The sequence below is a fragment of the Idiomarina sp. UBA3162 genome, from assembly GCF_002364475.1.
In the GTDB taxonomy this organism is placed as follows: Bacteria; Pseudomonadota; Gammaproteobacteria; order Enterobacterales; family Alteromonadaceae; genus Idiomarina.
The window spans coordinates 11770-69440 of record NZ_DEYI01000057.1 but is presented as its reverse complement, the minus strand read 5'-3'; the positions used below and the strand labels follow the sequence as shown (position 1 = coordinate 69440).

Annotated in this window: 57 protein-coding genes and 1 tRNA gene (1 of these 58 running past the window's edge); 30 read left to right on the top strand and 28 right to left on the bottom strand. The window is 47.8% G+C overall.

Translation table 11 applies throughout. The features are described from left to right. Positions 1-529, top strand: partial view of a maleylacetoacetate isomerase gene (maiA, locus tag B2X00_RS07250; RefSeq protein ID WP_290486833.1) — the 3' portion only. Its footprint begins 110 nt before the window's first position; 529 of the gene's 639 nt are visible here — the last part of the coding sequence; the start codon falls outside the window, past its left edge; the stop codon is at positions 527-529. Positions 530-540: 11 nt separating this feature from the next. Further along, complete coding sequence (locus B2X00_RS07245) at positions 541-3036, top strand: S9 family peptidase (protein ID WP_290486770.1); 2496 nt, start codon at positions 541-543, stop codon at positions 3034-3036. Here the strand turns inward: B2X00_RS07245 and rrtA are convergent. Further along, on the bottom strand, positions 3033-3617 hold the full coding sequence (rrtA, locus tag B2X00_RS07240) for a rhombosortase (RefSeq protein ID WP_290486768.1): 585 nt from the start codon (positions 3615-3617) through the stop codon (positions 3033-3035). The genes B2X00_RS07245 and rrtA overlap by 4 nt on opposite strands. A gap of 70 nt (positions 3618-3687) precedes the next feature. Here rrtA and ggt point away from each other — a divergent pair, with 70 nt between their 5' ends. After that, positions 3688-5487: a gamma-glutamyltransferase gene (ggt, locus tag B2X00_RS07235; protein WP_290486766.1), complete on the top strand. Its 1800-nt coding sequence runs from the start codon at positions 3688-3690 to the stop codon at positions 5485-5487. Positions 5488-5498: 11 nt separating this feature from the next. Further along, positions 5499-5990, top strand: a complete 492-nt coding sequence (locus tag B2X00_RS07230) for a hypothetical protein (RefSeq protein ID WP_290486764.1) — start codon at positions 5499-5501, stop codon at positions 5988-5990. A 1-nt stretch (position 5991) separates the two neighbouring features. Here B2X00_RS07230 and B2X00_RS07225 read toward each other — a convergent pair whose 3' ends face one another. Both B2X00_RS07225 and hspQ read right to left on the bottom strand, forming a co-directional pair. After that, positions 5992-6360 (bottom strand): histidine triad nucleotide-binding protein, encoded by a 369-nt coding sequence (locus B2X00_RS07225; RefSeq protein WP_290486762.1) that lies wholly within the window; start codon positions 6358-6360, stop codon positions 5992-5994. Positions 6361-6425: 65 nt separating this feature from the next. Then, positions 6426-6749 (bottom strand): heat shock protein HspQ, encoded by a 324-nt coding sequence (gene hspQ / locus B2X00_RS07220; RefSeq protein WP_290486761.1) that lies wholly within the window; start codon positions 6747-6749, stop codon positions 6426-6428. Between the two features lie 92 nt (positions 6750-6841). Here hspQ and B2X00_RS07215 point away from each other — a divergent pair, with 92 nt between their 5' ends. Continuing rightward, positions 6842-7123 carry a PilZ domain-containing protein gene (locus B2X00_RS07215; protein WP_290486759.1) on the top strand — a complete coding sequence of 94 codons (282 nt, stop codon included), beginning with the start codon at positions 6842-6844 and terminating at the stop codon, positions 7121-7123. 9 nt (positions 7124-7132) lie between these two features. On the opposite strand, the gene metG is transcribed toward B2X00_RS07215, so the two are convergent. Beyond that, complete coding sequence (gene metG, locus B2X00_RS07210) at positions 7133-9175, bottom strand: methionine--tRNA ligase (protein WP_290486757.1); 2043 nt, start codon at positions 9173-9175, stop codon at positions 7133-7135. Positions 9176-9264: 89 nt separating this feature from the next. On the opposite strand from metG, the gene B2X00_RS07205 reads away from it, so the two are divergent. Next, positions 9265-10284, top strand: a complete 1020-nt coding sequence (locus tag B2X00_RS07205; protein ID WP_290486755.1) for an Mrp/NBP35 family ATP-binding protein — start codon at positions 9265-9267, stop codon at positions 10282-10284. Between the two features lie 22 nt (positions 10285-10306). Continuing rightward, on the top strand, positions 10307-10894 hold the full coding sequence (dcd, locus tag B2X00_RS07200) for a dCTP deaminase (protein ID WP_071463744.1): 588 nt from the start codon (positions 10307-10309) through the stop codon (positions 10892-10894). Here the strand turns inward: dcd and B2X00_RS07195 are convergent. Continuing rightward, entirely contained in the window at positions 10891-11784 is an 894-nt protein-coding gene (locus B2X00_RS07195) for a gluconeogenesis factor YvcK family protein (RefSeq protein WP_290486753.1), read from the bottom strand. The two genes, dcd and B2X00_RS07195, sit on opposite strands and share 4 nt — an antisense overlap. 103 nt (positions 11785-11887) lie before the next feature. Here B2X00_RS07195 and B2X00_RS07190 point away from each other — a divergent pair, with 103 nt between their 5' ends. The 4 genes from B2X00_RS07190 (at position 11888) to B2X00_RS07175 (ending at position 15974) form a co-directional block, all read left to right on the top strand. Next, the gene (locus B2X00_RS07190) at positions 11888-13285 is read left to right on the top strand and encodes a protein adenylyltransferase SelO family protein (protein ID WP_290486751.1); all 1398 of its coding nucleotides are present in this window, start codon (positions 11888-11890) and stop codon (positions 13283-13285) included. A gap of 66 nt (positions 13286-13351) precedes the next feature. Continuing rightward, on the top strand, positions 13352-13858 hold the full coding sequence (locus B2X00_RS07185) for a DUF192 domain-containing protein (protein ID WP_290486831.1): 507 nt from the start codon (positions 13352-13354) through the stop codon (positions 13856-13858). A 13-nt stretch (positions 13859-13871) separates the two neighbouring features. Next, complete coding sequence (locus tag B2X00_RS07180; RefSeq protein WP_290486750.1) at positions 13872-15563, top strand: M28 family metallopeptidase; 1692 nt, start codon at positions 13872-13874, stop codon at positions 15561-15563. Between the two features lie 66 nt (positions 15564-15629). Next, complete coding sequence (locus B2X00_RS07175) at positions 15630-15974, top strand: DUF2371 domain-containing protein (protein ID WP_290486749.1); 345 nt, start codon at positions 15630-15632, stop codon at positions 15972-15974. Positions 15975-16035: 61 nt separating this feature from the next. Here the strand turns inward: B2X00_RS07175 and B2X00_RS07170 are convergent, their stop codons facing one another. From B2X00_RS07170 to B2X00_RS07160, 3 genes are all read right to left on the bottom strand, one after another. After that, positions 16036-19137, bottom strand: a complete 3102-nt coding sequence (locus B2X00_RS07170) for an efflux RND transporter permease subunit (RefSeq protein WP_290486748.1) — start codon at positions 19135-19137, stop codon at positions 16036-16038. A gap of 12 nt (positions 19138-19149) precedes the next feature. Then, positions 19150-20310 carry an efflux RND transporter periplasmic adaptor subunit gene (locus B2X00_RS07165; RefSeq protein WP_290486746.1) on the bottom strand — a complete coding sequence of 387 codons (1161 nt, stop codon included), beginning with the start codon at positions 20308-20310 and terminating at the stop codon, positions 19150-19152. Positions 20311-20381: 71 nt separating this feature from the next. Then, the gene (locus tag B2X00_RS07160) at positions 20382-21392 is read right to left on the bottom strand and encodes a zinc-binding alcohol dehydrogenase family protein (RefSeq protein ID WP_290486744.1); all 1011 of its coding nucleotides are present in this window, start codon (positions 21390-21392) and stop codon (positions 20382-20384) included. Between the two features lie 85 nt (positions 21393-21477). On the opposite strand from B2X00_RS07160, the gene B2X00_RS07155 reads away from it, so the two are divergent. Then, a complete protein-coding gene (locus tag B2X00_RS07155; protein ID WP_290486742.1) occupies positions 21478-22284 on the top strand; it encodes a hypothetical protein in 807 nt (268 codons plus the stop codon). Here B2X00_RS07155 and B2X00_RS07150 read toward each other — a convergent pair. From B2X00_RS07150 to asnC, 6 genes are all read right to left on the bottom strand, one after another. Then, positions 22176-23192, bottom strand: coding sequence for an ArsA family ATPase (locus tag B2X00_RS07150; protein WP_290486740.1), 1017 nt, complete (start codon positions 23190-23192; stop codon positions 22176-22178). The genes B2X00_RS07155 and B2X00_RS07150 overlap by 109 nt on opposite strands. A gap of 22 nt (positions 23193-23214) precedes the next feature. Then, positions 23215-23487: a cory-CC-star protein gene (locus B2X00_RS07145; RefSeq protein WP_071463913.1), complete on the bottom strand. Its 273-nt coding sequence runs from the start codon at positions 23485-23487 to the stop codon at positions 23215-23217. 33 nt (positions 23488-23520) lie between these two features. Continuing rightward, positions 23521-25185 (bottom strand): carbon starvation CstA family protein, encoded by a 1665-nt coding sequence (locus tag B2X00_RS07140; protein ID WP_290486738.1) that lies wholly within the window; start codon positions 25183-25185, stop codon positions 23521-23523. Positions 25186-25289: 104 nt separating this feature from the next. Continuing rightward, a complete protein-coding gene (locus B2X00_RS07135) occupies positions 25290-25460 on the bottom strand; it encodes a DUF1328 family protein (protein WP_006955983.1) in 171 nt (56 codons plus the stop codon). A 133-nt stretch (positions 25461-25593) separates the two neighbouring features. Next, positions 25594-28218 carry a M14 family metallopeptidase gene (locus B2X00_RS07130; protein ID WP_290486736.1) on the bottom strand — a complete coding sequence of 875 codons (2625 nt, stop codon included), beginning with the start codon at positions 28216-28218 and terminating at the stop codon, positions 25594-25596. Positions 28219-28324: 106 nt separating this feature from the next. Then, positions 28325-28783, bottom strand: coding sequence for a transcriptional regulator AsnC (asnC, locus tag B2X00_RS07125; protein WP_290486734.1), 459 nt, complete (start codon positions 28781-28783; stop codon positions 28325-28327). Between the two features lie 163 nt (positions 28784-28946). On the opposite strand from asnC, the gene asnA reads away from it, so the two are divergent. The 4 genes from asnA (at position 28947) to B2X00_RS07105 (ending at position 31489) form a co-directional block, all read left to right on the top strand. Further along, positions 28947-29927, top strand: coding sequence for an aspartate--ammonia ligase (gene asnA, locus B2X00_RS07120; RefSeq protein ID WP_290486732.1), 981 nt, complete (start codon positions 28947-28949; stop codon positions 29925-29927). A 34-nt stretch (positions 29928-29961) separates the two neighbouring features. Beyond that, positions 29962-30219, top strand: a complete 258-nt coding sequence (locus tag B2X00_RS07115; RefSeq protein WP_290486730.1) for a TIGR03643 family protein — start codon at positions 29962-29964, stop codon at positions 30217-30219. 22 nt (positions 30220-30241) lie between these two features. Beyond that, positions 30242-31012, top strand: a complete 771-nt coding sequence (locus tag B2X00_RS07110) for a CLCA_X family protein (protein ID WP_290486728.1) — start codon at positions 30242-30244, stop codon at positions 31010-31012. A 150-nt stretch (positions 31013-31162) separates the two neighbouring features. Then, positions 31163-31489, top strand: a complete 327-nt coding sequence (locus B2X00_RS07105; RefSeq protein WP_290486829.1) for a glutathione S-transferase N-terminal domain-containing protein — start codon at positions 31163-31165, stop codon at positions 31487-31489. Here the strand turns inward: B2X00_RS07105 and B2X00_RS07100 are convergent. From B2X00_RS07100 to B2X00_RS07085, 4 genes are all read right to left on the bottom strand, one after another. Then, a complete protein-coding gene (locus B2X00_RS07100) occupies positions 31486-31776 on the bottom strand; it encodes a hypothetical protein (protein WP_290486726.1) in 291 nt (96 codons plus the stop codon). The two genes, B2X00_RS07105 and B2X00_RS07100, sit on opposite strands and share 4 nt — an antisense overlap. A 184-nt stretch (positions 31777-31960) precedes the next feature. Continuing rightward, positions 31961-32383, bottom strand: a complete 423-nt coding sequence (locus B2X00_RS07095) for a DUF3293 domain-containing protein (protein ID WP_290486725.1) — start codon at positions 32381-32383, stop codon at positions 31961-31963. Beyond that, the gene (locus B2X00_RS07090) at positions 32376-33995 is read right to left on the bottom strand and encodes an acyl-CoA dehydrogenase family protein (protein WP_290486724.1); all 1620 of its coding nucleotides are present in this window, start codon (positions 33993-33995) and stop codon (positions 32376-32378) included. Before B2X00_RS07090 ends, B2X00_RS07095 begins: the two co-directional genes overlap by 8 nt. An 18-nt stretch (positions 33996-34013) precedes the next feature. Further along, positions 34014-34874, bottom strand: a complete 861-nt coding sequence (locus B2X00_RS07085; RefSeq protein ID WP_290486722.1) for a hypothetical protein — start codon at positions 34872-34874, stop codon at positions 34014-34016. A 93-nt stretch (positions 34875-34967) separates the two neighbouring features. Between B2X00_RS07085 and B2X00_RS07080 the strand changes: the two genes are divergently transcribed. Genes B2X00_RS07080 through B2X00_RS07060 form a run of 5 tightly spaced genes read left to right on the top strand, consistent with a single transcriptional unit; the run spans position 34968 to position 39610 of the window. Next, positions 34968-35468, top strand: a complete 501-nt coding sequence (locus B2X00_RS07080; protein ID WP_290486720.1) for an alpha/beta hydrolase — start codon at positions 34968-34970, stop codon at positions 35466-35468. Further along, complete coding sequence (locus B2X00_RS07075) at positions 35465-35884, top strand: HIT domain-containing protein (RefSeq protein ID WP_290486718.1); 420 nt, start codon at positions 35465-35467, stop codon at positions 35882-35884. The genes B2X00_RS07080 and B2X00_RS07075 overlap by 4 nt, the downstream gene beginning before the upstream one ends. A 37-nt stretch (positions 35885-35921) precedes the next feature. Beyond that, positions 35922-36521, top strand: a complete 600-nt coding sequence (locus tag B2X00_RS07070; RefSeq protein ID WP_290486716.1) for a biliverdin-producing heme oxygenase — start codon at positions 35922-35924, stop codon at positions 36519-36521. Between the two features lie 17 nt (positions 36522-36538). Further along, positions 36539-38605, top strand: a complete 2067-nt coding sequence (locus tag B2X00_RS07065) for a sensor domain-containing diguanylate cyclase (RefSeq protein ID WP_290486714.1) — start codon at positions 36539-36541, stop codon at positions 38603-38605. A gap of 15 nt (positions 38606-38620) precedes the next feature. Further along, positions 38621-39610, top strand: coding sequence for a Fic family protein (locus tag B2X00_RS07060; protein ID WP_290486712.1), 990 nt, complete (start codon positions 38621-38623; stop codon positions 39608-39610). Here the strand turns inward: B2X00_RS07060 and B2X00_RS07055 are convergent. Continuing rightward, positions 39567-40949, bottom strand: a complete 1383-nt coding sequence (locus B2X00_RS07055) for an MBL fold metallo-hydrolase RNA specificity domain-containing protein (RefSeq protein ID WP_290486711.1) — start codon at positions 40947-40949, stop codon at positions 39567-39569. The genes B2X00_RS07060 and B2X00_RS07055 overlap by 44 nt on opposite strands. 168 nt (positions 40950-41117) lie before the next feature. On the opposite strand from B2X00_RS07055, the gene ctlX reads away from it, so the two are divergent. The 3 genes from ctlX to B2X00_RS07040 all read left to right on the top strand — a co-directional run bounded on the left by ctlX (position 41118) and on the right by B2X00_RS07040 (position 44114). Continuing rightward, the gene (gene ctlX, locus B2X00_RS07050; RefSeq protein WP_290486710.1) at positions 41118-42029 is read left to right on the top strand and encodes a citrulline utilization hydrolase CtlX; all 912 of its coding nucleotides are present in this window, start codon (positions 41118-41120) and stop codon (positions 42027-42029) included. 7 nt (positions 42030-42036) lie between these two features. Continuing rightward, entirely contained in the window at positions 42037-43680 is a 1644-nt protein-coding gene (locus B2X00_RS07045; RefSeq protein WP_290486708.1) for a diacylglycerol kinase family protein, read from the top strand. A gap of 122 nt (positions 43681-43802) precedes the next feature. Next, entirely contained in the window at positions 43803-44114 is a 312-nt protein-coding gene (locus tag B2X00_RS07040) for a hypothetical protein (RefSeq protein WP_071463771.1), read from the top strand. Between the two features lie 12 nt (positions 44115-44126). On the opposite strand, the gene B2X00_RS07035 is transcribed toward B2X00_RS07040, so the two are convergent. Then, on the bottom strand, positions 44127-44771 hold the full coding sequence (locus tag B2X00_RS07035) for a cation transporter (RefSeq protein WP_290486706.1): 645 nt from the start codon (positions 44769-44771) through the stop codon (positions 44127-44129). A 125-nt stretch (positions 44772-44896) separates the two neighbouring features. Between B2X00_RS07035 and B2X00_RS07030 the strand changes: the two genes are divergently transcribed. Further along, complete coding sequence (locus B2X00_RS07030; protein WP_290486704.1) at positions 44897-45325, top strand: hypothetical protein; 429 nt, start codon at positions 44897-44899, stop codon at positions 45323-45325. Positions 45326-45348: 23 nt separating this feature from the next. Here B2X00_RS07030 and B2X00_RS07025 read toward each other — a convergent pair. After that, positions 45349-45425 (bottom strand) — tRNA-Pro (locus B2X00_RS07025). Positions 45426-45507: 82 nt separating this feature from the next. Continuing rightward, positions 45508-47139: a DUF3413 domain-containing protein gene (locus tag B2X00_RS07020; RefSeq protein ID WP_290486702.1), complete on the bottom strand. Its 1632-nt coding sequence runs from the start codon at positions 47137-47139 to the stop codon at positions 45508-45510. A 70-nt stretch (positions 47140-47209) separates the two neighbouring features. Between B2X00_RS07020 and yejK the strand changes: the two genes are divergently transcribed. Then, positions 47210-48256 (top strand): nucleoid-associated protein YejK, encoded by a 1047-nt coding sequence (gene yejK / locus B2X00_RS07015; protein ID WP_290486700.1) that lies wholly within the window; start codon positions 47210-47212, stop codon positions 48254-48256. Between the two features lie 68 nt (positions 48257-48324). On the opposite strand, the gene cspD is transcribed toward yejK, so the two are convergent. Continuing rightward, positions 48325-48540, bottom strand: a complete 216-nt coding sequence (gene cspD / locus B2X00_RS07010) for a cold shock domain-containing protein CspD (protein ID WP_071463775.1) — start codon at positions 48538-48540, stop codon at positions 48325-48327. A 226-nt stretch (positions 48541-48766) separates the two neighbouring features. On the opposite strand from cspD, the gene clpS reads away from it, so the two are divergent. Both clpS and clpA read left to right on the top strand, forming a co-directional pair. Next, the gene (gene clpS, locus B2X00_RS07005; protein ID WP_071463776.1) at positions 48767-49081 is read left to right on the top strand and encodes an ATP-dependent Clp protease adapter ClpS; all 315 of its coding nucleotides are present in this window, start codon (positions 48767-48769) and stop codon (positions 49079-49081) included. A gap of 37 nt (positions 49082-49118) precedes the next feature. After that, positions 49119-51389 (top strand): ATP-dependent Clp protease ATP-binding subunit ClpA, encoded by a 2271-nt coding sequence (clpA, locus tag B2X00_RS07000; RefSeq protein WP_071463777.1) that lies wholly within the window; start codon positions 49119-49121, stop codon positions 51387-51389. Positions 51390-51449: 60 nt separating this feature from the next. Here the strand turns inward: clpA and infA are convergent, their stop codons facing one another. From infA to ald, 5 genes are all read right to left on the bottom strand, one after another. Continuing rightward, on the bottom strand, positions 51450-51668 hold the full coding sequence (infA, locus tag B2X00_RS06995) for a translation initiation factor IF-1 (RefSeq protein ID WP_071463778.1): 219 nt from the start codon (positions 51666-51668) through the stop codon (positions 51450-51452). Between the two features lie 49 nt (positions 51669-51717). Beyond that, on the bottom strand, positions 51718-52437 hold the full coding sequence (locus tag B2X00_RS06990; RefSeq protein WP_290486697.1) for an arginyltransferase: 720 nt from the start codon (positions 52435-52437) through the stop codon (positions 51718-51720). After that, complete coding sequence (gene aat, locus B2X00_RS06985) at positions 52434-53138, bottom strand: leucyl/phenylalanyl-tRNA--protein transferase (protein WP_290486695.1); 705 nt, start codon at positions 53136-53138, stop codon at positions 52434-52436. Before aat ends, B2X00_RS06990 begins: the two co-directional genes overlap by 4 nt. A gap of 21 nt (positions 53139-53159) precedes the next feature. Further along, positions 53160-54116, bottom strand: a complete 957-nt coding sequence (gene trxB / locus B2X00_RS06980) for a thioredoxin-disulfide reductase (RefSeq protein WP_290486693.1) — start codon at positions 54114-54116, stop codon at positions 53160-53162. Between the two features lie 149 nt (positions 54117-54265). Then, a complete protein-coding gene (ald, locus tag B2X00_RS06975) occupies positions 54266-55393 on the bottom strand; it encodes an alanine dehydrogenase (RefSeq protein WP_006955952.1) in 1128 nt (375 codons plus the stop codon). A gap of 166 nt (positions 55394-55559) precedes the next feature. Here ald and lrp point away from each other — a divergent pair, with 166 nt between their 5' ends. Together lrp and B2X00_RS06965 are read left to right on the top strand one after the other, a co-directional pair. Continuing rightward, positions 55560-56051 carry a leucine-responsive transcriptional regulator Lrp gene (gene lrp, locus B2X00_RS06970; RefSeq protein WP_071463781.1) on the top strand — a complete coding sequence of 164 codons (492 nt, stop codon included), beginning with the start codon at positions 55560-55562 and terminating at the stop codon, positions 56049-56051. A gap of 84 nt (positions 56052-56135) precedes the next feature. Continuing rightward, positions 56136-57671: DNA translocase FtsK 4TM domain-containing protein (locus B2X00_RS06965; RefSeq protein WP_290486690.1), on the top strand; the 1536-nt coding region annotated here is incomplete at its 3' end.

Below are 57671 nucleotides of genomic sequence, written 5' to 3'. Positions count from 1 at the left end.
CGGTGAGCAGCATAGTGAAGCGTACCGGAAACTAAACCCTTCTGAACTCGTCCCTACGTTGATTGATGGTGACGTTAAACTCAATCAGTCGCTAGCCATTCTCGAATATCTCGATGATTGTTACCCCGATAATCCTTTGCTACCCGCGGAACATGTTGCCAAAGCGCAAGTGCGCGCGCTCGCCTATGATCTAGCGTGTGAGCTGCAACCCGTAACCAACCTGCGTGTATTGCAGTATTTGACGGGCACGCTTAAATGCAGTGATGAACAGAAAGTTGAGTGGATCCATCACTGGGTCACGAAGAGCTTTACCGCATTTGAACAGCGGCTTGCCGATTATGCAGGTGATTATTGCTTTGGAAATTCGGTAACATTGGCAGATATTTGTTTGTTGCCGCAAGTGTACAACGCAGTTCGGTTTAATGTGCCGCTAGACGACTATCCAAACCTATTGCGTGTACACAGCAATTTAATAAAGCTGGATGCGGTTCAACAAGCCTTACCGGAAAATCAACCCGACGCACAATAAAGGAAATCAGTATGCAAAAATCCCGTTTGGTGATCGCACTGAGCGCGGCGCTCGTCACTGCGTCTTGCGCATCCACTCAAAGCACGGTTGCGCAATCTACAACCACTCAAAAGGCGCCCACACCCGCAACTTTAAAAGCAGACCCACTGGCTTCGGCTGAGGGCGTGGCTGAGCTTACCCTTGAGCAAATCATGGCTGATCCCGATTGGATGGGGCGCTTTCCTGAAAACGCGTTTTGGAGCTTAGACGGGCAAGATATCCTGTTCTACCAAAAACGCGAAGGTAGTGAAGTTCGCGACTTAATGATAATTAAGGGTGGACAAGGTGAGCCGCAGGCTGTGCCACTCTCGGAGCAACACCTTTATATCGCTGACGAAAAAGAATCGTCGGTAGCGGGTGACTGGTTAGCATACACCTTTAAAGGTAACGTGTTTGTACGTTTTGGTAATGGAGAAGTAAAGCAACTTACACGCGATAGCGAGCGTCAGCACAACCTTCAAGCGATGGCGGATGGCTCGTTAAGTTATCAGCAGGGCCAGCAGTTTTTCCGTATCGACGTACGTTCAGGTTTGTCACAGCAAATGGCTGATATCCAGTTCGCTGACGAGCCACAAGCCAATGAAGCGCCGGCTGACTATATCGCTAAGGAAGAACAGAAGCTGATTCAGTTCGTACAGAAAGAGCGTAAAAATCGTGCGGAACAGTTTGAATATCAGCAGCAGTTACAGCAACAAAATGACACATTAGCGCCGCAGGCGTTTTATCTTGATAAACGTATGCAATGGGTCGATGGACGCCTGTCGCCGAACGGACGTTACCTGTTGGTTGCTATGTCCGAGCCACAGAGTTGGCGCGATGACGGCGATATCATGCCGAACTACATCACAGAAGATGGTCGCATTGAGCCGGAGAAAGTGCGTCGCCGTGTCGCCGATGCAAAACCTCAGCAACATCAGTTAGTGTTGCTGGATCTGCAGACGCACACTCAAACGAGTTTGACCTACAACACACTCGACGGCTGGAACGAAGACGTGTTGGCTGCGGTAAAATCTGAAAATGCCAAAGCGGAAGGTCAGTCATACGAAAGCAAAAAAGAACCTCGTGCTATTCAGTTGATGGCTGACTGGGGCTGGGAAAACGGTGCGATTCAGTGGAACCAAGAAGGTTCGGAAGTGGCCGTTATGCTCGAAGCTTGGGACAACAAGGATCGTTGGATTGCGACCGTCGACTTCGGCGCTAAGCAGTTAGAGCAGCAAGATCGCTTACACGACGATGCATGGATTAATTACACACACAATGAGTTTGGTTGGGTCGATCACGATACGCTTTGGTTCATGTCCGAAGCGGATGGCTACTCACATCTGTATGCGCGTGATCTCGATAAACAAACCACGCAATTGACTGAAGGCCAATACGTGGTGGAAACACCGACACTATCGGCTGACAGCAGTCAGTTGTACTTTCAAGCCAATCAACCCCACCCCGGTATTTATGAGATTTATCGTGTCGCAGTAGATGGCTCAAGTGAACCCGAACAGCTCACTGACTTAGGTGGAATGACGGGCTACGAATTAAGTCCAACGAGTGAGAAGTTACTCCTGACATATTCGACACCACTGATGCCGCCTGAGCTTTACGTTAAGAATGCAGATGCGACAGACGAAGCACAGCGACTTACACACACTGTGTCGGAGAAGTTTTTAAGTATCGACTGGACCGCGCCGGAAATCGTACCCATTGCTTCATCCCACGTAGATGAACCGATTTATACACGGGTATACAAACCGGAAGGCTTTGATGCCGAACGAGCAGAAGAATATCCGGCAGTCGTCTTTATTCACGGCGCGGGCTACCTACAAAATGCGCACATGGGCTGGTCTGGTTATTTCCGTGAATTTATGTTCCATAGCTTCCTTAACAAGCAAGGTTATGTCGTGGCTGATCTCGATTACCGAGGTTCTAAAGGTTACGGACGTGATTGGCGCACCGCAATCTATCGCCAAATGGGCACGCCTGAGGTTGAAGATTTGGTCGACGTAACGGATTGGCTACAAACCAATGTTAATGTTGATGGCGAGCGCATGGGTACTTATGGTGGCTCGTATGGTGGCTTTTTAACCTTTATGGCGCTATTTAAAGAACCTGGCTTATTCCAAGCCGGCTCGGCGTTGCGTCCGGTGACCGACTGGGCACATTACAACACAGGTTATACGTCCAATATTCTTAACTTACCGCAGGATGATGCGATCGCTTACCGTCGTAGCTCTCCCATTTATTTTGCGGATGGTTTAGAAGACGCGTTATTGATCAACTCACCGATGGTAGATGACAACGTATTCTTCCAAGACAGTGTGCGTCTTGTACAACGTTTGATTGAGTTGAAAAAGACCGACTGGGAAACCGCGATTTATCCAGTGGAGCCTCATGGTTTCCGTCAGCCGGAGAGTTGGTTAAACGAATACCGTCGTATTTATAAGCTGTTTGAGGAAAACCTACAGCAGGATTAATCCTGCTGTGTTTTCTGCCTGTTTACGGCGTCGGCTAACCGACGTCGTTGCAGGAACCAAGTAACTCCGCCAGCAATCATGCCGGCTGCATGAATCAAGGCGACATCCGGACCGACAAAATGGTCAGGTCTAAAGCCTGCTAGCTCGGCAATTACTTTACCCAGTAAAACCACAATGACTGCTAGGTACCAAGGCTGCTTGAGTGTCGCATTGATGAGGCATACCAGTAGTAGGCCATGTAGCACACCCGATAATCCGACATATTCTATCGTCTCCGGCCACAGCCATAGCAGACCACCGCTTATTACACTGATAAGCAAATAATTATTGAATAACTGACGCATATCGAATTGGTCATTAAAAATGCCGACGACCAATGCGAGTCCAGCCATATTAAATAGCCAGTGATTCCAATCCAAATGCACTAACGGAGCGCTGACTAAAGTCCAGATACTTTCACCCAGTTGAGCACTGTTATAAGTCAAAATTGCGTGGTAGGGCAGCCATTGCATGACTAACGATATTAAAATCAACACGGCTGCCGCCATTGCTCCACTGGTGAGTGATTGGGTTTTGTTCATAAGCGTTTGCCTGTTCTCCTGTTGCTCCGTATGATAGAGAGCACTACTTGTACCAGATGTTAGGGCTATCATGAAGTCAATTAATACCTCGCATTGGATTTTATCGTCTATCGCCGCGGCATTACTCGCCGCTTGCTCTCCTACTCAAACAAGTGCTAGCGCGACAGCGGCATCACAAGACTCTGAGCCAAAGCAAGAAGCGCGCGAGCCAGAAGTAGCGACGGGTTTTGCGGATAAAAAAGCAGTCGTAACGGATAACTTTATGGTGACTGCAGCCAACCCCCATGCCGTAGAGGCTGGCTATAAGGTTTTAAAACAAGGCGGTAGTGCCGTTGATGCCGCAATTGCGGTACAAGCAATGCTTGGCTTAACAGAGCCGCAGTCGTCCGGTATCGGTGGTGGTGCGTTTATTCTTTATTGGGATAACGAGCAACAAAAACTGTATACCATCGATGCGCGCGAGACAGCGCCGATGGAAGCGACTGAAGCGCTATTTCTTGACGAGGACGGTAATGCCCCGCCATGGATCGAAGCGGTCGTAGGTGGCCGTTCTGTGGGAACACCCGGTGTACTGCGTGGCTTGGAATTAGCACACCAAAAATGGGGCCAATTAAATTGGCAACCGTTGTTTGAAGATGCGATTAATCTAGCTGAGAACGGGTTTGAAGTCTCGCCTCGGTTAGCTAAGTTGGTCGAAAGCGAAATCAACCCAGGCGTTAAGAAAATGCCAACGATTTCAGATTATCTGTTTCCTGATGGGCAGCCGATTGAAGCAGGCATGACTTTGGTCAACAAAGCTTATGCCGATAGCCTGAGCTTGATTGCTAAGCAGGGTGCGGATGCGTTTTACCAAGGCCCATTAGCCGAAAAAATTGTTGATGCGGTGCGGAATAGTCCGATAGCGCCTGGCGTTCTAAGTACCAAGGATTTAGCCCAGTACCAGGCGATTATCCGCGAACCGGTCTGTGATGCGTATCGTCAGTATCAGGTCTGTGGTATGGGACCGCCGAGCTCTGGTGGTCTGACGACGTTGCAAACACTGGGTATATTGCAGAACTATGATGTCTCGTCATGGAAAGTAAATGGCGAACAGTTTGCCCATCACTTTACCCAAGCCTCTCGACTGGCTTTTGCCGATCGTAATCAATGGATTGCGGATCCAGATTTTGTATCCGTCCCGATGCAGGGCATGTTGAACAACGACTATCTCGCTAAACGCGCAAAGCAAATCGATGAGCGTGATATGGGCAAAGCTAAGCCGGGTTTATACTTGAAGCCTGAGTATGAGCAAGACATTGCTTATGAACGACCCAACACGAGTCATATGTCGATTGTCGACAGCGAAGGCAACGTCATTTCCATGACCACCAGCATAGAGATGGGCTTTGGCTCTACGGTCATGGCAGGTGGATTTATTTTAAATAACCAACTTACCGACTTCTCGCTAACACCGATGGACGAGGCTGGACGTAAAATAGCAAACCGTGTGCAACCGGGTAAACGTCCTCGTAGTTCCATGTCACCGACCATCGTACTCAACGAAGCGGGCGACCACGTTGTGCATGCGTTGGGATCGCCTGGTGGCAGTCGAATTATCAATTATGTCACCCAAACGGTTGTGGGGTTGCTCGATTGGAATTTAGACATGCAACAAGCCATTGATTTAGGTCACGTGACTAATCGTAATGATTATACTGCGCTGGAGAAAGGTCGTGATATTGCAACGCTGAAAGAAGCTTTAGAAAAGCGCGGTCATGATGTCAAAATCATTGATTTAAACAGCGGTATTCACGGCATTACGGTGTTACCCAACGGGCAGTTACAAGGTGGTGCGGATCCGCGTCGCGAAGGCATTGTAATGGGGCAATAAGGTAGCGAGTAATGATTAATACCAAGTTTAACGTTAGGTGTTGCTCAGTTGCTTTTGTCGTCGTGATCTTAAGCGTATTGGCAGGCTGTGAGCCTGCCAAAGAAACCAGCTACACCAATAGTATGGGGCAAGAGACCAGTCACGAAACTCAGAGCAAAATGCATGCCGCATTGAGTTTTTACTATGCGATTTATCGCGAGGATGATTTAAATGTGGCAAAGCACTTTGCTTCTGAACGAATGTCTCAGTTAATAGAGCACTACGGTTCTGTAAGCGCCGTACAACGTTATGTGTTAAACCGCTACTTTGATCGCGTCGAAATTTCTATCGACCCATCATCATTTAAGCAGTACTTGAATCGTGACGACGAGCAACGTGTCACACTGGTTTTTGATGGCTCGTATGATGGTGAGATGGTGAAAGACCGTCGAGATATTGTATTAGTTAAAGAAAAGAACGTGTGGCGCGTGGATCAAATTCTTGACCCACGCTATCGACCTTAACTCAAACTTGCTTTGGCTTATCCGTATAGGGGGGCCAACCTAAGGGTTTGCCCGCCAACAAGTGTAAGTGAATATGGTACACCGATTGGCCGCCGTGCTCATTACAGTTCATCACGCAGCGATAGCCGTCTTTTGCGAATCCATACTGCACGGCTAGTTTACCTGCAACCACGTACAAGTGACCGACCAGACCCGCATCTTCCTCATCAATATCATTGATGGTAGCGATCGCTTTTTTGGGAATAATGAGCAGGTGCACGGGGGCTTGAGGATTGATGTCCTTAAACGCGAGTGCGTGATCGTCTTCGTACACGATATCCGCAGGAATCTCGCGATTAATAATTTTGGTGAAAATAGTTTCTTCTACCATAACCTTATGTCCCTTATAAGTACGTTACCCTCATGGTACATTTAGGCTCATAGTAGGGCAATGGATCAACTGTGTTTTTGTAATCCAGCTAACGCAGGGTCGCTAATTTGACGCAGTAGCGATTGGTTCACCCGAGGCTGGCTATCGACTTCACGTAAGCAACTCTCCGCCACATAGGTTTGAATCGATGAGTTTTTTACTAAAATGAGATACCACGGTTGGTCTTTATTGGCCCCGGAGAATACCTGGCGTTGATACCAGTCATCGCTCAAGCTGAAGGCAGCGTCGACATCTACAACGACACCTTCATAGCCGTATAAGCTATGTTTAATGGGCTGACCTAAGTTAAAAGACGCGCGCACAATAGAATTTTGATTATTAAAAGCCACTATTTTCTCACCATCATGAAGCATTGTTATTTTCTTATCGGCCAGTGTGTGCTATTCCTGAATGTAAATTTCAAAACTTTAGGAACGACACAATGCACGATGATGACAAACGTAGTGACCGTCGAGTGCCTGTTAAAACACCCGCCTCTGTCGAGGTAAATAATAAGACATTAACGGGCGAGTGTTGTGACTTAAGTGCGCATGGTGTTCTGTTGATATTGCCGGAACGGCTTGATGTTGGAACACATTTTGACGTGATTGTAAGAGCAGCAGGCAGTACCGCTGACTTACGCGCTACCGGCATCGTCGTGCGGGTGGACGATGCCGGTGACTCAGGTTACGAACATGGATGTAAGCTCATCGATGTGTCGTAACCTGACGGTTTACATAACACGCATGCCAGGTTTAGCGCCTTCGTGTGGATTTAAGATATAAATTTCATCTTTACCTGGGCCGGCCGCTAGCACCATGCCTTCCGACATTCCAAAGCGCATTTTACGCGGCGCCAGATTAGCCACCATAACGGTGTGTTGACCAATCAGACTTTCAGGTGCGTATGCAGACTTTATCCCCGCAAACACTTGGCGCTGTTCGCCGCCCAAATCTAATGTCAACTTAAGTAATTTGTCTGCCCCTTCAACGTGCTCAGCATTAACAATCAGAGCCACGCGCAAATCAACTTTCGCAAATTCATCAAAGTTAATAGTTTCTGCAATGGGCTCCTTGCTGAGTTCATCGTTAACCTCAGCCTTGACCGCTGGTGTTGCCGCGGCCGCTTGTTGCTCTTTTGAGTCTTCTAACATCTGCTCAATGTCCTTCATTTCTACGCGTTGCATCAATGCTTTAAACTTATCAATAGGGTGGTTGGTTAAAACCTGTTTGTGGCTTTCCCAGGTAAACTGGTCATTTAAGAAATGCTGAACCGATTTAGAAAGTTCAGGCACCACTGGCGTAAGGTATACCATCAGAATGCGGAATAAATTGATACCAAGCGAGCAAATATCATGCACCTCACTGGCTGCATCCGGATTTTTAATCAGTTGCCATGGTTCTTTATCTGCGATGTACTGATTCGCGCGATCAGCCAAGGTCATTATTTCGCGCATCGCTTTAGAAAACTCGCGCTGTTCATACAGATCGGCAATCTCAGTGCCTACCTGCTGAAAGTCTTCCAACAACGCAGAGTCAGCTACCGAAGCAGAGAGCTTACCGTCGAATTTTTTGGTGATAAAGCCGGCGCAGCGGCTGGCAATATTAATCACCTTACCAACCAGATCAGAATTCACGCGTTGAGCAAAGTCAGTCAAATTTAAATCCAAATCGTCAATACGACTCGTCAGCTTGGCTGCAAAGTAGTAACGCAAATACTCAGGATTCAAATGGTCAAGGTACGTACGTGCTTTGATGAAGGTGCCCTTAGACTTCGACATCTTGGTGCCGTTAACCGTAATAAAACCATGTGCCCACACGTTGGTCGGTTGACGGAACTGCGCCCCTTTCAACATGGCGGGCCAAAACAAACTATGGAAGTAGATAATGTCCTTACCAATGAAGTGATAGACTTCGGCGTTACTATCGGCTTGCCAATACTCATCCCAGTTAGCGTTACCGGTTGTATCACAGTAGTGCTTAAAGCTACTCATGTATCCAATGGGGGCATCCAACCAAACATAGAAGTATTTATCTTCGGTGCCAGGAATTTTGAAGCCAAAGTAAGGCGCATCGCGAGAAATATCCCAGCGTTGCAAGCCTTGCTCGAACCACTCATTCAATTTATTGGCCATTTCACCTTGCAAAGAGCCCGAGCGCGTCCAGCTCTTTAGCATGTCGCCAAATGCCGGAAGATCAAAAAAGTAATGCTCTGATTGACGTAACTCAGGTGTCGCTCCTGATACCACCGAGCGTGGATTTTTCAAATCGGTGGGTGCATAGGTCGCGCCGCACACGTCACAGTTATCACCATACTGATCTTCAGCACCGCACTCGGGGCAGTCACCCTTAACGAAGCGGTCAGGTAGGAACATTTGCTTCTCGGGATCATATAACTGTTCAATCACTTCAGTTTTGATATGACCGGCGTCGTCTAAGCGTTGGTAGATAGTTTCTGCCAATACTTTGTTTTCTTCACTGTGGGTTGTGTAATAGTCGTCAAAGCCGATATTAAAACCTGCAAAATCAGCTTCATGCGAGCGTTGCATATCGCCTATCATTTGTTCAGGAGTAATGCCCAGCTGTTGAGCTTTAAGCATAATCGGGGTGCCGTGAGCATCGTCAGCGCACATATAGTGGCACTCATGACCACGTAGCTTTTGAAAACGAACCCAAATATCCGCCTGGATATAGCCTAAAAGGTGGCCAATATGAATTGGACCGTTCGCGTAGGGCAACGCGTTTGTCACCAAAATTTTACGATCAGTGTGGCTCATGCGAGAATTAGCTTCCATCAGTGTTATGATTAGATAATGCTAAATATTATCATAGGATACAGATGATACACAGAGCCAAGAGGTGGCTGATGAAGTCGTTTTCAGCAAAAAATGAACAACTGGCAGCCTTACTGTCTGATTTACACCATCCTGCCTGCGAACATGGCATCTCAACGGATTGGCTCAGTATCGACAGTGACGCACATACGGCCAAGCTAACGTTTCCTTTCGCGATAGAAAAAACCTCTTTGTTAGACGCTATTAACAATGATCCCGATTTAAGCGGCTGGACGTGGGCAGTTGATTGTCGGGTGAAACGCTTGTCGAATAGTAAACCCGACCAACCGATGAAAACCGGCAATGTCATTGTCGTATCGTCGGGCAAAGGCGGCGTTGGTAAGTCGTCAGTTAGTGTTTCGTTGGCACTTGCTTTGAGTCGGATGGGCGCGCGCGTCGGACTGCTTGATGCGGATATCTATGGCCCCTCTATACCCACCATGTTGGGTCAGCCTGAGCATAAGCTGGAGGTGAAAAATGATAAACTGCAGCCAATTCAGTATGAAGGTTTAGTGGCCAACTCGATTGGCTATTTGGTCGATGATAACGATGCCACAATTTGGCGCGGACCGATGGCAAGTCGTGCCTTACAGCAACTATTTAATGATACGGACTGGGGCTTATTGGATTATTTGATAGTCGATATGCCACCGGGCACCGGCGATATTCAGTTGACCATGGCACAACAGTTACCGGTCACAGGCGCAGTCGTGGTGACAACGCCTCAGAATGTCGCACTTAAAGATGCTGAAAAAGGTGTCAGCATGTTTGAACGTCTTGAGATACCATTGATTGGTGTCTTAGAAAATATGAGTTATTTTGAGTGCGGTCATTGTGGCACGGCGTCACACTTATTTGGGCAAGGCGGGGGCGACCAACTAGCCACCCGTCACGCCGTTGCCAATTTAGGCCAATGGCCACTCACGCCTGAGTTTGGTGCACAGCTCGATGCTTCACAAAAGCACACGTCACTCGAACTGTCCGAGCTACAACAGCACACGGCTCAACGTGTGGTAGCGGAACTCTATCACCTGAAACAACAATCGGTGTAAGATAAATAAAAAAGGGGATGGTATGCGCTTAACGGATCATGAAATAGAACAAGCCTTGGCAGATGGTCGTATCGGCATCGAACCGACGCCGAGTCAACAAAACATCTCGGGTGTTACACTCGATATTCATCTTGGAAGCGAGTTTCGTGTATTACAAGATCATGCGGCTGCTTATATTGACATAAGTGGTTCGCGTGCAGATATCGAGGCGGCGATTCACGAAGTGATGAGCGACGAGATAAACTTAAAGCCCGATCAAGCGTTCTTTATTCATCCAGGCGAATTTGCGTTGGCCGTGACACATGAGTCGATTCATCTACCGGATGATATGGTTGGCTGGCTTGATGGGCGCTCCTCGCTTGCTCGGCTAGGGCTTATGGTGCACGTCACCGCACACCGGATTGATCCGGGCTGGAAAGGTCAAATCGTACTCGAGTTTTATAACGGGGGTAAACTGCCATTAGCGCTACGTCCGGGAATGAAAATCGGTGCCATCAGCTTTGAACAGTTAAGCAGTCCCTGTGCGCGTCCGTACAACAAGCGCGCAGACGCTAAATATAAAGATCAGCAGGGCGCTGTCGCTTCACGTATTTCGGCGGATGGTGGCTAAGCGGCTGTCTTAAGTTGACCTAAAAGTTGTTCGAGTTGAGTCAGTAGTACGTGCGTATCATGACGATAATGCACATCATGATCTGACTTAAGCTCGCCCAACTGTGGGATACTAACTGACGTATCTGTAAAGTTGGTAAGCACGGCATCGATAATCGGCGCACCAACGTGCTGTTCAATAAATTTAAGCTTATCGCCCACATTCATGGTGCCCGCCGGGCCTTTTTCATGCACTAAATTGTCAATAAACACGACGCGCGCTTTAGTAGAAGCCAGTGCTGCTCCAATTTTGGGAACCAGTAACGGCGGTAACACCGACGTAAGAAAACTCCCCGGACCTAAAATTACTAATTCGCTTTTTTTGATGTGCTGTAACACTTCAGGTGTCGCAATGGCGTCATTAGTGAGTTTCAATGAACGCGGTAAGTGTGGCAAATTATCGATCAATATCTCGCCATGACACTCAATATCATCATGAGTGAGCGCGATTAAATCGGTCGGACATTCGGACATGGGAAGTAAACGCGTATCGACGTTGAGTAGTCGACTCAATAGGTGAATGCCATCAGAAGGGCGAGCGCTGACTTGGTCTAAGGTATGAAGCAATAAATTACCAAAATTATGACCAGCTAATGGGTCATCACCGCTGAAACGATAATTAAGCACCTGCGCCGCGAGCGGCTGTTCAACTAACTGGGATAAACAATTACGTATATCGCCCCAGGCAATACAGTCGTGGGACTGACGCAATAAGCCCGTGGCACCCCCGTTATCGGTGGTAGTAACCACACCAACTAAACGATGCTTTAAAAAGCGTAGTGATGAAAGTACCCGACCTAAGCCGTGTCCGCCACCGATGGCAGTAACGCGTTTAAGCGTTGATAGTTGCATTGAGTTAACCCAGCAATGGTATGATGCATGATAAAAGGATGTGTAAAACGATAGCGCATTTAAACTTTAAAGCGCAAGTGCCACTGCACTTCAGAGGAGTTTTATGAGCCCGGTGCTAACGCAAGAGTACGCCAAAACATTCCCTAACTTGGTCAGTGCGCATAACATTGTGCCGCTGGAAGGGCCGCGCCTGGCGCTGTTCAATCAGCCACTCGCCAATCAACTCGGAGTCAAAGCCGCGGATATCAATGTACTCCGCGAGTGGTGTTTAGGTAATCCCCCGACATCAGGACACGCGCAAAAGTATGTGGGTCATCAGTTTGGTGTCTTTAATCCGGATTTAGGTGATGGGCGCGGTGTCCTACTGGGAGAAATAGAGGATGAACAAGCACAAATCTGGGATTTACATTTAAAGGGTGCAGGACCCACCGCTTATAGTCGGGGCGGCGATGGCCGTGCTGTTCTTCGATCCAGTTTACGTGAGTATTTTGCCAGTGAAACACTGAATCATTGGGGGATTGCTACAACCCGTGCGTTGGCGCTAGTCAGTTCACAACAGGGTGTACAGCGTGAGCGCTTGGAGCCGGGTGCCATGTTGACGCGCGTTGCGAAAACGCATGTACGATTTGGTCACTTTGAATACTGTTACAGCCAACGCTTGGTCACTGAACAAAAGCAGCTTTGGCAACATGTAATGCAGCGTTGCTGGCCACAGTTAACAGACGCTGAGCCGATTGAGCAATTCCGTGCGGTGGTTAAGGCAACCGCTGAAATGATTGCTGACTGGCAAGCGTTTGGTTTTATCCATGGTGTGATGAATACAGACAATATGAGTATATGTGGTGACACCTTTGATTTTGGTCCTTATACGGTGTTTGATACGTTTATTCCGCAACAAATTTTTAATCACACCGATCACCGCGGCCGCTATAGCTTTCTGCGACAACCGAGTGTTGGGTTATGGAATTTGCAACGACTGAGCCAAGCGCTGTCACTGATATTTCCAGTCGATGCATTGGCGCCGGTTTTAAATGAGTACGAAGACTTCTTACAACAGCGTTATCTTGGGCGTATGAGAAAACGCTTAGGTCTTATGCACGGTGATGACTCAGTTGCGTTTAAACGGGTCGGAGAGTGGATGGGCTTGATGCAACGTTTTGAATGGGACTTCCAAGATAGCTTTATTATGTTGCAGGATATAATAAAAGGCGATCGCGCCATGCCAGACGATGATCTATTTAAAGATTGGTATGAGTGTTACATGGCCGATAACGACCAACAGCCACAACTCGGAGTCATGGAAACGACCAACCCGCGTGTCTCGTTACGTAACCATCATCTAGCGCAGGTGATTGCTCAGGCAGAGCAGGGTGAATGGACAGCCGCACAGAGCTACCTGGGGGCACTTACTGGGCAGTCGCTAAGTGCCGATGAACTGAGCTATTGGCAGCAACCGCCAAACAGTAACGAGCAGGTTACATCACTTTCGTGTTCCAGCTAGTACCGACATTGCGATTTACCCTGGGATAGGACACAATCAAGAGACTTCATTAAAGGAATGTGAGTGATGAAAAAGTTAATGTTGTTAGGTGTGGCAAGTGCATTTAGTTTTGGTGCGCTTGCGCAACAGTGGTCGGTACCTGCACCACAAGATTTTGACCAAGGCTATGTGTGTCTGGATGGCGTTAAACAACCCATTCAGGTCGAGTTCGCCGATAGTGTGGCACAGCAAGCGCGAGGTCTGATGCAGCGCACTGAACTGGGGGAATACTCGGGTATGTTATTTCGATACCCGAACCAGCGACCCGGGGGGTCGGGCTTTTGGATGTATCAAACCCTCATTCCGCTCGATATAGCCTATTTAGCAAACGACGGCAGTATTGTAAAAACCTTCACCATGATGCCGTGTGGCAGTGATGATCCGCGTCAGTGTCGCAGTTACGCACCGGGTAAACCCTATCATGATGTACTGGAACTCAATGCAGGTTTTTTAGCAAAGCACGATATCCGAATCGGTGATCACGTGCGTGTGAATCCGCCGCTCAACGACAACGAGCAGTGTCATAATAACTAAAAGGGGAGAAGCGATGAAACCACTTATCATCAGTGCGGTCGCATTAGCCGTGCTCACGGCGTGTGGTCCGCAGCAGTCACAAGATAAGACAGCAACGGAACAAACCAGCGCTGACAAACAGCCCGCTGACCTGAAAGGTTCAGCATTTAATCCAAACTTCCGCGACTATCTCAAAACCATTTCTTCTGACGAGTTTGAAGGGCGTGAGCCTGCCTCAGCAGGGGAAGAGAAAGTCGTATCCTTTATCGAAAACCACTTCCGCGAGTGGGGGCTAAAGCCAATCGATAAAGAAAACGATAGCTATCGTCAGCCGTTTCCATTGGTAAAAATCATGCCGTACAAGGTCAGTGACATGACGTTCAGCGGTGATAACGCGCCAGAGACTATGAAGTATCGTACTGAGATGATGGCGTGGACTATGCAGGTTACTGAAGAAGTGGACCTCAGTGATAGCGAAATGGTGTTTGTGGGTTACGGTATCGTCGCGCCTGAATATGACTGGAATGATTATGAGGGACTCGACGTTGAAGGCAAAACCGTGGTGATGTTCGTCAATGATCCCGGTTACGCGACGCAAGATCCTGAGCTGTTTAACGGCAATGCGATGACGTACTACGGCCGTTGGACGTATAAATATGAAGAGGCCGCTCGTCAAGGTGCTGCCGGCGCGTTAATCATTCATGAAACAGGTCCCGCGGGATACGGTTGGGGTGTTGTCGCTGGGGGCTCGCCTGTACGTTTCGATCTGAAACGTGAGAACAACAATATGAACCGTGCCAAAGTCGAGGGTTGGATCACTAAAGACAGCGCAGAAGGTTTATTTGCCAAACAAGGCATGACACTTGAAGAAGCGCGTAAAAAAGCGCTGAGCGAGGATTTTGAAGCGATGCCACTTAATGCGCAAGCATCGGTATCGGTTAAGAATAAATTTGAGTTCTTAGACACCAATAATGTTGTAGGTTACATCGAGGGTACGAAATACCCAGAAGAACACGTGATTTACATGGCGCACCACGATCACCTCGGTACCGACCCAGTGCGTGAAGATGACCCTATTTACAATGGTGCGCAGGATAATGCATCAGGTACAGCCGGCTTATTGGCGATAGCCGAGAAGTTTGCACAGCAGCCAGCGCCGGAGCGTTCTATTGTATTTGCTGCCGTCGGTGCTGAGGAAAGCGGCTTATTAGGTTCAGCTTGGTATGCCGATCATCCATTGTTCCCCCTTGCAAAAGCAGTTGGTGGCATCAATATGGATGTAATGAACGTTTATGGACCGATGAAAGATCTCGTGGTGATTGGTTACGGTAACTCAGAAATGGATGAGTATGTGAAGCCATTTATTGAGGAACAAAATCGTTATTTAACACCGAATCCAACACCTGAAGCGGGCTTCTTCTATCGCTCAGATCACTTTAACTTAGCGAAAAAAGGCGTACCCATGTTGTATGCTGAAGGTGGCAATGACCACATCACGAAAGGTAAAGAGTGGACTGAGGAACAACGTGCTAAATACGTTGCTGAGGCTTATCACAAGCCGGCCGATGAGTACGACCCTGAGTGGGACTTACGCGGTACGCAACAAGATTTATCTGCGTTTTACCAGCTGGGACGTTCGCTGGCGAATTCTCGCGACTGGCCGCAATGGGCCGAGGGCAATGAGTTCGAAGCAGTACGCAAAGAAACCGAAGAGCAGCGTAAGTAATCTGTTTGCAGGCGGAACGGATTGTTAACGGTGTTGTCCTAATTAGTAGAGGATTGAGGAGTACCTATGAATCAGTACAAAAACCGAATCTATGTCCGCCAAGCAAATTCGGGCGGTAGCATTTTGGGTCGAATACTCGGTGTAATAATGCTACTCGCCATTGTCGGTTTCTCGATTGCCTTTGGCTTAATCGTGCTTGCCGTGGGCTTTGTGTTGTTGATACCTGTGATGTGGAAGCAACGCCATGCAATTAAACAAATGTGGCAAATGCGGAAGCAAGCGAAGCAGCAATTTGAGCAACAACGGCAGGCTCAGCAGGACGCTGAGCGCCACTATACTGAACGCGGTAGTGAAGGTTCAGTCATTGATGGTGAGTATAAAGATTTATCGGACCGCAACGATAAGTCATAGTTTTTAATTTAAAAAAAAGCCCAGCTGTTTAACAGCTGGGCTTTTTTGTATCTTAGGGTTATTACTCTTCTTGTTGCTTAGGTGGGAATACCTTGCGCACAGTGTAGAAGAATAATGGTACGAAGAAGATGGCCAGTATCGTACCACCTAGCATACCCCCGATGACACTCGTACCGATGGCATTGCGGCTCGCAGCACCTGCGCCAGAGCTGAGCGCCAACGGCATGACACCGAATATAAATGCGAGTGATGTCATAAGTATCGGACGCAGACGTAAGCGAACCGCTTCAAGTGTCGCCTCTAACAAGTCTTTGCCTTGCTCTTGCAAGTCTTTGGCGAACTCAACAATCAAAATCGCGTTACGTGCTGAAACACCAACCGTCGTCAACAAGCCAACTTGGAAGTAAACGTCGTTTTGAATACCGCGCAACATCGTTGCGATAACGGCACCCAGAATACCCAACGGTACCACCAACATGACAGAGAATGGAATAGACCAACTCTCGTACAGTGCGGCTAAGCACAGGAATACGACAAAAATCGAAATCGTATACAGAATAGGGGCAAAGTCACCCGACTGCTGCTCCTGCAAAGACGTACCCGTCCATTCATAGCCAATGCCGTTGGGGAGTTTACTGATCAATTGCTCCATCGCCATCATGGCCTCACCGGACGAGTAGCCTGCCGCTGCTTGACCTTGGATCTCCATCGCCGAGACCCCGTTGTAGCTTTCAATACGCTGAGGACCATAGGTCCATTCCCAGCTAGCAAAAGAGCTAAACGGCACCATGTCTCCCTGGTTGTTGCGGACATACCATTCGCTCACGTCTTCTGGCAACATGCGCGCATCGGCTTCACCTTGCAAGTAGACGCGCTTAACGCGACCACGATCAATAAAGTCGTTGATATAAGACGAACCCCAGGCCGCACTGAGCGTGTTGTTAATGTTCTCAATGGTGAGACCTAGCGCTGTGGCTTTCTCATAATCCACATCCACTTTAAGCTGCGGAGCATCTTCCAAGCCATTTGGACGCACCTGTTCCAACATCGGGTTTTGTGCCGCCATGCCGAGCAGTTGATTACGCGCATCCAATAACGCTTGGTGACCTAAGTTACCGCGATCCTGTAAGTACAGGTTGAAACCTGTTGCCGTTCCCAATTCAGGAATAGGCGGCAGATTGAACGCAAAGATCATGGCTTCTTTAACGCTGGCAAAGAAACCAAATGCACGACCAATCACATCCGTCACGTCTTGGCTTTCGTTACGCTCACCCCAGTCTTTCAAACGAACGAACGCAATACCGTTGTTTTGACTACGACCTGAGAAACTAAAACCAACCACCGAGAATACCGACTGGACGGCCTCTTCTTCGTTGAGGTAGTAGTTTTCGATGCGGTCCATCACAGCAACCGACTGCTCCATGGTAGAACCAACCGGTAATTGCATCTGGGTGAGGAATACACCACGGTCTTCATCAGGTAAGAATGCCGATGGTAGGCGAGTAAACAAGAACGCCAGCACGGCAACTAAGCCAAGATAAAGAATACCAACACGGATGCTGCGGCGCAGAATGCCATGTACACTGTCGCGGTATTTGATGGTGGCTTTTTGTAATGTGCGATTAAACCAGCCTAAGGGCCCCCAACCGCCATTCTCTTTCTTCTTCACCGGTTTGAGCAAGGTCGCGCACAACGCCGGTGAGAAGATAATAGCAACCAGCACTGATAGACCCATTGACGTGATGATGGTCAATGAGAACTGACGATAAACCGCGCCCGTGGCACCTGGGAAAAACGCCATCGGCGCAAATACCGCAGCCATGACGACACCGATTGCCACCAAGGCGCCGGTGATTTGGCCCATTGATTTGATCGTTGCTTCTTTTGGGGAAAGACCTTCCTCAGACATCAGTCGCTCGACGTTTTCGACGACAACGATAGCGTCATCGACTAAAAGGCCTATCGAGAGCACCATGCCGAACATAGTCAAGGTATTAATAGAGAAGCCTGCGACAGCCATAACGCCCATGGTACCTAAAATAACCACTGGAATCGCAAGGGTAGGAATGAGGGTCGCCCGTAAGTTCTGCAAGAAAACAAACATCAATACGAACACGAGAATAATGGCTTCAATCAGTACCCGAGCCACTTCGCTTATCGAGATCTTAATAAACGGTGTGGTGTCGTAGGCGGTTACCATTTTCATCCCATCAGGGAAGTAGGGCTCTAATTCATCAACCGTTTGTTTCACGGCTTCAGCCGTCGCCAAAGCGTTAGCCCCAGTTTGTAACTGGATCGCAAGGCCCGTCGCTGGCTTACCATTATAGTTCGCTTGAATGGCATAATTTTCTGCGCCGAGTTCAACACGCGCGACATCTTTCAAGCGCACTTGCGACCCGTCAGGTAGCACTTTAAGCAATATGTTTTCAAACTGGTCTGGTTCAGACATACGCGTCTGCGCAATGATCGTTGCGTTTAGTCGTTGTCCTTCCACGGCAGGTGCGCCACCTAATTGGCCCGCGGCTACCTGAGCGTTTTGCGCACGAATCGCAGACTGTAACTCTGCGATAGTCATATTGTAGTTAACTAACGCATCAGGTTTAACCCAAATACGCATTGCATAAGGCGCACCAAAGATTTGCACGTTACCTACACCCTCAGTCCGAGACACGGCATCTTGGACATTAGAGGCGAGGTAATCACTCAAGTCTGTTTGTTCATAACGGTCATCTTCAGCCACCATCGCTAAGACCATCAGGAATGAGCTGCTGGATTTACTGACAGTAATACCTTGTTGCTGTACTTCTTGAGGCAACTGCGGTGTGGCTTGAGAAAGCTTATTCTGCACTTGCACCTGTGCAATATCCGGATCGGTACCCGAGGCAAAGGTTAAGCTGACGGTTGCGCTACCGGCGTTACTTTGTGATGAGAAGTACAGCAGGTTATCAACGCCTGTCATATTTTGCTCAATCACCTTAGTCACCGTGTTTGAGACGGTTTCAGCATTGGCGCCTGGGTAGTTGACCTGAATTTCTACTGCCGGTGGTGCAATGGTTGGATATTGCGCGATAGGGAGCTGGATCAACGAGATCGTCCCTGCGAGCATTACCAATATTGCAATCACCCAAGCAAATATGGGTCGATTAATAAAAAACTTGGCCATTATGTCATTCCCTTATTTGGAAGCTGGCTGTTGACCTTGTGACACAGTCACTTGTGCACCGGGTCTAATTTTCTGAAGGCCGGCGGTGACGATACGGTCACCTGCGTTGAGCCCGTCGCTAATTAACCATTCGTTGTCGATGGCACGTGCGGTGGTCACCATACGTTGCTCGACTTTATCTTCATCGTTAATCAGCATGACATAAGGACGGCCGCGCACGTCGCGTGTAACCGCCTCTTGTGGAATCAAAATAGCGTTATTCAGCGTACCTTCGCTGACTTTTGCGCGCACAAACATGCCTGGATATAAATTATTTTCAGGGTTCGGGAATTCAGCGCGGAGCAAAATAGCGCCGGTGTCTTGGTCAACACTGACCTCAGAGAACAGCAGCTCACCTTGCGTTTGGTAATCTAAACCGTTCAAACTCAGTGAGACGGGCGCATTACCATTTTTATTCGCCTCAATGCGACCCGATTCAATCTCTGCTTTTAATTCAAGGAATTCTCGGCTTGATTGATTAATATCCACATAAATTGGATCGAGTTGATTGATGGTCACCAATGGCGTGCTTTGTGAAGCGGTCAGTAAGGCACCTTCAGTCACGTTGGAACGTCCAACAATACCTGTGATAGGGGCTTTAACTTTGGTGTATTCCAAGTTGATTTTGGCACGTTTAAGCTGAGCTTCTGCTAATGCAAGTGCCGCTTTGTTTTGTAAGTATGTCGCCTCTGCCGAATCAAATTCATCTTGGCTCACAGCGTTGTCCGCAAGTAGCTCTTTTAGACGCTTTTGACGCAGTTCTGATACTTTTAGTGCGGCTTTAGCGCTTTCAAAATCCGCCTGTGCGCTGGCTACCTCAGCCTGATAAATGGCCGGGTCGATTTGGTACAGTTGCTGACCTTTTTCAACCTTCGTGCCCTCGACAAACTTACGTTCAAGCAGCACACCGCTGACTTGCGGACGCACTTCGGCTACGCGATAGGCAGAGGTACGGCCCGGCAATTCATTTTGAATTTCGACAGACTGTGTTTGGATGGTTAACGCTTCAACCGGTACAGCTTGTTGTTGTCCACCTTGAGCAGCCGCTTGCTGCTCATCACTACACCCGTAAAGGGTAGCGGAGGTGAGGGCAACAGCGAGCACCGCTGCAATAGGAGTATTCCGCTTTTTCATGAACGACCTCTAGTCATAACTATTATCATTTAACGTTTTAATTATACATACATACTTGTATGTTTGTAAATTTAATATGCGACGGGTAGCACGATCTTGCCGATAGCTTTTCCCGATTCAAGCAACTGGTGCGCTTGTTTCAGGGTGCTTGCCGACATAGCGTTTAGGCGCGTGCCTTCGGTTGAGCGGATTTGACCGCTATTAATAAGGTCTGATATCTGATTCAAAATATCTCGCTGCGCGCTGATGTCCGCGGTCTCAAATAATGAACGGGTATACATAAACTCCCAATGCAAGCTGATGCTTTTTTGTTTAAGCAGTCGAATATCCAAAGCTTGGTCAGGGTCATCAATGATGCCGATACGTCCTTGTGGTGCGATCACCTCGGTTGCCGTTTCGAAGTAGTCACCGCTGTGAGTTAGCAGGGCAATGTCGGTGGGTTGTGGCAAGCCATCGAGCTGCTGTTTGATGTCATCATGATGATTAATCACGTAATCAGCACCCAGTTGCTTTACCCATGCCTGAGTTTCTTCTCGCGATGCGGTAGCGATCACTGTGACATCGGTTAACTGCTTGAGTAACTGAATCATGATCGAACCGACCCCACCAGCGCCACCGAATATAAGCACGCAACGCTGGGCGTGGACTGATGGGACGTTTACTTGTAGACGGTCAAAGCTCAGCTCCCAAGCGGTCAATGAAGTTAACGGGAGCGCTGCCGCTGCGAGGTCATCAAGTGACTCCGGGGCGTGACCGACAATGCGGTAGTCGACGCAATGATACTCGGCATTGCATCCCGGCTTGCTAATGTCACCCGCATAGAACACACGGTCACCAATTTCGAAGCCACTTACGTGTTTCCCTTTATTTTCGACAACACCGACAGCATCCCACCCAAGAACTTTATAATCATCGGCTTGTCCAACACGCATGCGGATCTTGGTGTCCACAGGATTTACAGCGACGGCGGTTACTTTAATTAACAGTTCGTTGTCACCCACACTTGGCTTGGGGATTTCGATATCAACAAGCGCCTCTTGTTCGGTGATGGGGAGTGATTGTTTCACGCCTACGGCTCTCATCTGGTTTCTCCTTTTTGGGTGAGTGTGGTACACAATATGACTATACTACGTGGATTTTTCATTTTTGATTATTAACGAGAGAATAATGAATCATAAACTATTCGTTTTATTACTAACTTTAGTCCCCTTGTTGGCGACAGCCCAAGCGACTGACGCCGACTCTAATGACAAAGAGGCTCAACTCATCAAAACCATTGAGGACTTACGCGCTCAGCGAGGTGTCGAGTTTAATTATCACCGCGAATCAAAAGTCGGTGATACGACGCGAGTCGAAGAGTATTTAGGGGCCAACGAGGACGGTTACCGCTGGCAGCTCGTCAGTGAAAATCAACACACACCAAGCAAAGCGCGACTCGAAGAATACCGTGAAATGCGTGTCACCGAAGCGAAGGCGCGTGCTAAGGAAGAGGGGCCTAGCCAATCACTTGCCGATTTAATACGGGTTGATTCACTCGAATTTATCGGCGAATCGGTAGAGAATGGTCAATCAGTTTGGCAGTTTTCTTTCAAGCCAAAACTGGACGACTTTTCCGAATTCGCCGATGAGATCGAAGCGCGCATCACCTATCTACCTAATACTGATTTATTGCAGCGCATTGCCCTCAAAAATAAAACTGAATTTTCGCCTGCGACTTCAGTGACCGTCGAACATTTTTCAATGGAAATTGAATTTCAGCGTTTCGCTGAAAGGTATACCGTGCCTATCAGTATGAAACAAAATGCGCAGGGGTCTTATTTATTCTTCAAAGACTTTCACGATCAAACGTCGCGCACGTATTCCGATTACTCGTTAGTGCCTAGCGCAGACGAAAGCAACGATGAAAACGAGCTGAGTGCCGCTAACCCCTGCGGATCTTCTGATAACAAGGGCAGCCTCACGAGCTCGTGTTGAGCAAACGTTTTATCAATCTCTTCAAGATACGCGGCTTCTTGAACACGTCGTTTGGCAAGAAAAGCACCATCGGCGTCTTCAGGGAGGACGCGATTGACGAAAATACCACCGATAGGTAAGTGCTCAGCACGCAATGCTTTCATTGCGCGTTCAGTCTCTTGTATTGGCAAGCGTTCTGGCGTCATTACAAATACAATAGCGGTATGCTCAGCATCTTGTAATACACGGCGAGTACGTTGAAATAAGCGTTGCCGATTCAGCAATTGTTCGCTCACTGCCTTACTGCGTTCAGACAATCCATCACTGGCATGTTGGTCAGGGTTGGCCATCGGATTGTGAACATCTTTGCCTGATTTAGGTGATAGATGCTTCAATACGCCTTCAAACTCCTCTGAACGGTTCTGCGAACGCAACATACCTTGTGTCCATGCTGCCATAGCTTCCGGTAGCGTCAGTAAACGTAAGGTGTGGCCTGTTGGCGCCGTATCAAAAATCAATAGATCGTAGTCACGCTCCGATTCATAAATTAGTTTTGCAATACGCTCGAGTAGGGCGGCTTCTTGCGCTCCTGGGGATTGCTTCGATAAGCGCATTTGGCGTTCAACCTCAGGAAATAAATCAGGGTTCGTAAAACGCTTCATTTGCTGAGTGACACGGTCAATATGTGCGTTGACTTCGCGATCAGGGTCGATTTCGAGTGCTGTGACACGCTCGCTAATCGGCGTGAACTTATCACCAATTTTTACACCAAAAGCGTCAGCGAGACTGTGTGCCGGATCGGTTGAAACAACGAGTACATTTTTACCTTGCTTTGCTGCAAGGAGGGCAAGAGATGCAGAAACTGTGGTTTTTCCAACACCGCCTTTACCGCCGACCAATACTACCTTACGGTCGAGAATCGACTCCATAAAGACACCTCAAAGTCGCAGGCTAACAGCACCGGAAATGATCAAGGGGTGAGTGTTCCATTCCCATGCGTTGATGCCAATCATGAAAGCGCTCCAGCATTAAGGGCTGGAGCTCTAATGTGTAATAGGATGCGGGATTGGGCACCCCCATCATTTCGGAGAAGACCAGCATCATGAACAAATCATCTTCATCGCGCTTAGCACGCGCAATAGCGGATCGGTAGGGTGCGTTATAAAACTCGTTGACTAACTCACCCGCACGACTGAACCATTGTTGAATCGATTTGATATTCATGTTGCGCATGGTCTTGCTCCTTAAAGCCTATAATTAAGACTTTTGTTCTTTCTTAAGGTTCGATAAGGCCGATGTGGCTTCCAGTGCGATCCATACAGCGGCAATCAGTACCACAATATCTAAACCGAACAAGAACCAGTTTTCTTCCATGTAGAAACCTTTTAGCTGAATAAACAGCGCAAACACTGTCATAATCAGCAAGAAAATCAACGGCAATAAGGTCACGTACATTGGACGACCTAAGCGCACCAACATGACTGTGATAACCATCAAGGTCAAGCCAGCGAGCAATTGGTTCGTGGTACCAAACAGCGGCCAAATCGCTAAGCCACCTGAACCGTCTGATCCGGCGCCAAAGGCAAGTGCAACACATGAAATTACCGCTAATAATGTCGCTGGCAACGCTTTCTGCATCCAAGAGATGTTGTAGATATTCCCCCACTCTTGGAATATATAACGCTGTAGACGCAGACCGGTATCCATCGTGGTACCAGCAAACAAGACGGCCATTACCGTTAATAGGGTTTCTGCGATTTCGTTATCAAGTCCCACACCTTGGCTGATAATATTTGCGCCACCTTCAACAAACGCAGCAACACCACCTTGACCGAATGAGCTATATACAGCCTCCCAATCAGCAAGTGTCGCGAAGCCCGCACAGGCAGCGATAATCGTAGCGAGTGAAAGCGAGCCTTCACCAATTGCACCAAAGTAGCCGACAAAACGTAAATCGGTCTCTTTATCGAGCTGCTTGGATGTTGTACCTGACGCGACTAAGCCGTGGAAGCCGGAGATAGCGCCACAGGCGATGGTGACAAACAACAACGGCAGCATGGACGGTGTGTTTTCCGGCAGATTGGTGTTAAATGCCGGAGCGGTCATGTCTGGACCTAACAATAGCACCGCCGCATAGAGTAGAATCAAGCCAATAAACAATTGCAGACCGTTGATATAATCACGCGGTTGCAACAGCATCCAAACGGGAAGCAGCGAGGCGATTGCGGCATAACCAAATAAAATCAATACCCAGCTTGCATTGTCTGTCAGACCGCCCACGGTTTCTGGCAATGATAGTGGCGCAGAAGGACCGGCCCAAATCAGTAAATAAAGTGCAACAACGCCGAGAATTGAAACTGTGCCAAGACCCATCCATTTACGGAAAATAATCTGACCGATGATTAAAGCAACGAAAATTGCGCCCCAAACAGGGATGACGGAGCTTGGAAATTTCACCAAGAGGCCCGAGATCGCCGTGGCGAATACCGCATTGACCATGAGCAACACAAGGAAAATAACGATCATGAACAGCGTCTGTGCGCGCTTACTGACCACGTCGCCGGTTAAGTTACCCATTGATTTGGCTTTGTTTCGGTTACTTGCCCAAATAGCACCTGCGTCGTGTACGCCTGCGAAAAAGATAGTACCGAAAATAACCCATAAAAATGCAGGTACCCAACCCCAAATAACGGCGATGGCAGGTCCGATAATCGGTGCTGCGCCAGCAACTGAAGTAAAATGGTGACCCCAAAGAACGTACTTGTTGGTCGGAACGAAATCCACACCGTCTTCAAATTCATGAGCAGGTGTTTTGAAATTTGGGTCTAGCTTGTAGATTTTCTCAGCTACGAATTTTGAATAAAATACGTAGCCCAAGAACATCGCAGCTAGACCCAATAGCATCACGAATATTGCATTCATGGATGAAGCCTCTTGTTGTGGTTGATTTTGAGTTTCGCTACCCATTGTAGCGCAAATTCAACCTCAACAGGCATGCGACTAACGTCTAATAGACGTCAATTTAATTATCGACGCCGTTTTCCAAGGAGTCCCATGATAATCGAAATAGCAAAAAGAATAATGAAGATATAAAAGATAATCTTCGCAATTTCAGCGGCCGCACCGGCAATACCACCAAATCCAAACACCGCTGCCACGACGGCTATGACCAGAAAAATCAGAACCCAACGTAACATAATATCTCCTTATTTTATTAAAGGTTCACTATTACGTTAGTCGTAAATTGAGTCGATGGATCAAATAAATAGAAAAAAAGCCGTCATATTTTTCATATGACGGCTTATCGATAGCGCTTTAAAACCTAATTAATTAGTGAGCGGCGGCTGCCTCGTCTGCGGCTGCTTTGTCCTTCACTGGATCAGCATAGGTATCAATAGCAGGAGCGAGATAAATCGCGTTACTGAGTAGCTTTGCCGTGCCCCAGAAAAACGCACGGAAATTAACGTTGTCGGCAAAGCCTATGACACGGCCTTCACCGAAGCGGTGTGCGGCAATGTTAGTTTTACCCGCTAACACCGCTTGGTTGCGCTTGTCCGCATAACCACTCAGTAGCGGCTGGTCACTGTAATGAGCGACACTGACAAATGGACTTTGTGGAGACTCCATCGCATTCAACTCGTCCTTAAACACGGGCATGCTGCGATTAGGGAAGCCAAACATCAATGGATTTTCTGGATCAATGTCCATTTGGAAAATGGCGCCTGCGATGCGGCGTTGTGCATAGTAACTATCGCGGTCTTTATAAGTCAGTCCTGCGGTTGAAAACGCATCACTAAACGTTTTGTCTTCAACAAACTGAGTGTAGAGTAAGCCATTGCGACTCATCCATTCAGCGCCACCTTGTTGGCCAATTAATACACCGCCTTGACGCACCCAATCAGTTAAGCGCGCTATTTCGCCTTCAGAAAGGGTGTAGTAGCTACCATCCACCAGAATGATGTGACTGTAGCGATTCAAGTCAACGCGACTGATACGGTCGGTATCGACCATCGATAGTGGAAGACCGACGTGGCGATCAAGGTAATACCATGCTTCACCCGCTTCATAAAGGTTCACACCATCGCCCGTCAGCATCATTACGCTGGGTTCTTTTACCGGCTGAATATTGCGACTACCTAAATCAATGCCTTTTGGCGTAAGACCGGTTTTTACCGAATAAATGGTAACATTTTGCTGCTCAGCGATATTTTTCACGGCTGCAACTACATTTGACCAATTTTGATTTTGGTAAGCGCGCGTGACCACTACTGAGCCGGCCGACAAGTTAGCCGTTTGGCCATTGGTTGTTGGTAAATGCAAAGGTTTAAAACTCTGACGTGCGTGAACGTCCTGTTCTAGCAAGGCTTGCAGCATCGCAGGTGCTTTGTAGTCGTGCCAATCAAACGCGAGCGCATAGGCGTTGGCGTTGATAGGCACCGCATCACGCTGTGGCGCGTTCCACGCGGTATCATCGAGATTGATACGTCCACGGTAAGTGCTGAACTGCACGTTAAACGCCATGGGTAAGGTCCAGCCAGATACGTCATAAAAGGTATTGTCTGGGAAATCTTTTCGCGTGCTAAAGATGGCTTGAATCAGGCCGTATTGCGCCTGCTCGGCCGGGATGAAGTAACTCAAGCCTGCTTTAAATTGCTTGTTGTTAGTTTCAACATCCCGTTCCACACGATAACCATCGATACCATGTTGTTTAAGCAATTCAACGAGTCCGCTAAGACGGTTTACATCACTTGCACCGATCAGGTAACCATCAAAATTAGCATCATCGCCGGCTTCTATCGCGTCGTCATAAACACGTTCTTGGAAGTCAATAAAACGTTTTTTATTCGCATGAGCGCCATATAACGTGCTCAACGATGTGATGAACTGGTTACGAATAGTAAACGGGAAACTGACTTCACCGTTGACTGAGTCTTGCAGGTGACCACGGCTCGAGGCCTGCTCGAATAACACACCTACAGCGCCTTGAATATCGGGGTAAGTCGAACCCTTGCCATAGTAGAAGTCGTCGAATGATTCCTCGGTGTAATAGAGGTTGCCCAGGTTATCTAACGAGTCGGCATGGGCCGCCGCTAAAATTTCAGTAAGACGCACGTTTTCATCCGGTGTTAACGGGTTCTTGCGCGAAGGAATACCGGGTTGAAAGAAAAACGTGCTGTTCGTGCCCATCTCGTGAAAGTCAGTTAGAACGTTGGGCTTCCATTTCTGGAAGTTGGCGATTCGAGCGCGTGACTCGGGGTGTTGTAGCAATAGCCAGTCGCGGTTGAGGTCGAACCAATAGTGGTTTACACGACCACGGACAAACGGCTGGACGTGCTCACGAGACTGAGGATCAGCAACGAGATTTTTGCTGCGGTGTTGGTTTGCCCACTGTGCAAAACGTGCCAGTCCGTCAGGGTTAAGTGATGGATCAAGCAGTACAACGGTGTCTTGTAATGCTTTATCGAGCGCCGGGTTTTGAGCCGCAGCCAGGTAATAAGCAAACAGCAGGGCCGCATTTGAGCCACTCGATTCATCACCGTGAATGCTGTAACCCATATACAGAACTAAAGGCGTATCGTCGTCCGCATCACGATTAGGATCAGCGGCCGCCAAATGCTTTTCGCGCACCGCATCGATGTTTTTTTGATTGTCGGGCGATGTGATGGTTAATAGCAACAAGGGACGCTGTTCATGAGTACGTCCAGTTTCTTCAATCGTGATGCGATCAGATGACTCTGCCAACTGATACATATAGTGTACGATTTGATCATGGCGCACATGCCATTCACCCACTTGATAGCCTAGCGCCTCTTCAGGGGTGGGAATCGATGGGTTGTATTGCACATCTTGAGGAAGGTAGTAATCCAACTTAACTGGGTCGGTTTGCGCTACACTCACAGCAGAGCTGAGTAATGCGACACCCGCCAAGCAAGTCGTCAGTGCTTTTTTCAGCATTTGTTATACTCCTAGTTGTTATTGTTAGTAACAGACTAGCAGAAAACCTTGGCGCGTTGGATGAGTTTCGTTTAACGGCAAATCAAATGCTACTAACGACATACCACTAGGGTTTAACCTGCCGAGCGATGGGCTGTTGCAACGAGATCCAAGTGTCTGTGGCTTGTACCTCTTTAATGACTTGAATGCGGTTGATCAAAATGTCTTGCAAATCCTCAATTGATCGCGTCATTAATTTTGCGAAGATATTGTAATGCCCCGTGGTGTAGTGAGCTTCGGTTATTGCTTCAACGTGAGTAAGCTTTTCAATCGCTATGGGGTAATCGCCAGCCGTGGTTAGCGTGATACCGATAAAACAGCAGACGTCGTAGCCGAGTTTCTTGGTGTCGACGGTAAGACGTGTGCCCGTGATCAGTCCTAGCTTACGCATTTTTTCAACTCGGACATGCACTGTCGCGGTACTGACTTTTTGCTGAGTAGCCATGGTTGCGTAGGAAACACGCGCGTCGTTTAATAGCGTTTCTAAGATAAACTTATCGAGATTGTCTAATTTATAATTTTTCATGATTTAAAAGCTAATTAGTTAAATATATTTTAATTTATTGGTATAAATATAAGATAGCATTTCCAGAATTTCAATAAATGCTTTAATGGTATTGAATTGCCTATCTAAAGCGTGCTTTTCTTACTTAACAGTCATAAATCAGTTATCTGTTTAGGAGCACGTCATGTGGGAAGGCTATTTTAAAAAGCAACAACAAATTGAATTTATCAAGCGCGAGTTTCTCTCGCACCTCTGTCAACAAATGGAGTTAGTGAAGTGCGAGGGGCCTTTATTGACCGAACAAGGAACCGGGTTACAGGATGATCTCTCGGGTACTGAGCGACCAGTACCGGTGAAGGTGTCTGCGTTGCCTGAGAAGCAATATCAGGTCGTCCACTCTCTAGCGAAGTGGAAGCGTCAAGTGCTTGCTGACTATCGTGCACCCGTTGGGCAGGGGATTGTTGTAAACATGACCGCACTGCGTCCTGATGAAGAACAGTTAGATGAAACACACTCCGTGTTCGTTGATCAGTGGGATTGGGAGAAAGTTATCGCCGAAGAGCAGCGCAGTGTTGAGTTCTTAAAACTACAAGTGGAAAAGATCTACGCAGCGCTTACGGCAACGGAAACACGATTCCGCGCGATTTACGGAGGGTTACCGATACTGCCAAAGCATATCGTCTTTATCAGTAGTGAAACATTACGTGCGGAGTATCCTGATTTATCCGCCAAACAACGAGAGAATAAAATCGCAGAAATGTATGGTGCGGTGTTTATTCATGGCATCGGCGCAGCCCTAGGTGATGGCCATAAACACGATGAGCGCGCACCGGATTATGATGACTGGAGCACTCACTGCGAACACTATGGCACTGGGCTCAATGGTGATTTATTGGTGTGGAGCCCAAAGTTAAAACAGGCGATAGAACTCAGCTCAATGGGCATTCGCGTCGATGCTAAAGCACTTAAACGTCAGCTTGAGCTGACCGAGCAAACACATCGACTCGATTTACCTTGGCATCAGCGATTAGTTGCTGGCGATCTGCCGTTTACCATCGGTGGTGGCATTGGACAGTCTCGCGTGGTGATGTTGTTGTTGCAGGCAGAGCACATTGCACAAGTGCAATGCAGCGTCTGGCAACCAGGCATCCAAGAGGCCCTCTGATACGTATCCGAGTGTATGATTCAAGTGGAGTTGTATGATGAAGAAAGCACTCAGTGAGGCGGATACATCGCGCGTGATTGAAATGGCGTGGGAAGATCGCACGCCATTTGAGGCGATTGAGGAAATATACGGTCTTAACGAATCTCAAGTGATTAAGTTAATGCGTAAACATCTTAAGAGAACGGCATTTAAAAACTGGCGAGCGAGGGTGTCCGGCAGGACGACTAAACACCGAAAAATTCGCGGGTTTGATTACGGTCGAGGTTATTGTCCCACACAGTACAAGCAGTGATGGCCGTGATAGAATAGCAAGCATGCGCGAATATTTTAGAAATGGTCCACCGCATCGAGGTGGCGCAGATGTCAGTTTCGCAGATATCGTAAAATTGTTTGGATTCAATTCCGTGCGTATTGGCCGCTGGGTGACTGCGCAAGAACAGCAAGCTGCGGCCAATTTATTTTTTGATGCCCTGTGTGATTTACAGATGATATTGGGCGTTAATGAATCGGTAATCTCGTTGCGGGGAAGTTTGTCGATCAACTATGGAATTGGCGGTCGTCTTGGTGCGAGCGCACATTATATCCCTTCACGACGCCTATTGGCTTTGGCCAAAAATGCCGGAGGGGGAAGTTTAGCGCACGAGTGGTTTCACGCCTTCGACCACTACATTGCATCGCATTTATTCAGTTCGTCCACACGACCAGGGCGGTTTGCTAGTAAAGCATGGTTGCTTGATGAACCTGTGCGCTCACACCATCTTAATGAGCCACTTGTACTGGGGTTTCAGCGGTTATTTTTATCCAGAGATGGACAGACAGCAAGTCCACTGATGAAGCGTTGCATTGCTTTTGATAAAGCTCAAGGAAGCTATTATTTTTCGATGCCTGAAGAGGTCGCTGCACGATGTTTTGAACGCATCGTTCAGCAGCAGTCGTTGAAAAATCATTTTCTTGTGGCAGGCACCCTGAAAAGTAAAACGGCTGAGCTCGGGCTTTATCCAAAGCAAGACGAAGCCAACGCAGTGGCCGAGTGTTGGTTAGATTACTTTCAGGCACTGGGGCGGGCACTTGAACAGTCGCATTAGCTCGATTCGCGTTGCTATCGACGATAAGCAAATTATGCTACCCTGTGCAACCCATTGAGATGCTACCAAAAGCGAGGCAGTACGGTGCGTATTTTAATTCGTTATTTTTTCAGATTGGTGCGTTTAATCCTCACACCTTTTATGTTGATCATGGAGAAGTTGACAACGCCAAAAGGTATTGAACGTGACCAAGCTACGCAAGCGCGTGTCGAACAAGAATGTAAGCAGATAAGTTTGTATCAATTCAAAACCTGCCCATTCTGTATCAAGGTTCGCAAAGAAATGGCGCGATTAAATTTACCCATTGAGTTACGCGATGCTCAGCACAACGAGACGCATCGCACCGAGCTTGAAGAGCAGGGCGGCAGAGTGAAAGTTCCGTGCTTACGCATCACCCAAGATAGCGATGAAGCGCGGTGGATGTATGAGTCTGATGACATCATCCAGTATTTACGAGAGCGCTTTGAACACGCTTAATCATCCCGCCACTCGTTGTAACGATGCTTTTTAGCAAGAGTTCGCTCAACAACAAGCATGGTTCCGGCAGTCAACATTACGATGATACTGACAGTGTATAGTTTCGGGTGTTGACTCAGGAATGTTTGTGATTCGCTGAACAGCGTGTTCAGCCAGTCAGCGACCACAATAATGGCACTGATGAGTGCGATACTCACTCCACTGTAGATACTTGCTGCCCAAAGTTTACGGCCCCGCATACGTGTGTGATGTGCCACACTCATAGTATTCCAGTCTGATGATTTCATAAGGCCTCCAGCAAAACGCCGCTTTTCTATTGCGAATATCAAAATTATAGTTCGACTCGCTCGACGTCACTTGTGACATTCGTTAGATACGCTATACCAAATTGGAATATTTGGTGTCGTGTTTTGAGTAAAATTTCTATTAACAATTTCTACGAAGAAGATCGTATTTAGGATTGAATGTTTTTTATGAATTCGTCCAATGCAGCGCGATCCCTTGCTCTCGATTAATTCGCACAAAAGCGTTTTGGTGATAGCGCTGATTAAGCGGATAAGCGGAAGCGAGTGGCAAGTCTTTAATAGCAACACCGTGCTCTACCGGCCAGTCGCATTGAGGTGCGAGTGCTGAGGTGGGAAAAAAGTGAATACCAAGGTGACGTAACTGTTGCGTCAGTAGCAAATGTTGCTGGCTAAATGTAGCGCGATCACAGCGTTGACTGCCTGGATTATCAACCGTAATGATAGTCAACGAGTGACAGTTTGCAGCGTTTAATAAACGCTCAGCATGTAGGGGCGTGTGCAACGTTGAGAGGGTATAGCGGCGTCCCATGATATCAAGCCGATAGAGGGCTTTTTCATAGGCAGCATCGAGAGAACGAGTGTTAACCAACGGTGAAGCTATCCTTAACCCACTGGTGTGCCGTATCAAAGTCACCAACCAAGGTACCTAAATTACGGCCTGACCGATTTAATAGGTTATCACAGACCAGTCGGCTACGTTCGGGCGGCATATGCTGGATAGCGAGCGCTGATTGCGTCAACAGCGCAATTTGATCAACAAGACGGCGCGCATTAAACGGTGATGGCGGTTGCTTCTCGAGTTCCTGTTGTAAACGCTCAACCGCTGCGTCGTAGCTGTTGTATTGACCGCAGCTACGGGCAATAAAATCAAACCAGGTAGTCAGCAGTTCGGGATCTTTTTCACAGGCACGCAGCACATCTAAACATTGGATGTTACCGGAGCCTTCCCAAATCGCATTAATCGGCGCTTCTCGGTAGAGTCTTGGCATGGGGGTATTTTCCATTACGCCCATACCGCCTATCACTTCCATTGCCTCGTATGTTACCTGAGGCGCTCGTTTACATATCCAATATTTTCCGACGGGAACGAGCAAGCGTGTTAAGCGCTTGGCGTTAATGTCACTGCTATCAAGCCATTGCGCAATTGTTAGCGTCCAAAGTAGCGCACAATCACTTTCGATAGCCATATCACATAGGAGATTAACCATTAATGGTTGCTCAATGAGTCGTGCTCCGAATGCGCTTCGGTAGTGACAATGATGCAACGATTGCACAAGCGATTGCCGTAATAAGGCAGACGAGCCAATCATGCAGTCAAACCGTGTCATTGCGACCATATCAATAATAGTGCGTACACCTTTACCTTCGGACCCAAGCAAACGGCCTTCAACATCATTCAACTCGACTTCGCATGAAGCGTTCGACTGATTGCCCATCTTTTGCTTAAGCTGTTGAATATCGATGCCGTTGCGCGTCCCGTCCTCACGCCAACGAGGCACGCAAAAGCAGCCAAGCCCGTGCTTAGTTTGTGCGAGCATTAAAAATAGGTCGCTCATGGGCGCTGATAAAAACCACTTGTGACCATTCAATAAGTAGACTTCACCTTCACCGGCTGAGCCCTGTGGTGTCGCTTGCGACGTATTACTACGCACATCCGAGCCACCTTGCTTCTCAGTCATACCCATACCAACGGTCAAAGCCGACTTCTCATAAAAGGGAACGTCGCGGCTATCGTATAGCGGCTGCAAAAGTTGCTCACGCAATTGTGGGTATAGTGGACTTTGTTGGAGTACAGGAATGGCGGCAAATGTCATGGTAATAGGGCATCCGTGACCCGCTTCGAGTTGGCTATTTAAATAATAACGAATTGTTCGCTCAACGTGAGAATAAGGCACCGATGAGCGCCAAACACCGTTGTGAAGCTTTTGTTCCGCCGCAATCTGCATCAGTTCATGATAACTGGCGTGGTAAGCAATGTGATTGATGCGCGCACCGTAACGGTCGTGGGTGAATAACTCGGGTGGATAATGATTGGCTGTATAACAACGATCAATGTGTTGGGCACTGCCGAGCAGTGCCCCTAATTTAACCCGTTCGTCCTGTTCAGAATCCGATGCAAAGTGGTGAGCGCATTGCCGCAAAAAGCGATCACTTTGATACACATTGTAGTCGACGAGATGAGGTGGTTGATTCAGTGGCATAGTATGGGTGTCTAAAAGTTAATTAGTGTTATTGAACTCAGGTCGTGGGCGATCAGCGCCGAGCCAAAGATCTAAAGACTGGCGAAAGTCTGAGTCACTTTTCACTTGTTCAATAACGCGGTTCATATTGTTAATCGCATGCTGTCCCCACTGGTTATTACTGCAACCGACAGCGCCCAGTATCACTGAGTCGCTGTTTTCTTTGATCGGAATAAATACGAGCGGTTCAAAATCTGGGTTTGTTTGACCTTCCGTGCGTTGGAAGTAGGTCATCAGCATCTTATAATCGAGTGTGTAATCAATTCGACCCGTGGCAATCATCGTCATTAAGTTCATGTGCGCACCTTCACCCGATACTTCTTGGAAGTGGTCGGACGGTATCAAATAGTCCTCGACGATAGGTTGTAATTCACCATAACGACGTTCAATGGGTTGTGCGAAACGATAATTGCTTTGCGCCAAGTCAGTAAATGACAACGGTTCGCCGAACGCTTTAATTAACTGTTGAGCGTTTGACGCGGTCGTGATCACACCGTGCGGCGGGTACGCGTGTGTTACATCCGAGAAAATAAAGTCTTTGTTGTAATCACTGCCTTTAATTAAGCACGGAAAGCACAAGTGTTGGTTTTTTCGCATTAGCATGGTGATGCGGCGAGAGGGTAATTTACGCTTGCTTTGGGAGAGCGCGGGTAATTCGCGTTCAAAGGTATCGACTAATGTATCGCAAAAACCTTCGTGCTCGTATTCGCCTTGCCAGATATGGAAGGGCGGAGATACATTAACGCCCCAAATGATATCATCGTGCTGATCGGCAAAAGCCCACGAAGAAGCACACAACATAAACAGAACTGAAGACGCTTTAAGCTTAGTACCCATCATAAATTGGTTCTCTACGTGTTAGAGTCATATCTATCGTTGATTTTTTCTAACAAAAAATCAATATATTTTTAACTGTAAGTTATAGAGGCGAAAATGACAAAGATCGTTTTCAATCATGGCAAAGAAAGTGGCCCTTGGGGGCATAAAATCGAGGCGCTCGCGAAGGTTGCAAAAAGTCGAAACTTTGCGGTAGACAGCATTGATTACCAAGATCAAATGGACCCAGATGACCGAGCGGATCGTTTGACTCAATACCTAAATGACGATGAGGGTGACCACGTTATCTTAGTCGGTTCGAGTATGGGCGGATACGTTGCGCTAGCGAATAGTCAGCATAGCAAAGTCAGGGGGTGCTTTGTGATGGCTCCTGCGCTGTATATGGGCGGTAAAGTTGACTTCGATAGATTGCACCCAAACGGACCTGTGAGTGTGGTCCATGGGTGGCAAGACGATATTGTTAACTGGCAAAACAGTGTTAAGTTTTGTCAGCGCATTGCCGCTGAATTGCATTTAATTGACGATGATCATCGACTCATCAACCGTCTTGACGTCGTCGTGCGCGACTTTATTCTGTTTTTGGAGAGTATGGCATGAGCGACTTTGTACTCGATACGCGTCTAGCTACCGACTCGATTTTGCTGGCGCGCGGGCCGCTGTCACAACTGCGTTTAATGAAAGCAGCCGACTGTGTTTGGTTTTTGCTAGTACCCGAGCACAACGACGTGACTGAAATCACCCAGCTATCCGAGGGGGACCAGTTTAATCTTTGGAAAGAAAGCCAAGCCTTAAGTGAGTGGTTATTACAATATTATCCCGAGTGTAAGTTAAATATTGCTGCGATAGGGAATGTCGTGAGCCAACTTCACGTCCATCATGTTGTTCGCTTTCCTACGGATCCGTTTTGGCCAGCACCTATCTGGGGTCAGAAAATGAGTCGCTTTCATTCGGAGGAGCAGGTTGAGGCGATACGTTCAGGCTTGAGCGACTGTTCTAAATTTATTTTGGTTTGAGCTGATCGATAATATCGGCAAAACCGTTAGATAAGTCATGAAAAAGCACTCTGCGTTGATACATATGAAGCAAGCAACCGAAAACGCTCACCGAGCGGCGGAGCAGACGGGGTTAATGCATCCCCTGATGCGAGCTGATGTGAGCGTAGATGATTACTTGCATGCGCTCAATGGGCTTTATCATTGGTTGGATAAATACGAAGTATGCTTGCAAACTTGGTTACCTAAGCAGACGGAGCGTTCGGGGGATTATTATTATCAGCCTCGTACCAGCCATATTGTCAGTGACATTCATGCGTTAGGTGGGTTTACGCCGCCGCCGCAAATACATCATGAGCAAGCTGTATCGACATACCAAGCTCTAGGTTATGCCTATGTCATCGAAGGCAGCACTCAGGGCGGACGCATGCTCAAGCAGAGACTGGAGAATGTCTTGGCGCTTGATGACAGAGCAACAAATTATTTTAGTTTTTATCAGCAGGGTAACTGGCAACGATTCATTCGTGGGTTCGAGCATTTGTCACTTACTGATGCACAACTTCAGGAAATGACAAACGCTGCACTCAGCGCATTTCGCTCATTCACAGATGTTGCAGAGCAAGTCGAGCAACGTTTTGGCTCAAAAGTAGCTTATTAAATATCTAGGTGGTGTTCGTGCCTGAAAGTAATTCGGTTTCATATCAACAGGCCATGGAAAACTGTGCCAGAGAGCCCGTGCATGCACCACAGTGTGTGCAGTCGATTGGTTGCTTACTCGCCATTGACATAAAGGGTGAGCATATTGTTGCGGTAAGCGAAAACAGTGAAGCAATATTACGTCGTTCTGTTAACGAATTAATGGAAAAGCGCTTGGATGAGTGCATGTCGGATGATTTTATCAGTCAGTTTAGCGACGCGAGGCAACGATTAAAGAATGGCTCAGAGCACGAGATTCTGGCATGGTCCGACGGCCAGCAGGATTTTTTTTCGCGAGTTTACTTTAGTCAATCCTGGCTGGTGATTGAGACAGAACCTGACAGTGCAACGTCGGATTTGAAACGCTCATGTTACTTTGATAGAGCGCTGCTTGATATTTCAAACGCTAAAAATGTCGAGCAAACAATGCAAAAGCTGTGTCAGGCAATTGCTGAGTTAAGCGGTTACGAGCGTGTTTTAGTGTATAAATTCGACGATGACTGGAATGGGCGAGTGGTTTGCGAGCACACTGCTTGCGAGGCCATTGAACAATACATTGGACTCAGTTTTCCGGCGAGCGATATCCCAAGCCAAGTGCGTGAACTGTATCGAGTTAACCCGATTCGCTATATCGCTGATGTAGACACCGAGGATGCGATGATCCGTTACGCCGACTCACTCTCGCCAACGCGGCTCGATTTGTCGCTCGGAACACTCCGTGGCAAATCGCCCATTCATACAGAATATATGAAAAATATGGGATTACAGCGCTCAATGTCGGTCGCTGTGTTTGATCAGAGCCAGCTTTGGGGTTTGGTTTCCTGTCATGGCGTGTCAGCGCAGCAATTGTCGTATTCGACACGACTCAACATTCATTCGCTAGTAAAACTAGCCGAGCAGCGTTTGATGCTCCATAAACAATTTGAAGCCGACCGTTTCTTTGATCGCGTTGAGGAAAGTCGCAAAGCGCTTCTCGATCGTAAACGCGAAATTAAATCGCCGCAGCATCTTTTAGAAGACGAAGGTGACTATTGGTTGAAACTGTTTGAAGCCACTGCGGTGGCATTGATCACGACTCAAACTCATCGCGTGGTCGGTGACGAAATTGATGTATCAACGCTACAAAAAGTTAGGGTCTGGCTGAACGAGAACCATGGTGTTACCGGGCTGTTTACCGAACGCGACTGTCGCTTATCTGAACTGAGGCAAGCGATTCCTGAACTTCCTTATTGCGGCGTGCTTGCGGTTTCAATGCCCGTTGATAAACGTAACCAAGGTTGGTTGGTATTTTTCCGACAACAAGAAACTGAAGTGTTTCGTTGGGCGGGTAGTTTAGAAAAAGGGGACGTACGTGAGTACCAAGGGCGGCAAGTACTTTCGCCGCGAAACTCTTTCAAGCAATGGCAGCAAGACGTGGATGGCTATGCACCCGTATGGACAGAGATTCAGGTTGAAGCGGCTAAAACGCTCGCAGAAGATCTGGCCATCGGAGCGTCTGCTTTCCAAATTGAAAAGTTGAATCAAGAACTAACGGAAGCGAATGAGCGTCTGGAGCATCTGGTGCACACCGATGCGCTCACGCAAGTTTGGAACCGTTATCATATGGAACAAACCTTAGAAGAAGAAGTAAAACGGTGTGAGCGTCATGGTAGAGACCTTTCCGTTATTCTATTAGACATCGATCACTTTAAACGTGTTAATGACGACTACGGTCATGATGTGGGTGATCATGTACTTAAACTTATCAGTGAGGCGTTGGACAAGTGGTTACGCAGTAGCGATGTGTTTGGCCGTTGGGGCGGCGAAGAGTTTTTAATCATAGCCCCAGAAACTGATCTTGAGAGTGCGGGTCAACTGGCTGAGCGATTACGACGGCGATTAGCGAATCTACAATTTGACAAAGTTGGTCAAGTCACGGCAAGCTTTGGCGTAGCCCAACTGTCGCGCGCTGAAAGTCGTAACAGTTTGGTTAAACGCGCTGACAACGCGTTATACCAAGTCAAAGAGTCTGGACGGAACAGTGTGGAGGTCTCGCCAGGCAAATAATAAAAGGAATAACACATGTGGCCTCAACTTGAGTGGTCAACCCGTTCTGAGCTTTTAAACCTTGCCGAACAGGCAGGGCGGATCATCGCTCAATTTGAATCGGTTGAGGTCAATAGTGTAACGGCTCAATCGTGGCTGAATGAAAAGCAGGCAGCCAGTATTGAGTGCGAAAATTTAAATGCCCACCGCATTAACCTCTCGGCACTGTATGATCATATCGACCTCTGGGACCCGCTAAACGAGCAGGCGTTAAAAAAAGCACACCGGCAATTGATGCTCAACTTGAGTATGCGTGCAGGTCAGTACCGCGGCACTTCAGTCGCTATCTATCATCACGGCCGTAATATTTATGCTTCACCACCCGCCACGGGGATCGCACGAACACTCAGCGAATTATTTACTGAACTCAATGCCGACCATTGTCATCCACTGTATCGCGCTGCATTGTTTTTTGATGTCTTTGAAAGTTGGCAACCGTTTGCCGAAGCGAATGGGTGCATCACACGATTCTGGCTTACCTTATTGATGCGTTCTTGGCACCCACTTTTTCAATGGCTCAATATTGAGCAAAATTGGCTGGCATCAATAGATAAGCTGGCAGAAGCGCGACAGGTTGAGCGCAATGAGCGCTCTGAGGCGTTTATCCTGTGGCTAACCGGAGTACTCCGAACCAGTATGAGTGAACTTGCGCAGAAATTAACGAACTGCAGTGAGCAACCAGGGGCTGATGCGCAAAAAGGTTCGGATAAGTTTTCGGATGTGTGTTCGGTGAAAGGTTCGGAAAAGTGGTCTACGGCCCGCAAAGTACTGTTTCTAGTCAATAAAGAACGGGGTATTAGCGCGCAACGTATTGCCGAACTGTTGGGCTTGAGTTCGAGAGCCGTCGAGAAGCAGTTTGCCCGACTCAAGCAACAGGGTAAGCTCGAACGCGTGGGCAGTCCACGAGGCGGTTATTGGCGCGTTATGGTTTCTCCGTCGCAACAGTTATCGTTACCGGAATGCTAAACTGCTGTCGTATTTTTTCAGCCAAGGTATGTTGCGCTGGCGCTGAGCCATGCACCAAACGAACCGCTTGGACGGGGAATGCAGCACCGCCAATGAACGCGAGTAATTCTTCTTGATCAGCATGGGCGGAGTAACCGGTGAGCGTATATACCTGAGCATTTACTTTTCTTTGTTGTTGGTTGATAGTCACTGATTGGCCCGCAGCCGCTTGTTGAATGTGTTCACCCAGCGTCCCTTGTGCTTGGTAACCCACAAACAAAACATCAGTGCGAGGATCTTCTATCAACGCATCGAGATAGTTAATAATTCGCCCACCGGTACACATGCCTGAGCCTGCAATAACAATCACTGGCTCAGCAGTGGATTTGAGACGGTTTACTAAAGCGAGGTGTAAGCTATGCTCATCCACTGGGTGCGCGTGGCTAAAGTCTAACGGATGTCGTCCATTAGCTTGGCGAGAACGGCTGGTTGCATCCCATAGCGCTTCGTGACGCTGGTAGATATCAGTTACTTTGTTTGCCATCGGTGAATCGATAACAATCTCGGGAAACTCGGTGTCCTTTGAAGACGCGTGTTGGTGCCAAATTTGTTCAAACTCATAGAGCAGCTCTTGTGTTCGACCAATGCTAAATGCAGGAATCAAAATGGCGCCACCATCGACAACAGCACGTTTTATAATCGACTCGAGTTGTTGCGTTCGTTGACTGCGGTCACCATGCGAGCGATCCCCGTAAGTACTCTCTAAAACAAGTAAATCAGCGCGTTCAAGCGGTGTTGGATCGTTTATAAGAGGTGAGTTGCGGCAGCCCAAGTCGCCGGAAAACACAACACGTTTATGCAACGGCTTAATATCAAAACAGAGATAAGATGACCCCAGTATGTGGCCTGCCTCCTCGAACGTGACGCTAAGTGAGGGTAATACATCCAACGTTTGACCATATGCACAAATGACCACATGCCGCGCAAGCAATGTGTTAAATGCTGCGAGTGCGCTTTCGTCGCGGATGCCCGCGAGTTGCAGAGAGTCGCCCAGCACCAATTGCATTAATGCAAGTGAGGCTGCCGTACAGTAAATCGGGCCACGATAGCCCAGCGCGAGCAACTGCGGTAAACGGCCGACATGATCGAGGTGTGCATGAGTAATAAACACAGCCGCCAAGCTATCGACATCGACATACGGCGTTAAGTCATCCTCTTGCGTGATACCCTGAAACGCACCGCAGTCGATCATCACCGTTTGTCGCGCGTTTAAATGCCACAAGTGACACGAGCCTGTCACCTGCCAAGTGCCACCTAAATGCGTTAAACGGATTGGCCACTCGATGGATAGTTCACTCACAGTGTTTAGCCTTATTTACTTTTTTTGCATAGTGTAGCTTAGTTTAAGTGACTGACACGGAGATATAGCCGACATCGTGTGTAAGCCTGAGTCACTCGCATTGCGCAAGCTTAACCAACACCCGTAGAATAGCGGCTTGCTGTTTTTGATGAAAAGGAAGTTAACGTAGTGAGTCAATTATGCAGTCGAGTGGCCATGGTGCGCCCACATCATTTTCGCAGTAATGAGCAAACCGCGGCAGATAATCGTTTTCAGCAGATCGACGATGCGCGCGTCGAAGCTGCGGTGAGTCGCTATGCGCGGGAAGAGTTTGATGCCATGGTGGCACAGCTGAATCAGCAAGGGGTTCGCGTTGAGATTTTTGACGATACCTCGACCGAAACACCGGACTCGGTGTTTCCCAATAATTGGTTTACCAGTCATGCGGACGGCACACTTGTATTGTACCCCATGCACTGCGCTAACCGCCGGTTAGAGCGACGTACCGACATTATTGAAAGCTTAGAACACGACTATGTGATCACCCGCACTGTTGATCTCACAGCCTATGAGTCACAGGGATTAAGTCTTGAGGGAACTGGTGCGCTGGTGTTTGATCCTCTGAGTAAGGATGTTTACGCGGTGCGCTCGCAGCGAATGAGCGATGTCGTGTTAGCAGAGCTAGGTCAGCACATCGATTGTAATCCTGTGGTGATTGATGCGCATGACCGCGAAGGCGTACCTATTTATCACACCAATGTGCTCATGAATGTGGGTGAGCATATCGCCATGTACGCACCGGAATTAGTCGCATCGACTTATCGTGATGACTTGGCACAGCGCTTAGCGTATGGCGATCGATGCGTGATTGAACTCACTGGCTCACAAATAGAGTCGTTTGCTGGTAATGCCTTGGAGCTCATGGGGCGAGAGGGTCCGATATTAGTGTTATCACAAACGGCGGTAAAGGCATTAACCCAGCAACAAAGGGATCAAATTGAGCAAAAAGCGCGTATGCTAATATGCAACCTGCCAACGATAGAGCAGGGCGGAGGCTCCGCGCGCTGCATGATAGCGCAACTACAATGGCAACCAAGATAGGATACTTATGGGCTCAAAGGCGATACCTTATTATTATTTGTGTGGCGCGCTCGTCGCGCTATTACTGACCTATATACTTCCCACCTGGCCATTAAAAATTGCCTTCGGTTGGACCTGTATCGCCTTAGCGCTAATCGCCTCTGCTTATTGGTTGAACACCGCTCGATTGTTTCGTAAGAAAGCGAACGGACGTATTCCTTGGTACATACGTTGGTCATTGATCCCGTTCCTGATTGGTGTACGCGTTTATAACGCCATCGCACGTCGGCAAGATGATTTACCAGTGTTTCAAAAGGTCGCGGATGGAATCTATGTAGGAAGACGCTTATTCAGCGGCGACCTGAAGGCGATCAAAGACGTGCCGATTAATGCGGTACTCGATGTCACGGCTGAATTTGATGCGCTTGACTGGTCGGCTGAACGCGCCGAGGTTAATTACTTAAACGTTCCGGTGCTTGACCATTTGGCGCCGTCTCACGAACAAATCCATCAAGCCTTGCAGTGGATCCACGAGCAACAACGGCAAGGCCACAATGTATTAATTCATTGCGCCTTGGGGCGTGGACGTTCAGTGTTTATGGCGGCCGCCTATTTACTGGCGCACAGTAATACGAAAAACATCGATGACGTGATGAAGAAAATCCAAGGTGCGCGTAAAGTTGCGCGATTAAATCATCAACAAAAGAAGGCACTGCAACAGTTTATCGATGAACACCAAGAGTTGATGATTAAGCGTGCGTACATTGTCGCTAATCCGGTATCCGGTGGCGGTAAATGGAGTGAATATGCACAGCCGCTTAAGGATACGCTCACACCGTATTTCGAGTTAACAGTGATTGAAACGAAAGAAGATAAAAACGGTACCGAATGTGCACGTGAGGCGCTTGAGCAGGGCGCTGAGTTGGTCATTGCTTGTGGCGGCGATGGTACACTGACTGAAGTGGCACGTGCGCTCATCGGTTATGATTGTAAGATGGCGATCGTACCCATGGGCACAGCAAATTCCTTGAGCCAGGTGCTATGGGGACTCAGTAGTAAACTGAGCCCAGTGGATGTCGCCTGCGAAACGATTATTGAGGGTCGCTGTAGGCAAATCGATTGTGGCTGGGTCAATGAGCAATTGATGCTTTTGTGCGCTGGCGTGGGCTTCGAACAGCAAATGATTGAGCAGGCAGATCGCAGCGCCAAAGATAAGCTAGGTCAGTTAGCGTATATTCAAGGTTTATGGCGCGCACTGAGTGAAGATAAACAACTGCAGTTGCAAGTAACCATTGATGAGGGTGAAACCGAAACGTGGGAAACAGCCAGTTTGATTGTTGCCAATGCGGCACCGATAACAACCTTGTTGGCACAGGGCGATGGTGAGCCCGTGATCGACGATGGCAAACTGGATGTAACGTGGCTCGATTCAGAGCAGGGTGAGAGTTCACCGGTAAAAAGCCTAATCGAGCTCTTGTACGCCAGTATTACCGAAGACCAAGTGGGGATGAATACCCATCACACACGCATAAAGCGTATTCACCTAGCACGCTGTGATGGTGAGCGCTTAGACTACGTCGTCGATGGCGAACCTTACTCAGCGGATGAGTTAGATATCAAGGTTGAAAAGCATGCACTGCAGATCTTGGTGCCTGATCGTATTGATTACTAGATAATCGAACGGGGCAATCGAGCCTAAAGGCCTTGTGAAATAGCGGTCATAAATCATACGAATAGAGCTGTGCGCGTGAGTTGTGGTATACTGTGTACAAATTAATCAATATTAAGTGAGTTATGATTGATTTCGTAGGCTGGTATAAGCAACCCGAATTAGACGGTGTAAATCCCCGCACCGCACACCGCGCCATTACCGTGGCTAAGTTTCGCGCCAAACTGTATCGCAGGGGCAGCTTTCTGCTGCGTCAGTGCGCCCTGTTGTCCGTTGTGGCGGCACTTTTAATTCTACCGAGCTGGCACCACTCAGTGATAAGCGCGGTGATTATTATTAGTTATCTTGGTTTGGCGAAATGGCTTAACATCCGAGCTTATCGCACCTATGCACTGCCATTATTGCCACAGGCAGTGCAGGATGCCTCCAAGTACTAACAACTTAGGCTATTAACCACAACACGTCGAAATATCGGTTTTTTCGCCCGCTTTAACCGCATGGGCGTCTTTGATAATCCTCAGCGCTGAACGTAATACAATGATCGCGATGACCGTGGCTATCAGTAAATCTGGCCACGCCTTGTTAATCGCGCTCACCATCCATGCTGACAGAATGACACCTGCGTTCATCAGCATATCGTTACGCGAGCAAATCCAACTGGCGCGGATATTAATATCGCCATTGCGAGAGCTATACAGCAGAGCAAAACAAATGACGTTTACCAGTAATGCTAAGCCGGCTATCCATAGCATCATGTTGGCATTGGGTTCGCTGCCCCAAATCAACCGCTGTGCGACATCACCGAGCACCAACAGAGCAAGGGCGGTTTGTAATATGCCATTAAAAATAGCCGCATTTGCCTTGTATTTTATCGCCTTACCCACGGCATACAAACTCACCGCATAAACTAAGGTATCGGCAAGCATATCCAGTGAGTCAGCAATCAAACCGCTGGATTCTGCTATCCAGCCCGCAATAAACTCAACAAAAAACATCACGCCGTTAAGCACCAATACGGTCCAAAGAAGGCGTTTTTGGGCGCTATCCATTTGCGCCTGTGTATCCGAGGCTCCGCCACCGCAGCATGAAGACATGTGAACATCCGTTAGTAAAAATCTTGCCACAATTGTATCAAAAAGCGTTGAGGGAAGGGTGCCTTATTGCGGTAAAAAAGGTACATTAACGCCGAACTTAACTAAGCGAATAAAAACAATAAGTCATGAAACAATATAAATTTCCATTTAGTAAAAAGGAGCGAGTCATTCGCTTTTTTATCTCTGCTAGTACTTTATTGCTCGGTGCTAGCATCATGTATTTATATAACGACTGGACTTATTTAGGGGGAATTATCGGTTTAAGCATGTTGCCGCTTTACAGCATTTTTCTTAAAGCTCAGCGCCCAGAAACGATCAAAAACATGCTGTATTTACTCGAGGTGCGCGGTGATTATTTACGTGTGGGTATGGAGCAAATCCCAATCGATAAATTAAAACGGGTTGCAGTAGGGCCTTTAGATAAGGACTTTGCCGTTTTACAGTTTCCTTATAATCCGATGTATCAAATCGACTACAGCTTTCCGATACAACAACTGAATGACGTCCGAGCGTGGTTTCGCTCTGAATTACCTGATGTGGAATTGATAGAGTAATTAAGCAGGGAAAAGAGAAGAATTGGTCGGCGTGAGAGGATTTGAACCTCCGACCCCTGACACCCCATGACAGTGCGCTACCAGGCTGCGCTACACGCCGACCGAGGACAGCTATGTTACTGATTTATGAGCTAAGTGCAAGGCACAAATGCACTTAGCGCATCTGTTCGCTGTTATTTTAATCAGTCTCTAGCGCGGCCGCTGAAGCGTTTGAGATCTTTGAGTGCATCAATTAACACGGGAACCGTCGGTTCGGCGCCGTCGAGGCGGCTGAAGTCATCGCGACGATAGATATTGTACTGACCGTTGTTATCGAGCACAGTAATCAACGTTTGGTCATAGATAACGATATACGGACTGTAGGTTTCTACCAGAGGCCAGCGCTCACCGCCGTTCATCAGATCTTCACCATTGCTAAAGCTCTGCGTACCACCAGCACATGACATGACACGAGATAGGGCGGTTGGCATGAGGTCCATTAATCCGCCAATACTTTGTTGTGGTAGTGCGAAATCTTTTTCCCACAAGGTGACACGCATATTTTCAGGTTTAAACTGCTGCTGTCCGAGCAAACCTTCGGTGTTACTGGGCGCGAGGCTCGAGAGCAGTACACGTTGTTGGCCTAAGCTTCCGAGTATCGCGGGTAGGCGATCGATATCCTCATGGCTCAGCAGCACAACGTTGACCTGGTTCTCGTTGCGTGGATAAAAACTACTCAGCGGCTCAGCGTTCCAGTCGGCTTTAAACTGAGTAAGCCCGAGTTCCTGTGGCCAATTGGGCGATGTATGCCAGCTCACATCGATGCCAAAGTCCGCTAATGGTTTTAGGTAAGCCGGTGATATGTTTTGATTCTCGATGGTCTCTTGGTAAAAGTCGGGGAGACCATAAAGTAACTGGAACAGCCCGCCTTCACGACTGGGGTGTGCCAGTAACTGAATATCCACTTGAGTTAGGCCGTTGTCGTTGGCTGCTTCACCGACACGTTGTGACTGTTCGGCATTCAAACGATCAAATACAACCAGTGTAATGCCCTTGGTTTGAGACGTTTTTGAGCACAGCAACGTATTGTGCGGGTAGCGTAAGCGAATATTTTCTGCCGACATCAGCTTTTGTTGCTGCGCCTGATAATTTTCCACTTCGATAAAGCCATGCTTCGACATCAGCGTTTTCGCTGTCGTCGGGTACGAGAGCGGGAATGTATCATCTTGCTGTGTTATCGGGTCATAGAGCTCGGCATCCGCCCAAACGTGAATACTGTGGCTAGCAAAAAAGCACAATACAAATACCGTGGTGGCCGGTGCGCCAAGTCTACGATGCTGAAGTTCCGAAAGGTGTTTCCACGTGTAGTTAGCAAGCAATAGTTCAAAGCCTAGCAGAATAAGAAAGCCCAACATGATCATTAAAATGATGACAAAACTTGCGCCAGTAAATGCGGCCTCGGCATCTTTCGCCATTTGTGCAAGTGAATAGGCGTTCAGGTGATACCCGTAGTGGCGGAAAAATAGTGCATCAAAGATAAGCGCGACGATGCCAAGGGAGCTAATGAGTGCCGCGATACTGCGTAACACTTTGGAGTAGGGAATCAGCAGACAGAACGGAAATATCAGTATGATAAAGAACACGAATGGCAGAAACGCAAAGTGCCCGATCCAGTTCACAATGAGATAAACGGTACTGATGAATGTGGTCGGCGACGGCGTTGAATCAATATAGATAATGCCGATAAGGAGACACAAAATAATGTTGGCGAAGGTAAACCAATGACCCCAACTAATCAGTCGTGCAATTTTATCGCGACGTTGGTTCTTTCCCATTCTGTGTCTATCCCGTGCTACAATCTGCCAAATAGTCTAACACAGCGATTTTGCAAGGATAGTCCTAGTTATGCAACTGGCCATTGAAAATAGCATTATTCACCAGTTTTACAGCCATGATGATCAAATTGGTTTGCGTCTCGCGCCAGAGCCTTTGTCTGATGACGAACAACTGCACGAGTTACTCGAGGAACTGACCACGGTTTATACCAGTAAACCAGCTAAAGGCTACGCCAGTTTCTTAACAGAGGCCGACGAGGCGGAAGAAGTCAGTGACTTCCCCGTACTACTCAAACAGTGGCAAGCGCAAGCGTTAGAATTTGTTGAGTTGAGCCAACAGGCGGCCAAATTACTGTTAGAACAGCTCCAAAACTATCAAATGCTTGAAGCGGGCTTTTTATTAGTGACGCGGTATCAACACTTAAGCACTGATTATCTGTTGGTGGCGTTTTTACCAGTAAAGGTGGGCGTGACGATTAACCCTAATTTGGCTGTTGACCGGTCATCGCAATTAGATATTAGTAAAGTGCAACTCGCAGCGCGGATTGATCTGACTGAATGGCAAACCGATCCCGAGAGCCAACGCTATATTTCCTTTATCAAAGGTCGTGCTGGACGCAAGGTATCTGATTTTTTCTTGGATTTCTTGGGTTGTACCGAACGGTTGGATGCGAAGTCGCAAACTAAACGCTTGGTGGATGCAGTAACAGAGTTTGGTAAGCAGGCCGAACTGCCACCGGAGCAACGTCAATCGCTCAATGCGGTGGCTTATGAATATTGCGATCAGCAATGGAAGCAGGGCGAAGACGTTAAGGTCAAAGACTTGTCGGAGCATTTCTCCCAAGCACAGCCGACCGAGCGTAGCTTTGAAGAGTTTACGCAAGCGCTGACGCAAGAGGATAAACCTGCATTAGATGAGTCTTTCCCTACGGATCGATCCACGTTGCGGAAGTTGGTTAAATTTCAAGGCCAAGGAGGCGGCGTGAGTGTGGCATTTGATCATACTCAGTTAGGTGAACGTGTGGAATATGATGCCGAGACAGACAAACTAACGATTCATGGCACCCCGCCTAATTTGCGTGATCAATTGCGTCGTTACTTTGGTATCGATTCTTGAAGGGTATGGACTCTTAAGGGACTAGAATTGCAAAACGCCGCACTGCGGCGTTTTGCAAATAGGCTTTCTTACTGTTTGTCCGCGTGAGGAACAATGTTTGAGGCATGTAGTCCTTTTGGACCTTCCTCAAGTTCAAACTCTACGGTTTGACCCGCTTTTAACGTGCGATAGCCTTCCATATCGATTGTTGAGTAATGAGCGAAAATGTCACCCTCGCGGTCCTCACTCTCAATAAAGCCAAAACCTTTGGAGTTGTTGAACCATTTGACTTTTCCGGTTGCCATACATCTACTTCCTTCTTCTATCGAAAAGAATTTTGTTATTATTAGATTGGGTTGTCTTAGGTGTGGTTGAAAATTCCATCAGCCAACACCATGTTTTACTCTAGGACACAGAGTATAATAGTCAAGTAGATGTGATGAAAAAATCGACATTTTTGTTAAAAAATTAAACAAAAATTGTCCAGCGCGATTAGACAAATCAGCTATAGTGATAATAGGTTGTTAATTCATGAGCCAGTTTGATCATCAACACGTATATGATGTTGAGGAAGACAGTAAACACGAACTGAAACCACCCTCGATGTATAAGGTCATATTGAATAATGATGACTATACACCGATGGACTTCGTAATCGAGGTGTTGATAAAGTTTTTTCGTATGAACAATGAAAAAGCGACCGACACCATGTTACAAGTGCACTATAAAGGTAAAGCGGTGTGTGGCGTGTATTCAGCAGAGATAGCTGAAACTAAAGTGGTGCAGGTAAATCAGTACGCTCGTGAAAACCAGCACCCTTTGCTCTGTACCATGGAGCATGAGTAAGATTCGAGCACAGCCGTAGTACGGTAAGGAGAGTGGTATGTTAAACAAGGCGTTAGAACTTACCTTGAACGATGCGTTCAGACTGGCGCGTGAGCGTCGTCATGAACTGATGACGGTTGAGCATTTGCTCGTGGCTTTGCTCGATAACCCAGACGCAGCTGAAGTGTTACGCGCCTGCGGACTCAATTTTGAGCAGTTGAAAGAAGAGCTGATTAGTTACATCGATCGCAGTACACCGACCTTTGATGACCAAGATGATGGCGCCGATACGCAACCGACGTTAGGATTCCAGCGCGTATTACAACGTGCTGTGTTCCACGTGCAGTCCTCGGGTAATGCCGAGGTGAGTGGCGCAAACGTGTTGGTGGCTATTTTCAGTGAACAAGAGTCACAAGCTGTTTACTTGCTAAACAAGCACGATATTACTCGATTAGATATCGTTAATTATATTTCGCATGGCATCGCCCGCTCGCAAGATGAGCCGATGGATGAACATATTGCCGATGAAGAGGAAATGGCTGCGGCAAGCGAAGAGCAGCAAACCCACCTTAAACGTTTCTGTACCAACCTCAATGTGCAAGCGAAAGAGGGTAAGATTGATCCACTCATTGGTCGTGATGATGAGCTCGAACGCTGTGCACAAATTCTGTGCCGACGCCGGAAAAATAATCCATTGTTAGTGGGTGAAGCGGGTGTCGGTAAAACGGCCATTGCCGAAGGCTTAGCCTATCGCATCGTCAATAACCAAGTGCCCGATATTCTGCAAGAAGCCGTTATCTATTCGTTGGATATGGGCGGCTTATTGGCCGGCACAAAGTACCGTGGTGATTTCGAAAAACGCTTCAAACAGTTGTTGAAAGAGTTAGGCGAGAAAGAACACGCTATCTTATTTATTGACGAAATCCACACGATTATCGGCGCGGGCGCAGCTAGCGGCGGCGTGCTTGATGCCTCTAACTTATTAAAGCCATTGCTTTCAAGCGGCCAGCTCAAGTGTATTGGTTCAACAACTTATACCGAGTTCAAAAACATTTTTGAAAAAGATCGCGCGCTAGTGCGTCGATTCCAAAAAGTGGATGTTAGTGAACCGAGCGTGGAAGATACCACGAAAATTTTGATGGGTTTAAAAGAACGCTACGAAGACCATCACGGTATTCGTTACACCCAGCCCGCGATCAAAGCAGCGGCTGAGCTAGCGGCAAAATACATTAATGAGCGTCACTTGCCTGATAAGGCGATTGATGTGATGGACGAGGCGGGCGCACAACAACGTTTGTTACCTCCATCTAAGCGTAAGAAAACCGTCGGTGTGCAAGATATTGAGGCGATTATCGCCAAGATTGCGCGTATTCCGGAGCAGTCAGTTTCACGTACAGACCAAGACATTCTCAAGCAGCTCGATCGCAACTTGAAGATGGTGGTGTTTGGTCAGGATGAAGCGATTGACAAACTGAGCTCTGCAATTCGGTTATCGCGGTCGGGCTTAGGTAATGAACATACCCCTATCGGGTCGTTCTTGTTCGCAGGTCCGACAGGCGTGGGTAAAACTGAGGTGACTCAGCAACTTGCCAAAGCAATGGGCATTGAACTGATTCGCTTCGATATGTCGGAGTATATGGAACGACACGCAGTCAGTCGCTTGATTGGTGCGCCTCCGGGCTATGTCGGTTTTGATCAAGGCGGGTTGTTAACTGACGCAGTGATTAAACAGCCTCATTCGGTACTGCTGCTTGATGAGATCGAGAAAGCCCACCCGGATGTGTACAACATCTTGTTGCAGGTAATGGACAACGGCACATTGACGGATAACAACGGTCGTAAGGCGGATTTCCGTAATGTCATTATTGTGATGACGACTAACGCGGGTGTGCGTGAGACAGTTCGTAAGTCAATTGGCTTTAAGCAACAGGATCACAGTCACGATGCGATGGCAGAAATCAACCGTACCTTTACGCCGGAGTTCCGTAACCGTCTTGATGGTATCGTGTGGTTTAACCATCTAAGTGAAGAGGTTATCTTGCAGGTGGTCGATAAGTTTATCACCGAGCTGCAAGCACAGTTAGACCGTAAAGGGGTGTCTCTTGAGGTTGAATCCAAAGCAATCGATTGGCTTGCGAAGAAAGGCTACGACAAGCAAATGGGTGCACGTCCAATGGGTCGTATTATTCAGGAGCACCTGAAAAAACCGTTGGCAAACGAAATCTTGTTTGGTCATTTGACGCGTGGTGGTCGAGTGAAAGTGTCGCTGGATAACAACGATGAACTGAAATTTGATTACGACAGCACCAACGAAGCGATTGAGAGCTAACTGCGAAATGCAGTCAGAAATAAAAAAGGGGCGTTTAGCCCCTTTTTTATTGAATCGTGATTAACGGGCGCGGAAGACGATGCGTCCTTTACTCAAGTCGTAAGGGGTAAGCTGAACGGTTACAGTATCACCCGTTAAGATACGGATGTAGTGCTTACGCATTTTGCCAGAGATATGTGCAGTCACCACGTGACCGTTCTCTAGTTCAACTCGAAACATAGTATTTGGCAAGGTGTCTAATACCGTACCTTGCATTTCAATGCTGTCTTCTTTCGCCATTAAAATCCTCTAGAATTTAACTAATGAGCGTACATTGTACGCATAGGGTTCATTTTTGTGTGTTAGATTTTACCGCTTTTTTCCATTGATTGCCAATAAGCCGTTCATTTGGTGTAAAACGGGCCTTGTAGTTCATCTTATCGCAGCTATCAATTTGGTATCCAAGGTAGAGATAATCCAGTCCCTGCGCCTCTGTCCACTCGATTAAACTCAAAATAGAGTAGGTGCCCAACGAGCGCTTGTGTTGCTCAGGGTCAAAAAAAGTGTACATCGCTGAGCTTGACCGCGTGAGCACATCTACGATACTCACCATCGTCAGATTGCCCTCGCTGTCTCGCCATTCAAAAAACTGTGGTTTCATCCAATCAGCATCACACCAAAGCCAAAATGATTCTGGGTCGGGTGGATACATCGCGCCATCGGCATGCCGCTTTTCAATAAAGCGACAGAACAGTGAGGTGTAATCAGTTTGAGGTTTATCGACAATTGAGAGCACGAGATCGCGATTTTTATTTAACACCCGTTTTTGGTTTTTGCTAAAGCTAAAATCACCGACCGGTATACGAAGTGATTCGCATGCTTGGCAAAACTCACAGTGGGGGCGATACACATCGTTATGACTGCGACGGAAACCATGGGCCATTAAGTGCTCATATAAATGGGCATTCATCGGCGTGTGTTCATCCGTTACCGTAACGATTAAACGCTCTTCCTGATCCTTGAGGTAACCACAGGGGCGGGAGCCTGTAATGCCGAGCTTAACACTCATAAATAACGACTAATATCTCCTAACGACCAAAAGTCGCCAGTTAGTGGGCGATCGCGTAACGCAAATAATTGCTCTAGAAAATGCTCGCGGGACATGGGTACCGCGCCGAGTGACGTTAAATGAGGATTTTCCATTTGGCAGTCAATTAATTGACCCCCGTGCTCAACAAAGGCGTTAGCGAAACAGTGTAAAGCCACTTTAGACGCGTTCGTCGCACGGTGAAACATACTTTCGCCGCAAAACAGACGACCGACACTGACACCATATAAGCCACCAACCAACGCATTTTCTAGCCAAACCTCGACCGAATGGGCATGTCCTTTTCTATGGAGCTCAATATACGCCTCACGCATGGGCTCGGTAATCCATGTGCCTTCATGCTCGGCGCGTATTGTTGCACATTCATCAATCACCTCTTCAAAGGCACGATTCAGTGTGACTCGCCAAGGTTGGCGTCGCATGGCTTTCTTTAACGAACGTGAGCAATGAATATCGCCAGGCACAAAAACAGCGCGAGGATTGGGGGACCACCATAAAATCGGGTCGTCGGCCGCAAACCACGGGAATATACCTGAGCGATAGGCACTCACCAAGCGTGCCTCGGAGAGATCGCCGCCCACGGCAAGTAATCCGTTAGGCTCTACCAGTGCCATCGACACTGGCGGAAAGCTGACTGAGCTAGGACTCAGTTCGACTATCATAGGCGGCGACTCACACAAGGATTACTTAGTTAATGCGTCCAGATAACGTTCAGCATCCAGTGCCGCCATGCAGCCCGTACCTGCCGAGGTAATGGCTTGGCGATACACGTGGTCCATAACATCGCCCGCGGCAAATACGCCCGGAATGCTTGTTGCAGTTGCGTTACCTTCAAGACCGCTTTGGACGACGATATAGCCGTTGTTCATTTCGAGTTGGCCGTCGAATAAGCCGGTGTTGGGTTGGTGACCGATGGCAATAAAGCAACCAGCAACGTCTAGCTCCGACGTACTACCGTCTTTTGTGTCTTTGATGCGAACGCCCGTCACGCCGGTGTCATCACCTAAGACTTCGTCTAAGGTCTTGTTCAAGTGTAGGGTGACATTGCCGTTTTCGGCTTTTTCCATTAAACGATCCGACAAGATCTTTTCAGAACGGAACGTATCACGGCGGTGGATAACATGGACTTCACTGGCAATATTGGAGAGGTAAAGCGCTTCTTCGACCGCAGTATTACCGCCACCGACGACACAGACTTTTTGATTCTTGTAGAAAAAGCCGTCACAGGTTGCGCAAGCGGAAACGCCTTTGCCCATAAACGCCTCTTCTGAGTCCAAACCGAGATATTTAGCGGATGCGCCGGTTGAGATAATCACTGAATCAGCCGTATATTCGCCAACATCGCCTTTTAAGCGGAAAGGGCGCTCAGAGAAATCGACTTTGTTGATATGATCGAACACGATTTCTGTGTCGAAACGCTCAGCATGCTGTTGCATGCGCACCATTAAATCAGGTCCAGTTAAACCTTCAGCATCGCCTGGCCAGTTTTCAACATCGGTAGTGGTCGTTAGCTGACCACCTTGTTGCATACCGGTGACCAATACCGGGTCAAGGTTTGCGCGCGCAGCATAGACTGCGGCGGTATAGCCCGCAGGCCCAGAACCCAAAATCAAAAGTTTACAATGCTTGGCTTCAGCCATGGTGTTGCTCCTACTACAGAATGTGTTTCAGTTATATGTTTAGCTATGGGGACGATTGTATGGATTGCAAGGAAAAGGCACAAGAACAACATAAAAAAAGCCCACCATTTTAGGTGAGCTTTTCTGTTCAGTTACGCTTACTTGTCTAATTATTTAGAAAGCGCTTCACGCGGGTCGATGTAGTCGAGGCTTAATTCTTCGCCTAAGTCATCGTGGACCGCTTTATAAGTGATTTTACCACCGTGCATGTTCAAGCCACGTAACAAGTGCTCGTTTTCTAACATGGCTTGGTTGCCTTTGTTAGCCAACGCGATACCGTAAGGTAAGGTCGCGTTGTTAAGCGCGATAGTTGAAGTGCGTGCAACTCCACCTGGCATGTTCGCAACACAGTAGTGAACAACATCATCAATCACGTATACCGGATCTTGGTGCGTTGTCGCGTATGAAGTTTCGAAACAGCCACCTTGGTCAATCGCAACGTCGACCAACACTGAACCTGGCTTCATGTTTTTGATGTGCTCGCGCGTCAACAGTTTAGGTGCCGCTGCGCCTGGAATCAGCACTGCACCAACAACTAAATCAGCTTCGCGTGAATATTTGTCGATAGCATCTACGGTTGAGTAGATTGTGGTGACTTGACCATTGAAGATATCATCGATCTCGCGTAGACGCGGCAATGAGCGGTCGAGAATGGTGACGTCAGCGCCTAAGCCCAACGCCATTTTCGCAGCGTTAGTTCCGACAACACCACCACCGATGATGAGTACTTTGCCCGGCGCAACGCCAGGAACGCCACCTAGCAATGTGCCGCTGCCGCCGTGTGCTTTTTCAAGGTAATGCGCGCCTGCTTGAATTGACATGCGACCCGCAACTTCGCTCATAGGTGCTAAAAGCGGAAGACCATTGCGGTTATCAGTGACTGTCTCGTATGCGATAGCAGTACAACCTGATTCAGCCAATAATTTAGTTTGTGTTGGATCAGGTGCCAAGTGCAAGAAGGTGTAAAGGATTTGGCCTTCACGTAACATCTTACATTCGTTTGGCTGAGGTTCCTTAACTTTGACAATCATATCAGCGCGCTCGAAGATCTCTTCTGGCGTTTCAACAATTGAAGCACCGGCGGCTTGATAGTCTTCGTTAGTAAAACCAATCGCAGCACCGCCGTTGTTTTCAACGATAACGTCGTGGCCATTCGCAACATATTCGCGAACAGCTGCAGGCGTTAAACCGATACGATACTCGTGGTTTTTAATTTCCTTAGGAACACCTATTAACATACTCACCCTCTATAATTGACACGCATTGAGTGCGTTTTATCTGCTGATGTGATTGGTAAATTTCGTGGCGCAATTATAGACTGAAAACAAACTGGATTACGCACTTTTTTTAACCTAGTTTATAGTGATATATTAGGGCTAACCAATTAAATGACGCGATAAAATCATGAGATTTCCAGAAAACACCGATGAAATCACTATTGACAGAATTGACCGTAAGATCTTACGCATACTGCAAGACGATGGACGTATTGCCAACGTGGCACTCGCGAAGCGGGTGGGATTGAGCGCAACGGCTTGTTTAGAAAGGGTAAAGAAGCTTGAGCGAGAGGGCGTTATAGAGAGTTACCATGCTCGTATCAACCCAGCTAAGCTCGGCGCTAACTTGATGGTGTTCGTCGAAATTACCTTGTCGCGCACCTCGGCGGATGCTTTCGCTGAATTCAGTGAGGCAGCGCGTAAAACCGAAGAGATTCTGGAGTGTCACTTAGTTGCAGGGGACTTTGATTTTCTTATCAAGGCGCGGGTACCTGATATGCGCGCGTACCGCAAATTACTCGGTGAAACCTTGCTGATGATGCCGGGTGTCGACGAATCGCGCACCTATGTTGTAATGGAAGAAGTAAAACAAGAGAATAAAGTTCTAGTAAAGGGCTAACATTAGCAGCGAGATTCGCTACAATCGGGGGCAGAGAGCCTCCACTATAATAAGATCCCAATGACAGGAAGCATAAGACGAGCAATGACAGGTGTACAACGATTATTAGAAGCTGGCTTACTGATCAGCGGTGCGCTCGCGATTTTTCTATTTCTCGCACTCGTAAGTTTCAATCCAGCCGATCCGAGTTGGTCACAGACGGGTTTCGAAGGCACCATCAATAATGCCGGCGGAGCGGTGGGTGCGTGGCTCGCTGATGTACTGTTATTTTCGTTTGGTTTTGTTGCATATTTAATTCCTTTTGCCTTTGCTGGCTTGGGTTACATGCTGTTTCGCAAAACCCATCAATTACTCGAGCTCGACTACCTGGCTGTTAGTTTGCGCCTCGTCGGTGCCATGCTCACGCTCATTGGCGCAGCCGCACTCTCGTCCATTAACTTTGATGACATTTATTACTTTTCAGCCGGTGGCGTATTTGGTGATGTGATTGCAGCCTCGGTGATGCCGTACTTAAATTTTGTCGGCTCAACCATCCTATTACTGACGTTCTTAGCCACGGGCCTCACCTTGGTGACGGGCATTAGCTGGTTGCAGGTCGCCGATAAGCTTGGTGAATTATGCATTACTGGCGCGCTGTGGTGCTACGAACGGATTCGCACCGTATGGCAGTCGGACGGTACTAAAGGTCATGATTGCGATGCGAAACAGGCAGCTGATGATAATGAAGACGACGATGATACGCTCGATACCTCGGATTGGGATGAATCTACTTTAGTAGAGCAAAAGGCGGAGGCTAAGCAAGAACCTGTACTCAACTTACCTTCATTGTCGGCATTAGATGAACACGAAATAGATAATGAAGACGAACCGCCGTTCGAACCCGATCCTGTTATAGAAGAAAGCAACGCGCCACGGTTTTCGAAACAGGCGGCGGAAGCACGTAAGCGCAGTGAACCTACACCTGCAACGGAAGCCAAAGCACAAGCTGAATCGCCAGTCGAGCAAGCAGGGCAGGGTGATACCCAGAGTAATGAGGCGGATGCTTTACCGCCATTGCCCTCGATTGAGTTGCTCGATAGACCGAATAAGCAAGAGAACCCCATTACGCAAGAAGAGCTTGACCAAGTGTCACGCACGGTTGAAACCGTTCTCAAAGACTTTGGCGTTGATGTTACCGTTGCCAACGTGCAGCCAGGGCCCGTGATCACCCGCTTTGAACTCGACCTTGCCCCCGGTGTTAAAGTATCGAAGATTTCTAACTTAGCGAAGGATATTGCTCGTACTCTATCAGCCGTCGCCGTGCGCGTGGTTGAAGTCATTCCGGGTAAATCCTACGTCGGTTTGGAGTTACCTAATAAACACCGTGAAGTGGTTCAGCTCGGTGAAGTTATTCATCGCGACGCGTTTCAAAACAGCCAATCGCCGCTGACCATGATTCTTGGTAAAAATATTGCGGGTTCGCCTGTGGTTGTTGACTTGGCGAAGATGCCTCACTTATTGGTGGCAGGTACAACAGGTTCGGGTAAATCAGTCGGTGTGAATGTGATGATCTTAAGCTTGCTCTACAAGAGCACGCCGGAAGATGTTCGTCTGATTATGATCGACCCGAAAATGCTTGAG

Bases quoted from the DNA above. Each gene is read 5' to 3' on its own strand.
- B2X00_RS07245 (WP_290486770.1), top strand. From the start codon at position 541: ATGCAAAAATCCCGTTTGGTGATCGCACTGAGCGCGGCGCTCGTCACT.
- rrtA (WP_290486768.1), bottom strand. From the start codon at position 3,617: ATGAACAAAACCCAATCACTCACCAGTGGAGCAATGGCGGCAGCCGTG.
- ggt (WP_290486766.1), top strand. From the start codon at position 3,688: ATGAAGTCAATTAATACCTCGCATTGGATTTTATCGTCTATCGCCGCG.
- B2X00_RS07230 (WP_290486764.1), top strand. From the start codon at position 5,499: ATGATTAATACCAAGTTTAACGTTAGGTGTTGCTCAGTTGCTTTTGTC.
- B2X00_RS07225 (WP_290486762.1), bottom strand. From the start codon at position 6,360: ATGGTAGAAGAAACTATTTTCACCAAAATTATTAATCGCGAGATTCCT.
- B2X00_RS07215 (WP_290486759.1), top strand. From the start codon at position 6,842: ATGCACGATGATGACAAACGTAGTGACCGTCGAGTGCCTGTTAAAACA.
- metG (WP_290486757.1), bottom strand. From the start codon at position 9,175: ATGAGCCACACTGATCGTAAAATTTTGGTGACAAACGCGTTGCCCTAC.
- B2X00_RS07205 (WP_290486755.1), top strand. From the start codon at position 9,265: ATGAAGTCGTTTTCAGCAAAAAATGAACAACTGGCAGCCTTACTGTCT.
- dcd (WP_071463744.1), top strand. From the start codon at position 10,307: ATGCGCTTAACGGATCATGAAATAGAACAAGCCTTGGCAGATGGTCGT.
- B2X00_RS07195 (WP_290486753.1), bottom strand. From the start codon at position 11,784: ATGCAACTATCAACGCTTAAACGCGTTACTGCCATCGGTGGCGGACAC.
- B2X00_RS07190 (WP_290486751.1), top strand. From the start codon at position 11,888: ATGAGCCCGGTGCTAACGCAAGAGTACGCCAAAACATTCCCTAACTTG.
- B2X00_RS07185 (WP_290486831.1), top strand. From the start codon at position 13,352: ATGAAAAAGTTAATGTTGTTAGGTGTGGCAAGTGCATTTAGTTTTGGT.
- B2X00_RS07180 (WP_290486750.1), top strand. From the start codon at position 13,872: ATGAAACCACTTATCATCAGTGCGGTCGCATTAGCCGTGCTCACGGCG.
- B2X00_RS07175 (WP_290486749.1), top strand. From the start codon at position 15,630: ATGAATCAGTACAAAAACCGAATCTATGTCCGCCAAGCAAATTCGGGC.
- B2X00_RS07170 (WP_290486748.1), bottom strand. From the start codon at position 19,137: ATGGCCAAGTTTTTTATTAATCGACCCATATTTGCTTGGGTGATTGCA.
- B2X00_RS07165 (WP_290486746.1), bottom strand. From the start codon at position 20,310: ATGAAAAAGCGGAATACTCCTATTGCAGCGGTGCTCGCTGTTGCCCTC.
- B2X00_RS07160 (WP_290486744.1), bottom strand. From the start codon at position 21,392: ATGAGAGCCGTAGGCGTGAAACAATCACTCCCCATCACCGAACAAGAG.
- B2X00_RS07155 (WP_290486742.1), top strand. From the start codon at position 21,478: ATGAATCATAAACTATTCGTTTTATTACTAACTTTAGTCCCCTTGTTG.
- B2X00_RS07150 (WP_290486740.1), bottom strand. From the start codon at position 23,192: ATGGAGTCGATTCTCGACCGTAAGGTAGTATTGGTCGGCGGTAAAGGC.
- B2X00_RS07145 (WP_071463913.1), bottom strand. From the start codon at position 23,487: ATGAATATCAAATCGATTCAACAATGGTTCAGTCGTGCGGGTGAGTTA.
- B2X00_RS07140 (WP_290486738.1), bottom strand. From the start codon at position 25,185: ATGAATGCAATATTCGTGATGCTATTGGGTCTAGCTGCGATGTTCTTG.
- B2X00_RS07135 (WP_006955983.1), bottom strand. From the start codon at position 25,460: ATGTTACGTTGGGTTCTGATTTTTCTGGTCATAGCCGTCGTGGCAGCG.
- B2X00_RS07130 (WP_290486736.1), bottom strand. From the start codon at position 28,218: ATGCTGAAAAAAGCACTGACGACTTGCTTGGCGGGTGTCGCATTACTC.
- asnC (WP_290486734.1), bottom strand. From the start codon at position 28,783: ATGAAAAATTATAAATTAGACAATCTCGATAAGTTTATCTTAGAAACG.
- asnA (WP_290486732.1), top strand. From the start codon at position 28,947: ATGTGGGAAGGCTATTTTAAAAAGCAACAACAAATTGAATTTATCAAG.
- B2X00_RS07115 (WP_290486730.1), top strand. From the start codon at position 29,962: ATGATGAAGAAAGCACTCAGTGAGGCGGATACATCGCGCGTGATTGAA.
- B2X00_RS07110 (WP_290486728.1), top strand. From the start codon at position 30,242: ATGCGCGAATATTTTAGAAATGGTCCACCGCATCGAGGTGGCGCAGAT.
- B2X00_RS07105 (WP_290486829.1), top strand. From the start codon at position 31,163: ATGGAGAAGTTGACAACGCCAAAAGGTATTGAACGTGACCAAGCTACG.
- B2X00_RS07100 (WP_290486726.1), bottom strand. From the start codon at position 31,776: ATGAAATCATCAGACTGGAATACTATGAGTGTGGCACATCACACACGT.
- B2X00_RS07090 (WP_290486724.1), bottom strand. From the start codon at position 33,995: ATGCCACTGAATCAACCACCTCATCTCGTCGACTACAATGTGTATCAA.
- B2X00_RS07085 (WP_290486722.1), bottom strand. From the start codon at position 34,874: ATGATGGGTACTAAGCTTAAAGCGTCTTCAGTTCTGTTTATGTTGTGT.
- B2X00_RS07080 (WP_290486720.1), top strand. From the start codon at position 34,968: ATGACAAAGATCGTTTTCAATCATGGCAAAGAAAGTGGCCCTTGGGGG.
- B2X00_RS07075 (WP_290486718.1), top strand. From the start codon at position 35,465: ATGAGCGACTTTGTACTCGATACGCGTCTAGCTACCGACTCGATTTTG.
- B2X00_RS07070 (WP_290486716.1), top strand. From the start codon at position 35,922: ATGAAAAAGCACTCTGCGTTGATACATATGAAGCAAGCAACCGAAAAC.
- B2X00_RS07060 (WP_290486712.1), top strand. From the start codon at position 38,621: ATGTGGCCTCAACTTGAGTGGTCAACCCGTTCTGAGCTTTTAAACCTT.
- B2X00_RS07045 (WP_290486708.1), top strand. From the start codon at position 42,037: ATGGGCTCAAAGGCGATACCTTATTATTATTTGTGTGGCGCGCTCGTC.
- B2X00_RS07040 (WP_071463771.1), top strand. From the start codon at position 43,803: ATGATTGATTTCGTAGGCTGGTATAAGCAACCCGAATTAGACGGTGTA.
- B2X00_RS07035 (WP_290486706.1), bottom strand. From the start codon at position 44,771: ATGTCTTCATGCTGCGGTGGCGGAGCCTCGGATACACAGGCGCAAATG.
- B2X00_RS07030 (WP_290486704.1), top strand. From the start codon at position 44,897: ATGAAACAATATAAATTTCCATTTAGTAAAAAGGAGCGAGTCATTCGC.
- B2X00_RS07020 (WP_290486702.1), bottom strand. From the start codon at position 47,139: ATGGGAAAGAACCAACGTCGCGATAAAATTGCACGACTGATTAGTTGG.
- yejK (WP_290486700.1), top strand. From the start codon at position 47,210: ATGCAACTGGCCATTGAAAATAGCATTATTCACCAGTTTTACAGCCAT.
- cspD (WP_071463775.1), bottom strand. From the start codon at position 48,540: ATGGCAACCGGAAAAGTCAAATGGTTCAACAACTCCAAAGGTTTTGGC.
- clpS (WP_071463776.1), top strand. From the start codon at position 48,767: ATGAGCCAGTTTGATCATCAACACGTATATGATGTTGAGGAAGACAGT.
- clpA (WP_071463777.1), top strand. From the start codon at position 49,119: ATGTTAAACAAGGCGTTAGAACTTACCTTGAACGATGCGTTCAGACTG.
- infA (WP_071463778.1), bottom strand. From the start codon at position 51,668: ATGGCGAAAGAAGACAGCATTGAAATGCAAGGTACGGTATTAGACACC.
- B2X00_RS06990 (WP_290486697.1), bottom strand. From the start codon at position 52,437: ATGAGTGTTAAGCTCGGCATTACAGGCTCCCGCCCCTGTGGTTACCTC.
- aat (WP_290486695.1), bottom strand. From the start codon at position 53,138: ATGATAGTCGAACTGAGTCCTAGCTCAGTCAGCTTTCCGCCAGTGTCG.
- trxB (WP_290486693.1), bottom strand. From the start codon at position 54,116: ATGGCTGAAGCCAAGCATTGTAAACTTTTGATTTTGGGTTCTGGGCCT.
- ald (WP_006955952.1), bottom strand. From the start codon at position 55,393: ATGTTAATAGGTGTTCCTAAGGAAATTAAAAACCACGAGTATCGTATC.
- lrp (WP_071463781.1), top strand. From the start codon at position 55,560: ATGAGATTTCCAGAAAACACCGATGAAATCACTATTGACAGAATTGAC.